Origin of the sequence: Solibacillus sp. FSL K6-1126 (assembly GCF_038003445.1) — a bacterium.
Classification (GTDB): Bacteria; Bacillota; Bacilli; order Bacillales_A; family Planococcaceae; genus Solibacillus; species Solibacillus silvestris.
Genome location: NZ_JBBOPD010000001.1, coordinates 2,996,993 through 3,054,663, shown reverse-complemented (window position 1 = coordinate 3,054,663; position 57,671 = coordinate 2,996,993). Strand labels below are relative to the sequence as shown.

Sequence of the window (57,671 nt, the reverse complement as noted above, 5' to 3'; positions counted from 1 at the left end):
GGCGTACAATTAGGTCCTGACGCATCATCTCGTGCAAACGGTTCTGTAGGTGGCGAAATTACGAAACGCCTAGTACAGATGGCAGAGCAGCAATTACGCGGCAACCAAAACCAATAATCCGTTTTTAAAAAAGGAGCGCTACTTTTAAAGTAGCGTTTCTTTTTATTTTGGTAACAAATATTTTTTGTTATGCAATAAAAAGTGGCGGAATATTTTGATATTAACGAGAAGGATTATTATACTAATAAGGTAAGGCTCATTTTTTTTAAACAAAGGGGAGTATTAAAAATGAATGAAAATCAATTAGTTGCACCGGAAATTTATAATATTGTGAATGAATTTGAAAAACACGATAATAAAGAATCGAAAACAGCGTTAATTTTTCAAGAAGAAAATGGACACCAAGAGCGTTATACATACGAAGAGTTACTACAAAGAGCAAATCAGGCAGCGAATGCCTTTTATGCACAAGGACTAAAAAAAGGTGATGTCATTTTAATTATGCTGCCTCGCTGTTTAGAAGCATATGTTTCTTATATTGGGGCATTAAAAGCAGGATTGGTCATTATTCCAAGTTCGGAGTTGCTGCGAGCTAAAGATATTGATTATCGACTAAATCATTCTGAGGCTAAGGCGATTATCGTGATGGAACAATTCGTAAATGAATTTGAACATGTAGAAAATTTAGCGAATGTAGAATGCTTTATTGTCGGAAAAGAAAAAGCAGGATGGACTTCATTAATGGCGCTTGCAGAGCAACAGTCAAACGAGTTCGATTCTGTTGAGACGACAGCACATGATCTTGCTTTTTTAGCCTATACATCAGGCACAACAGGAAATCCTAAAGCTGTAATGCACTCACATGGCTGGGGATATGCACATTTACGTACAACGGCTGCGGAGTGGCTTGGCGTACGTGATGGTGATACGGTATGGGCAACTGCAGCTCCAGGATGGCAAAAATGGATTTGGAGTCCGTTTCTTGCTGTATTAGGCAGTGGTGCAACAGGATTTGTATATAAAGGGAAGTTTGACCCTAAACAGTTTTTACATTTAATAGAGCAGCAACACATCAATGTGCTTTGCTGTACACCGACAGAATATCGAATGATGGCGAAGTTAGATCAGTTAAATACATTTAATTTAACTTCATTGCGCAGCGCTGTCTCGGCAGGTGAGCCATTAAACCGTGAAGTAATTGAAACGTTCGAACGTGAACATCAGTTAACTGTCCGTGATGGCTATGGCCAAACAGAAAATACATTATTGATCGGAACATTGTTAAACATGGAATTGCGTCCCGGCTCCATGGGGAAACCGACTCCGGGAAATATCATTGATTTAATCAATGAAGATGGTGAGCCTGTCCCGGCAGGTGAAGTTGGTGATATCGCAGTACACAAATCGACACCTGCACTATTTAAAGGGTATTATAAAGATCCTGAACGTACAGCGATTCAATATCGCGGGGATTGGTATGTAACAGGCGACCGAGCGATAAAGGATGAAGACGGCTATTTCTGGTTTGAAGGCCGTAATGATGACATTATTATTTCATCAGGTTATACAATTGGGCCGTTTGAAGTTGAGGATGCTTTAACGAAGCACCCTGCTGTACAGGAATGTGCTGTTGTTGCAAGTCCGGATGAAATTCGAGGTAATGTTGTAAAAGCATTTGTCGTCCTTAAAGATGTTACATTAAAAGAAAGCCCAACAATTGTAGAAGATCTGCAAAATCATGTAAAACAGCTGACAGCACCATATAAATATCCTCGAATTATAGAGTTTTTAGATGAATTACCTAAAACAATTTCAGGGAAAATCCGTCGTGTTGAATTGCGTGTAAAGTAAGGGAAATACCATTGCTCGACAAATATTTCCCGGGTAATGAATAAAAGGTGGCGAAATTTGCCGCCTTTTTTTCTGCCAGTATTCATGTTTAAACCGAGCTTAATTAATAGAAATGAGGCTTCGCCAATTGATAAAACCTAAAGTATGGTTGCTTAATCAAGTGGGATTATGTCAAAATCGCTGTAGGAAATGGTTTTCGATGAAACTTTTTGTAAAATAGTTTCGTACATATATTGAGGAGGCGTGAAAATGAATACAAAACGAGTTGTGGCACTCATTATTGCTGCCGTATTATTATTTTTCTCTATTGGGATCAATACGATTATTTCGATTTTCAAGACCGATTTCTTTACTAGTATCGACAATTTGATGGGTACGGAATCGCTCACATACGAAAGCGTAGTGGAAACGGGAGACTTAACGAATCGAATTGCGCATTTAACGGTAGATGGCGTAATTCAGGATGTAGGAGAACCAAGCATTTGGGAAACTGTTGATTACAACCACCAGCAGTTTATGGAACAATTGGATGCTGTACTTGAAGACGATACAATTAAAGGGGTTGTATTATCTGTAAACACTCCAGGTGGCGGTGTCATTGAATCAGAGGAAATTTACCAAAAACTATTGAAAATAAAAGAGGAAAAACAAATCCCGATTTATGTATCAATGGGATCAATGGCTGCTTCCGGAGGTTATTATATTTCAGCACCAGCAGATAAGATTTTTGCACAACGAGAAACAATTACCGGTTCAATCGGTGTGATTATGCAATCGATTAATTATGGGAAATTAGCCGAAAATTTCGGTGTCGAGTTTGAAACAATCAAATCAGGCGAACATAAAGACATGTTTGGCGGTGTACGACCTTCTACAAAAGAGGAACTTGCGATGCTGCAGGAAATGATTGATGAATCATATGAGCATTTTGTCGATATTATCGAAGCTGGGCGTAATATGTCTGAAGCGCAAGTGAAGAAAGTGGCGGATGGCCGTGTATTAGGCGGTACTCAGGCACTGCGAGCAGGGTTGGTGGATGAAATTGGAAATGAAGAAGCGACAATTAATGCATTACGTAAAGATTTCGGATTGGAAGATGCAGAGCTGTTTGAATATACAATGGATACATCAAGCTGGGGTTCTTTATTAGGTGTAAAACTAGGTTCTATGTTACGACCATCTGCTGAGTCTGAAGTATTGTCCAAAATTATTTCAACGACAAATTCACCTCGTATGATGTATTTATATGGTGACTACTAATAGGAGGGATTACGATGACTGACATAATCGAAGTAGTGGATGAAGCATCTGTCGTAAAGCCGCCTTCTATTAAACAAAAAACAGCCGGCTTCTGGATGCGCTTCTGGGCATTTCTGTTGGATTCAATTGTAATAAGTGCCATTATCGGCGTCTCGATTAGGCCGGTATTTGCATTGATGAATTGGAGTGTTGCCAGCGATGCGTGGTACGCGCCGATGACAATTCTTTCGGGAATTATTTTCTACGCTTATTTTGTGCTCATGACAAAATTTTTCAAGCAAACCATAGGGAAAATGACGTTTGGTATAAAGGTTGAAAAAGATGACGGGGAAGCGCTGGATTGGATGACCGTGCTATTTCGTGAAGGGGTAGGTCGATTTATCAACGGCACATTATTATACTTGCCGTATTTAATCGTAGCCTTTTCACCGAACAATAAAAGTATTGCCGATTATTTTGCGGATACGGTCGTTGTTCATGAAAATATTTATACAAAAGATGTTTGAAAATGAATAGAAGGGGAAATAATTTACTATCGACACCTTCTAAGCAAGAGAAGAGCTGTTTTGTAAGATTCGTCTTATAAAAACAGCTCTTTTCTTTTTCTCTTCTTTATTTAATGAATATAAGCTCAGTTAGTTGCAATTGCTAAATCTTTTTTAGTAATATTAGGGAATATAAAGGAGGCGTTTAATATGGCACAAGTAACATTTAAAAACAGTCCAGTAACACTAATCGGTAATGAGGTAAAAGTTGGTGATCAAGCACCGGACTTTACAGTGGTTGCAAACGATTTATCAGAAGTAACTTTAAAAGATTCTGAAGGTAAAATTCGATTATTCTCAGTTGTTCCTTCATTGGATACAGGTGTTTGTGATAAGCAAACTCGTACATTTAACGAAGCGGCGGCTAACTTAGGTGACAATGTTGTAATTTATACAGTGTCAATGGATTTACCATTTGCTCAAAAACGTTGGTGTGGAGCTGCGGGTATCGATAATGTTGTAACAGTATCAGACCACCGCGATGCATCATTCGGTGAAGCATATGGCGTACATATGAAAGAATTACGCCTTTTAGCACGTTCAATTTTTGTTGTTGATGAAACTGGCAAAGTTGCTTATGTGGAATATGTTCCAGAAGGTACAGACCACCCGAACTATGATGCTGCAATCGAAGCAGTAAAAGCTCTTGCAAAATAATTTCGTTTTGAACGATTTTGTTGTAAAGTAATTACATGTATAATTAACACCCACTCAATGATCATTGAGTGGGTTGTTCATTTAGTGGATATGTCGCAATTCGGCGAGAAATCCAAATGAATGGAATGGGGGAGCTAGTTGAATGGAAAAGTTTGAACAAATTTTCAAATATATTAATGACAATGCAGAAAATCTCGCAGCGCAGCAGGATCACGATTATTTGGAAGCGTTACTGCAAACACTGGAAGATACACTGGACGGGAAATTTGAGTGGCAAGTAGAAGGTGCAACGAAGGAAGATATGCGTAAAGCAATCCAAATTGCGATTTTAAAAGGGATGCGTAAAAGTGCGCAGCCGAACCACCAAATGACCCCGGATACTCTGGGGCTGATTGTAAGCCATTTTGTAGAGCAGTGTTTTGACCAGGAATTATCGGATGGGACGATTTCTATTGTGGACCCGGCACTCGGTACAGGGAATCTACTCTTTACGGTCATGAATGCGCTGGAAGGGAAAGTGGCTGCTTCAGGAGTGGAAGTCGATGATTTATTAATTCGGCTGGCGGCAGCAACAGGCGATCTGATCGAACAACCTGTTACACTATTCCGTCAAGATGCCCTTGAAAAACTGTTAGTGGATCCGGTCGATGCGGTAGTTTGCGACTTGCCTGTAGGATATTATCCGAATGAAGAAGTAGCACTTGACTACGAATTATGCGCGGCAGAGGGAATGAGCTACGCACACCATTTGTTTATCGAGCAATCTTTAAATTATACAAAAGAAGGTGGATTTGGATTTTTCCTCATTCCGGCAAACTTATTCGAATCAGATCAGGCAAAACAGCTTCACCAGTATATTAAAGGACATGCATGGATTCAGGCGGTCATCCAATTGCCGGAAAACCTGTTTTCATCAAAAGCACATGAGAAAAGTATTTTAATCTTACAAAAGCAAAGTGAGCAGTTAAAAGCACCGCGTGAGGTTTTATTGGCAAAAGTACCAAATATGTCAAACCGTGATGCGCTGGCTATGTTCTTTGAAAAAGTCAGCATGTGGAAAGAAAGTAATAATCAGAAACGATAGATGATAAATGATAAATGCCATCGACTCATATTGAGAAGATGGCATTTTGTATTTTGCTAATTTAAATCACTCTGGAGTACGGATAACTAATACGTCACATGTAGCTGAACGTACGATTGCTTCTGACACAGAACCAATCAGAAAACGTTCAACAGCATTTAAACCAGTTGCGCCACAAATAATTAAATCTGCTTCTACAACTTTTGAAAGATCTTTTGTAATAATATTTTTAGGAGAGCCATATTCAATAATCAGGTTAACGTTTTCAACGCCTTCTGCTTCAGCTTGTTTTTTGTAGCCGTTTAACAATTCCTCAGAATGTTGTTGAGCACGCTCAGCAATTGAACGGTCATACGCTTCTATAGCTGCGAAAGAACGTGTATCGATAACATTTACTAGGTTGATTGTTGCACCTTCATTACGTTTTGCCACATCGATTGATTTGCGGAATGCATATTCTGCTTCTTTTGAGCCGTCTACTGCTACTACAATACTTTTATAATGGTTTGCCATTTTCCATACCTCCTAATTATCTATAACTATATTATACCAAATAATTTTCCGAAGAACATACTTCCTACGATGAAATATAAGTGAAATACAATAACTTCCATGAATTAGTCACAATTTTTTTGTTTATGGTTAATAATATACTTTCGCTATCATAAAATATTTTCCACAACTAAATAATATAGGATTCTTTACAGTTGAAAGACATAATTAAAGAGTCTTTTTTCGGAATAGAATTTACATTCAAAATTATCTACTAATTTACTGTTAAAATTGGTAAAATGGATTTGATTTATGTTAAGCATATTTCTAAGTGATAGTTAAAGGGAGGAATTAGATTGAAAATAGGGGTACCGAAAGAGATAAAGAACAACGAAAATCGAGTTGCAATGACTCCTGCAGGGGTATTGTCATTAATCGCAAATGGTCATGAAGTATATATCGAAACAGGTGCAGGATTAGGTTCTGCATTTACGGATCAGGACTATATTGACGCAGGTGCCCATATTGTGCAAACAGCAGCTGAAGCATGGGCAGGAGAAATGGTTCTAAAAGTAAAAGAGCCTGTGCAAAGTGAATACAAGTATTTCCGTGAAGGGTTAATATTATTTACGTACTTACATTTAGCACCTGAGCCTGAGTTGACTAAAGCTTTACTTGAAAATCGCGTAATCGGTATTGCCTATGAAACAGTTCAATTATCAAACGGTTCTTTACCATTATTAACACCGATGAGTGAAGTAGCAGGTAAAATGGCAACACAAATCGGCGCACATTATTTAGAAAAGCTGCCAGGCGGTAAAGGCATCTTGCTTGGTGGTGTATCAGGCGTTCCTCGCAGTAAAGTAACTGTAATTGGCGGTGGTATTGCCGGAACGAATGCAGCTAAAGTAGCAGTCGGGATGGGAGCAGACGTTACGATTATCGATTTGAATCCTGAACGATTACGTCAGCTAGATGATTTGTTCGGGCGTGATGTTCAAACATTAATTTCCAATCCGTATAATATTGCAGATGCTGTTCGTTCTGCTGATTTAGTAATCGGCTCAGTGCTTATTCCAGGAGCGAAGGCACCAAAATTAGTTACTGAGGAAATGATCCAATCGATGTCACCAGGATCTGTTGTTGTTGATATTGCAATAGACCAAGGCGGCTGTTTCGCAACATCAGAAAAAGTAACAACGCATGACAATCCTACATTTGTGAAACATGGTGTCGTGCACTATACAGTGGCAAATATGCCAGGTGCGGTTCCACGTACATCGACAATCGCATTAACAAATAATACGGTACCTTATGCATTACAAATTGCGAATAAAGGCTTTTTACGTGCATGCCTGGACAACTTGGCATTAAAACGCGGTGTCAATACACTAGAGGGTAAAGTTGTATACCGTGCAGTAGCAGACGCACAGGGGCTGCCATATGCAGAAGTGGAAGATGTATTAGGAGCACTGACAGGATTAAATTAATAAATATTTTACAGCAAAAAACCGCTACGGTTGACGAAACCAAGTGTAGCGGTTTTTTTGTAGGGTGATTTTTATTTAACTGAGATTAATTCAGTTGTAATATTACCTTCAAAATCGGTGATGCGGATAATACCGTGATCTTTTGCCAAGTAGATTTTCGAGCCATTTGGATACTTTAAGACGACTACATTATTGAAAGTTCCTGCTTTAGTTTTAACTGTTGCACTTGTGCTTTCAACATAAACCGGAGTTGTCTCAGTATTGCCGTCATATGAATAATCCGTATCGGAAATTGTTGTCTTTTCTTTCATCGGATAGCTTAATGAGAAGAAAAATATATCTGAATAGGCAACACCTAATGAAAGCTGCTTCTGATTTTCAATATACGTATAGCCGATATAATCATCTTCCAATAATTCTACGGAGTTATCAATCGATTCATTTTTAGAAGCAGTATATGTTTTTGGTCCTGCATCTTCAAATGATGGTTTATACGTATAACTACGATTTACTTTTGGCAAAAACCCTGTATTCGATACAGGAGCTTTTTCTTTTACCGCTTTGTTGGGTGCTGCAATATTTGAAATGACTTGATTATTGGCCTTAACCGCTGGACTTGCTTCGGCTTCCGTATTCCATTCAATTTGACTTATCGGCATCAGTGTAAGCACAATTATAAGTAGCGTTGTAAAAGACCATTTTTTCATAATGCACCACTTCCTTTCGGTTATTATTAAATAATTAATATCCTATTCCTCATTTTTGCTTATCGAAAACAAGTTAAAAACTGTAAAGTGGAAAATAAAAAGCGAGCAACCCTATAAAAAGGGCCACTCGCTTAGTATATGCAAATTTAATAGTTTCTATACAATCAAATTAACTAATATATTATAAAATTACAAGTTCTTTAGTGAATGATGTAAGTATTTCTACACCATCTTTTGTTACAACTACATCATCTTCGATACGAACACCTGCAACATCCGTTTTATAAATGCCGGGTTCGATTGTAAATACTGTACCTTCATTTAGAACAAATTCATTGGCACCGTTGATTGACGGGAATTCGTGTACAGAAATACCCAGTCCGTGACCTAAACGGTGTGTGAAGTATTGTCCATACCCTGCATCTGTAATAACATCGCGGGCAATTTTATCCAAGTCCATTGCGCGTACTCCTGGTTTAACAGCGTCAATTGCTGCTTCGTTTGAGCGGCGGACAGCATTGTAAATTTCAATCTGCTCGTCATTTGGCTGGCCGAATGCTACTGTTCGCGTAATATCTGAACAATACCCCTCGTAAATAACACCTAGGTCAAATAAGATCAGGTCACCTTTTTTAACTTTACGATTTCCAGGTGTACCATGAGGGGAAGCTGCTTTTTCTCCTGCCAATACCATTGTATCGAAGCTCATTGCATAGCCTTTTGCCTTAATTGCCGATTCAATTGTATTTAAAATTTCCATTTCTGTTACGCCTTCTGCAATTGCATCACAGCCTACTTGAATGGCATAGTCTGCTAACTGGGCAGCTTTACGTAATTTTTCAAGTTCCGTTTCATCTTTTGAAATTCGAAGCGCGTTAATTTTTTCATCAATGTTTACAAACTTCAGTTGTTCATAACGTTCTTGGATTGCTTCCAAACGCTCAACCGTTAAATGCGATTTCTCGATAGCCAATGTATCAAATGCAACGTTGCGACCCGTGACAGTTTTTGCAACGACATCCCAGGCGTTTTCTGTATCTTCATGTCCGACAACATCGAAAGCCCATCCTGCAGCGACTGCATCCGGTACTTCCATCTTCGGACAAATTAAAAATGGATCTGCATCCTTAAATACCATGACTCCAAGTAACCGTTCATGTGGCTCACTTCTAAAACCGGAAAAGTAAAAGACATTGTCAGGTGTTGTTATAAAAGCAGCATCCCAATCATTTTCAGTTAAATGAATTTGTAATTGTTTCAATTTCGACATTGTATAAACTCCTTTGTTATTCAATAAATGAATTCTCGGTATAAGCATATCAAAAAAAGGAGAATTATGCATAAATATCGAATAATACAAGGAAGGTTATTTTAGGAGGTATGTTAGATGCAGATTTCATTTCACGGACATTCCGTTGTAAAGGTTGTGACAAATGGAACAACGATTTTAATTGATCCTTTCATAAATGGAAATGGACAAACAGATTTAAAGGTTGAAAATGAAAAACCGGATGTCATTTTACTGACGCATGGACATAATGATCATGTTGGGGATACTGTTCAATTGGCAAAAACGCATGATGCACTGGTAGTTGCGCCAAATGAGCTTGCGGACTATTTAGGCTGGCAAGGATGCAGAGTCCACAATATGCATATTGGTGGTTCCCGTCAATTTGATTTCGGAAAAGTGAAATTTACTCAGGCGTTCCATGGCTCTTCATACGTAACGGAAAACAAAGAAATTATCTATATGGGAATGCCTGCCGGAATTTTATTTACGGCAGAAGGGAAAACAATTTACCATGCAGGTGATACTGCATTGTTTGGTGATATGGAGTTAATCGGGAAGCGTCATCCAATTGACATCGCCTTTTTACCGATTGGCGACAATTTTACAATGGGACCTGAAGATGCAGCTTATGCAGTTTCATTATTAAAACCAAAAGTTGTTGTGCCGGTTCATTACAATACATTCCCGCCCATCCAGCAAGACCCTGCCGACTTTGCGAAACTTGTTAAAGGCGCAGAAGTCCAAGTATTGCAGCCAGGGGAATTTGTGAAATTCTAATTTCCGGCTGACCGCATATCAATTGTAAAATGCATACTTAACACTTAAACTGCCCAGCACTCTATTTGTTGGGCAGTTTGTCTTATTTATTCCTTTAGCTTTTTCTTACATTTATAAGCAATTATACGGGTATATGTATTGAAAATAGTATAATTGCGCTGTTTAAATATGGTACACTAAAGACATAAATGAATGATGAGAAATAGGTGATGTAATTGTCAACGAAACACGAGAAGATTTTACAATACATTGAATCACTACCAGTTGGCGATAAAATTTCGGTTCGTCAAATTGCAAAGGAAATGCAAGTGAGTGAAGGGACAGCTTACCGAGCGATTAAAGAAGCTGAAAACCGACGTCTTGTAAGTTCAATCGAACGTGTAGGAACGATTCGTATTGAAAAGAAAAAGAAAGAAAATATTGAACGCTTAACATTTGCTGAAATTGTAAATATTATAGATGGACAAGTTTTAGGTGGAAAGTCAGGTCTCCATAAAACATTGACGAAATTTGTAATTGGTGCGATGAAGCTTGATGATATGATGCGCTATACTGATGCAGGGAGTCTGCTCATTGTCGGTAACCGGACACAGGCACATGAATACGCATTGAAAACAGGGGCTGCTGTATTAATTACAGGCGGATTTGATACTACTGAATCCAATAAAGAGCTGGCCGACGAATTGGACTTGCCGATTATTTCAACATCGTATGATACATTTACAGTTGCAACAATGATCAACCGCGCCATCTATGATCAGCTGATTAAAAAAGACATATTACTGATTGAAGATGTATATGTCCCGATGGAAGATACGGCTGTATTAAAAAATAATGATACAATTGCAGATTTCCATAGACAGAACCGTCGTACGACACATGGTGCTTTCCCTGTAGTAACAGGCCAAAACAGGCTTGTCGGCATGATTACGAGTAAAGACGTAATCGGGAAGGAAGAATCAGAGCCGATTGATAAGGTTATGACGAAGAACCCGATTGCTGCTTCGATGAAAACGAGTGTCGCTTCAGCAGGTCACCGAATGATTTGGGAAGGAATCGACTTGCTCCCTGTCATTGATGAGGAAGGCTTATTAAAAGGGGTTATCAGTCGCCAGGACGTATTAAAGGCGATTCAATTAGCACAGCGACAACCTCAGCATGGCGAAACAATTGATGATTTAGTAAAAAATGAAATGCGCGTCATGGGTGAAGAGGACATTGAAGTGGAATTTACGGTTACACCACAAATGACAAACCAGTTTGGTGCGATTTCATACGGTGCGTTTACAATCCTGTTATCAGAAGTTGGTGCATTTGCATTAAAGCGACGTAAGCGCGGGGAAGCAGTAGTGGAAAATATGAATATTTACTTCATCAAGCCAGTTCAGATGGAAAGCGTTTTAACGGTCCGTCCTAGAATTTTGGACATGTCCCGTAAGTTCGTGAAAATGGATTTTGAAGTATATAGTGCGACAAATCTCGTAGGAAAAGCGATGATGACATTCCAGCTGTTAGAACGATAAAAAAAGGGTCTTGCTGAAAGTGAGGCACTTTCGACAGACCCCGTTCTTTTACCTGTTTAGTTCGTATTCCTCTTTTATGTATCGGCCTTCATGCTGCATGCGTTTATAGTTATTCACACCTAAACCTGCACCAATGATAAGGAAAATAGCTGCAACCGCAAACCCGAGAATATCCGGATACAGAATCGTTGCATTCAGACCAAAGAAGACGAGAAATGCGGCAAGCGCAACCCCGGCTTTCGCAGTATACCATTTACGACGGATTGGTAATGTCGAACGGAACTGCTTTGTTTTGAAATAAAAATAAAATACGAGTGATGCTATAATACAGGCAACAAACAGAAAATTTAAATAGACCATATTGAACCTCCTAATAGCTAAACTACTAAATATTGTAACGATTTTTAGTGGAAAATGATATAGGTATTCAATATGCACGAGGAGGAAATGTATTGAAACATGAAATTATTGACAAAATTAAACAATATGAAACAATTGTACTGCATCGCCATGTACGACCGGATCCGGATGCGTACGGTTCACAAATAGGGTTGGCTGAGTTAATACGGGCAAATTATCCTGAGAAAGCAGTTTACACGGTTGGTGAGCATGATCATTCACTATCATTCATGGCATCTCCGGAGCAAATTGAAGATTCGCAGTTTAAAGATGCACTGATTATTGTGACCGATACTGCGAATACAGAACGTATTGATGATCAGCGCTATATGAATGGCGACTTTCTTATTAAAATCGACCACCATCCGAATGATGATGCTTATGGTGATTTATTATGGGTGGATACGGATGCTAGTTCATGCAGTGAAATGATATATGACCTTTATGAAGAAGGCAAAGTGTATGCAGACTGGAAGATGTCCGATGAAGCGGCACGCCTGTTATTCGCGGGAATTGTCGGTGATACTGGGCGATTCTTATACCCAAGTGCGGGTCCGAAAACATTTGAAACAGCAGGACACCTTGTACAATATAATTTCGACCGTAATGAAGTATTTGATGGTATGTACGAAATGGAACGCAAACTATTAAACCTTCAAGGTTATATATACCAGCATTTTGAAATGGATGAAAACGGTGCGGCATCGATTAAATTGCCTGCAACTATTTTACAGCAATTTGATGCTACTCCTTCTGAAACATCCCTATTAGTCAGTTCATTGGGCAATGTAAAGAATATCCGTGCATGGGTGATGTTCATCGAGGATAATGATACAATCCGCGTTCGTATCCGTTCGAAAGGTCCGGTTATTAACGGCCTGGCGAAAAAATATAATGGCGGCGGGCATCCGCTGGCATCTGGTGCTACAGCATATTCATGGGAAGAGGCAGATCAAGTAATTGAAGATTTAAAGGTCATTTGCAGTGAATATAAATAATATGATGGAGGGATGATGGGTGACTGTATATCCGCAAGTACGGACAAGTGCAGATTTATTGAAAAGTACAATTCGTATCGAAGAGCTCATCCCTTTTTTACATCAGCAAAAGGCAAAAAGCTGTGCAATTGTTAATACGAAATTGTACGGTCTTTTGCCTTTTTGGTTTGAAATGAAAAGGGCCGGTATTCATCCGGTAGCAGGGTTGACGATTCAGCTCGAATTGACGGAAGATCAATCGTTGCCGCTTGTTTTATATGCAAAAACAAACGAAGGTTATCGTAATTTGTTGAAAATCTCCAGCAGCATTTCCATTCGACCGGAGCAGACGATCCCGTTAAGGTGGCTGCTCGCATATGGAAAGGGAATTGCTTTTATGATTCCCGCGCTTGAACAGCAGGCTATATGGCTGCAACAGGAAGCCGAACCACTACTGGCAGAAATTGTTAAGGCCAATCCGCATGAAATATATATCGGGATTTCCCGTTTATCCGAAACAATAAGTTTTGAAAGTACGGCAGTGCAGCTCGCCGAAAAAAATGCTCTGCCGATTGTCGCAACACATGAAAGTCTGTTTTTTAATGAAGAGGACTTTTTTGCCTATGAAGTGGCACAGGCCATCCATACCGGGGTAAAGCTGAATGATGCTGAAGAAAGCAATAAACAGGAAAATCATTTACTGACAGCCGAACAATGGCGGCAAAAATTTCATGATCAGCAACAATGGCTCGTACAAATGGAAAAATTATTACTAAGCTGTCAAATTGAAATCAACACAAATCATGTTTATATGCCGAAGTTTCCTGTCGGAGAAGGTGAAACGGCGGAAAACTTGCTGCAGCAGCAAGTAGCGACTGGTTTACAGCGACGTTTAAATACGCACACATTGCCAAGCCAGTATGTTGAACGGATGAACTATGAGATGCATGTTATTCAGTCGATGGGCTATTCAGATTATTTTCTGATTGTTGCCGACTTTATACAGTTTGCCCGTGAAGCACAAATTTTAACGGGTCCTGGCCGTGGTTCTTCCGCGTCTTCTCTTGTCGCATTTGCACTCGAGATTACACAGGTGGATCCATTGCAATACGATTTACTGTTTGAACGTTTTTTAAATCCTGAGCGTATTACACTGCCGGATATCGATATCGACTTTTTAGATACGAGACGGAATGAAGTAATTCAATATGTTGCAAAAAAATACGGCAAACAATATGTCGCACAAATTATTACGTTCGGTACACTTTCTGCCAAGGCGGTTGCCCGGGATGTTGCCCGTATGTTTAATTTCGAAAGTGAAGCACTGGAAATGATTTCTAAGCTGATACCGAATAAGCCCGGTATTACACTGAAAGAAGCCTATGCAATGTCGGAAAACTTAAGGGCATGGGTTACAGCAGAGCCAATACGCCAAAAATGGTTTCAAACATCCCTTCGATTGGAAGGACTTCCAAGGAATGCGTCGACACACGCAGCAGGGGTTGTTTTAAGTCCTGTTCCATTAGTCGATGTCGTACCAATTGAAGAAGGCCATGACGGGATATTTTTAACACAGTGGCCGATGCAGGAAGTGGAGCAAAACGGACTATTAAAAATTGATTTTTTGGGACTCCGTAATTTGACGATACTAGAACAAATACGGAAGTCGATACAGTTTACCCATAATACTCAAATCAATTTTAATCAAATTCCGCTCAATGATGAGAAGACATTTGAGCTTTTACAAAATGGAGACACGAATGGCATTTTCCAGCTGGAGTCGGATGGCATGAAAAATGCACTCCGTGAAATTAAACCGACCCACTTTTTAGATATTGTTGCAGTCAATGCATTGTATCGACCAGGTCCGATGGAATTTATCCCAATGTATGCAAGAAGAAAGCATAAAAAAGAGCAGGTCATTATGCCACATCCGCATTTAACGTCGATTTTGGAAGAAACATACGGCGTTATTATTTATCAGGAGCAAATTATGCGCATTGCGAATGTGATGGCGGGCTTTTCTTTTGGACAAGCTGATTTGCTCCGTCGTGCTGTGAGTAAAAAGAAGCGGGATGTACTGGAACAGCAGCGGGCATCCTTCGTAAAAGGTGCTATAATAAAGGGCTATACACAGGAGACAGCCGAAGAAGTATATGCATTAATTGTCCGGTTCGCCGATTATGGCTTCCCGAAAAGCCATGCCGTTGCCTATAGTGTTATTTCCTATCACATGGCGTACTTGAAAGCCCATTATCCGGTCAATTTTTACGCTGCCCTCCTGACGAATGCAACGGGGAATCCGGAAAAGCTTTCGCAAATTTTAATGGAGGCAAAAGCAAAGGGCATCGAAATTCTGCCGCCGTCAATTAATCGAAGTATGCGTCACTTTAAAGTGGAAAGCGGGAAAATAAGGTTTAGTTTGTCTGCGATTAAAGGTGTGCCGCAGCCGTTTATGCAAAAACTGTTATGCGCGCGTGAAGAAAGACAAAAGCCGTTTGATTCTATATTTGATTTGGCAGTGACATTGACGACAGCGAATTTCAACAGAAAAACTATCGAACCGCTCATTAAAGCAGGTGCACTTGATGAATTCGGGAAGGATCGTGCAACATTACTCGCAACAATCGAAGGTGCACAAAAACAAGCCGATTTCGTACGACCTGGCGGGGATGACTTGTTTGAAGGGGCATTACTCGCATTTGGCAAACCGAAATATAGTGAAACATCGCCAATACCTGAGAAAGTCAAGCTGCAATACGAAAAGGATGTGCTCGGTTTTTATTTATCAGACCATCCGATTGTAAAATTACGAAGCCATTTTCCTGAAGTAACGGCAACTGTTCAAACATTGGCGCAACATAAAGACAATGCATTTGTAAAAATGATCGGTCAAGTCAGGGAAATGCGCCAGCTCCGCACAAAGCGCGGTGAATTGATGGCATTTGTACAAATGGAAGATGAGTATGGAACAGTATCCTTAACCTTGTTCCCGAAAGAATATGAACAAGTTGTCGGGAAAATCCGAGAAGAAGGATTGCTTTATATAGAGGGCTTTTACGAGCACCGATTTAATAAACAACAAATAAAAGTTAAACAGATTATTATAAAATAAATAGCAATAAAGAGCGCTTTCTAATAGCTTTAGAGGCGCTCTTTTTATATGGGTTCAGCTAAATTTATCGAAAAAACGGAAATCTAGTTATATATTCGCAAATTTTATTATATATAAAATATAAGTTTTACATTTTCTCTTTACAATGAGAAAAACATTTTGTATTCTTACTTTAGTAACTGGTCTGACCACTTTTGTTAATAATAATGGAATGCGTAGGACACGGTGAGGTGAAAAATTTGGAAGATAAGCCCGCAAAAAAGATGTTTATTCAAATTGTTAAGCAATTACACGATTTAATTGAAGAACAAAATATTCAGGAAGGGCAAAAGCTTCCTTCAGAAAGAATGTTAAGCGAGCAGCTACAAGTGGGAAGGTCTTCGGTTCGGGAAGCATTACGCAGTCTGGAGTTACTTGGCTTGATCGAAACAAGGCATGGCGGTGGTACATATTTGTCAAGTATGCAACACCATCAGTTTGTTGAAATTGTCAGCTCTTTTATATTACAGGACGAAAAATCGATCGCGGATGTGCATGCAACAAGACAAATGCTCGAAAAAGAAGCGATTCGAATTATTTGCCAGTCTGACAATTTAAGGGCACTGCCGATTTGGGAGAGCTTTTTTGTAAAGGTAGAACTTGGGCAGGAGTTAAAACGAGAAGACATACTTCGTGAATGTATGATCGTTTCAGGGAACCGCCTCGCATTAAAAATTTGGCTCCAGCTTCTTTCGTTCAGCAATAATCTATCGGCAAATGAAATTACAGAAGAAGAGAAAATGGAATTAAAAATACTGCTTGCTTCATTGCAAATGGGATATATACAAGAAGCAATTGATTCATATGAAAAATGGATGATCATTATTAAAGAATGATTACGTCAATATAAAGGGGGATTACGATGGCAATTCGTGATTTATTTACAATTAGTCGTAAAAAAAATACTGATAATATTACTAGAAAAGAAGATGAAAAATCCTTTCCGGAAGGCATCGTGACAAAATGTCCAAAATGTAAAACGATTCATGTCACAAAAGAACTCGAAAAAAACTTAAAAGTATGCGCGAAATGTCAGCATCATTTTACTTTGACAGCCAATGAAAGAATCGCCTGTTTTTTAGATGAAGGTTCGTTTGTATCAATGGACGATCATCTTCAAACAACAAATCCGTTAAACTTCCCTGCATATGTGGAAAAAGTGGAAGCGGATATTAAGAAAACAGGGTTAAACGAAGCTGTATTAACAGGTGTAGGTGCATTAAAAGGGATGCAGGTTGTTGTAGCGGTAATGGATTCGCATTTCCGTATGGGGTCTATGGGATCAGTTGTTGGTGAAAAAATTACACGCGCTGTAGAAAAGGCGACAGAGCTGAAAGTGCCGTTTATTATCTATACGGCAAGTGGCGGTGCACGTATGCAAGAAGGCGTATTATCATTAATGCAAATGGCAAAAACGAGTGTGGCTCTAAAACGCCATAGCGAGGAAGGCCTACTATATATTTCAATTTTGACGCATCCGACTACAGGTGGTGTATCAGCAAGTTTTGCATCGATCGGTGATTATAATATTGCAGAGCCTCAAAGTCTGATAGGGTTTGCGGGGCGTCGTGTAATAGAACAAACGGTACGTGAAAAGTTACCGGATGATTTCCAGACAGCAGAATTTTTATTAGATCATGGACAGCTTGATGCAATTTTTAACCGAACAGAAATGCGCGACAAAATTGCAACAATTGTTAAATTGCATGTACAAGGAGGCGTATCGCATGTCTAAATTAATGGCATTTGAAGAACCGGTTGTAAAACTTCGTGAAAAAATTGTAGAGTTAAAAACAATTGCCACGGAAGCAGATGTCGATATGACAGGGGAAATTGAAAAGTTGGAAACACGCTTGGAGGAACTTGAAAAAAGCGTATATGCCAATATGGAACCTTGGCACCGTGTGCAAGTAGCCCGTCATGCTGATCGTCCGACGACACTGGAATATATTGAACGAATTTTTGAAGATTTTATCGAAGTGCATGGGGATCGTACATTTAAAGATGATGCAGCAATTGTTGGCGGAATTGCATCGTTTAATGGTCAGCCCATTACGATTATTGGACACCAGCGCGGAAAAACGACAAAGGAAAATATTCGCCGGAATTTTGGTATGCCTCATCCGGAAGGTTACCGCAAGGCGTTACGTTTAATGAAACAGGCAGAAAAATTCAAACGCCCAATTATTTGCTTTATAGATACGAAAGGTGCATATCCGGGCAAAGCAGCCGAGGAACGTGGCCAAAGTGAAGCGATTGCGCGTAATTTGTTTGAAATGGCCGGTATTCGGGTACCGATCATTAGTATTGTAATTGGTGAAGGTGGAAGCGGCGGTGCACTTGCACTTGGAGTGGCAAATAAAATTTTGATGCTTGAGAATTCAACGTATTCCGTAATTTCTCCAGAAGGAGCTGCATCAATTTTATGGAAAGATGCAAGCTATGCGAAAGAGGCTGCTGAAGCGATGAAAATAACAGCACTTGATTTAAAGGAGCTTAAAGTAATTGATGGAATTATTCCGGAAGTTGCCGGCGGTGCCCATAAGGATGTTGAGCAGCAGGCGATCTTTATGAAAGAATATCTTACAAACATTCTTAATGACCTAAATAAAGAGAGTGCAGATCAATTAGTTGAAAATCGTTATATGAAATTTAAAAATATTGGACAATATATAGAACAATAAGGTTGTTTTATAACAGTATTGTACTACGAAGAATGCGTGTGAGCGCATTCTTCATTTTTTTCAAAAGCATTTCAATTTGTTTTCTAGAATAGTTACATATGAGCGTGTTTTCTGTTAATGTGGATAGTAACAGCGTAATAGGAGGAAAAGGTCGTATGAAGAAGATTGCGGTTTTAACGAGTGGTGGAGACGCACCTGGAATGAATGCTGTTATTCGTGCAGTCGTTCGTAAAGCGCGTTTTCATAATGTTGATGTTGTCGGTGTATATCATGGTTATGAAGGACTCTATAATGGGAACTTTGAACTTTTAGATATTGGTTCTGTTGGCGATATTATTCAAAGAGGCGGAACGAAACTGTATTCAGCACGTTTCCCTGAATTTAAGCAGGATGATATACAATATAGAGCAATCGAACGCATGAAAGAAGAGGGAATCGAAGGTTTAGTCGTCATTGGCGGAGATGGTACTTATCGTGGAGCAATGCAATTAACTGATAAAGGATTCCCATGTGTGGGTATTCCGGGTACAATCGACAATGATGTACCCGGTACAGAATATACGATTGGCTTTGATACAGCACTGAATACAGTCGTTGAATCGATCGATAAAATCCGAGATACGGCAACAAGTCATGAAAATACGTTTGTTATTGAAGTAATGGGCCGCGACGCAGGAGACATTGCTCTTTGGGCAGGTTTGGCAGCTGGTGCAGAATCGATTTTAATACCGGAAGAGGCGTATGATCTGGATGATATTGTTACACGTCTTGAGCGTGGAGTAGCTCGTGGAAAGCGCCACAGTATTATTATTGTAGCTGAAGGTGTAATGAATGGTCATAAACTGGCGAACCTTTTAGAAGAACGCACAGGGATTAAAATTCGGACATCGGTATTAGGTCATATACAACGAGGAGGGTCTCCATCGGCTCGGGACCGCGTTTTAGCAGGAAGATTTGGTGCAAGAGCGGTAGAGCTATTGTTGGAAAACAAAGGTGGTAGAGCAGTTGGCGTGAAAAATCACGCTATAATCGATTATGATTTAAGAAAAGCATTTGAAACTAAGCACCAGGCAGATTTAAGTTTGTATACATTATCAAAAGAGCTTTCAATTTAAAGTGCATAAAAACGGAGATGACAAAACTATGAGAAAAACTAAAATTGTTTGTACTATTGGACCGGCTAGTGAATCACCAGAAATGTTAGAAAAGTTAATTGAGGCAGGGATGAATGTTGCCCGTTTAAACTTCTCACACGGAAATCATGAGGAACATGCGAATCGTATTGCTGCAATTCGTGATGCAGCAGAACGCATGAAAAAACCGGTTGGAATTTTATTGGACACAAAAGGACCTGAAATCAGAACACACTCAATGGAAAACGGTGAGTTGCATTTAGTAACAGGACAAGTAATCGATATTTCGATGACAGAAGTTTTAGGAAATGAATCACGTTTCTCCATCACATACGATCAGCTGATTGAAGACGTAGATCAAAACGATATAATTTTATTGGATGACGGCTTAATCGAATTGCGTGTACTTGCGAAAGATAGCGAGCAAGGTTTAATTCATACAATCGTTGAAAACGCCGGTATTTTAAAAAATAAAAAAGGTGTGAATGTACCGGGTGTTTCTGTGAAATTACCGGGTATTACTGACAAAGATGCAGCGGATATTTTATTCGGTATTGAGCAAGGGATCGATTTCATCGCGGCTTCATTTGTTCGTACTGCAAAGGATGTACTCGAAATTCGAGAGCTGCTGGAACAAAATAACGGCAGCCACATTCAAATTATCCCTAAAATCGAAAACCAAGAAGGCGTTGACAACATTGATGAAATCATTGAAGTTTCAGACGGTTTAATGGTGGCACGTGGTGACTTAGGTGTAGAGATTCCTGCAGAAGAAGTACCATTAGTACAAAAATCATTAATCCGAAAATGTAACCAAGTCGGCAAGCCTGTTATTACAGCTACACAAATGCTTGACTCCATGCAGCGCAATCCACGTCCAACTCGTGCAGAAGCATCAGACGTTGCAAACGCGATTATGGATGGCACAGATGCAATCATGCTTTCAGGAGAAACAGCAGCTGGTCTTTATCCGGTAGAGTCTGTAGCTACAATGAACAAAATTGCGATTCGTACGGAAAACGCATTGGATTACCGAGCAATTGTATCAAAACGAAGCCGTGAAAAAGAAGCAAATATGACAGAAGCTATTTCACAGGCGGTTGCCTATACTTCAATTAACCTTGGTGTTAAAGCAGTATTAGCTCCAACCGAAAGCGGAAATACTGCAAGAATGATTGCAAAATATCGACCAGGTGTATCAATTATCGCAGTTACAAGTCAGCCTAATGTTGCACAGAAATTGACATTAGTATGGGGCGTTAAACCAATTTTAACGCAGCGTGTTACTACAACGGATGAGATTTTAGAGTTATCAGTTGATGAAGCGCTAAAACATGAATTTGTCAGCCATGGTGATGTAGTTGTTATTACTGCAGGTCTTCCAGTTGGCGAAGCAGGTACAACGAACTTAATGAAAGTACATGTCATCGGTGACTTATTGGCACGTGGACAAGGTATTGGTAAACTGTCAGTTGTTGGTAATGCAATCATCGCCAACAATGCAGCCGAAGCATTGGCTTACGACACAGAAGGAGCAATTATTGTAACAGTAGGCTCTGACCGTGAAATGATGCCGGCAATTGAAAAATGCGCAGGTATTATTACGGAAGAAGGTGGGCTAACATCCCACGCGGCTGTAGTCGGCTTAAGCTTAGGAATTCCTGTTATTGTCGGTGTAAAAGAAGCAACTACTTTAATTCAGCACGGACAGGAAATTACAATGGATGCTGAAACTGGTGTTATTTATAAAGGACATGCCAGCGTTCTTTAAGATTAATAAATGGTGCTGGAACATAAATAGAGGTGCCATGGGATAAGAGAAAAATCTTATTAAGTAACGGATATTTTATAAAATTGATTGGAATGGAGGGGAGGCGACTCCAGCGGGAACAGCGTGACGCCTGAGACTAGGAACAAAAGCTAAGAACGCCACGTCCTGTGGCAATGCTTTTGTGACCAACATCCTGTTGGCCTCACGCCCGCGGAAAGCGTCCGACCCGGAATGGAAATCAATTTTTAACGCCCAGCAAAAAAATGCTATTTTTCTCTCAGAGAGAAAAATAGCATTTTTGGGTTATGTCTCAGCCTCTTGTTTTTTTGTCATACCCTCTTTTTGAAACTTTTTACTAGCTGTTTCGTATAAAATAGAAGAAGAGGAGGTTCATAAATGAAAAAGATATTATTTGGATTACTGGCACTATTATTTGCTGAAATTGCGGTATTTATCGTAATTGGAAATGCAATCGGTGTTTTCTATACATTGTTATTAATTATTTTCACATCCATAGCAGGACTGCTAATTGCCAAAAAACGTGGGACAAAATCTATACAGGATATTCAAAAGAGTATGCAGCAAGGTCAGCCTCCTGCAGTACCGGTCATTGAGACATTTATGATTTTTGTTGGCGGTGTACTTTTGGCGGTACCTGGCTTTATTACGGATATTCTCGGAATATTATTTGTTTCAGGAATTACGCGAAATCTGTTTAAACCGGTCATCTTCTACTATTTACGTAAAAAGATGAAAAGAGGCCAAGTCGTTATTTTGCAAAAATAGCATGTTGTTTTACCTTAATGGCAATCATCAGTAAGATTGGACTAAGGATGATTCCGTAAAAACCAAATAGTAAAACTGAGGCAGCGCTGATTAGAAATGTGTGGATCATACGTAAATGCAACGTATGTGACCAGAGCATGGATTCAGTTAGCTGCCTTATCATTTGTACCATAAAGTACAGAACTAATATGGCAATGCCTATCATCGGTTCGTCTACAATAAAATAGTAAATAGAAACTGGAATAAGGAAAATGCCGATTCCTAAAAAAGGCAGGCAATCTGCAAAGGCAATTAAAAAAGCTTTAATTACAAATGCTTCAAACTTTAAAAAATAAAATCCAATACATAGCAGGATAAACGTCAGTGTAAACAATTGCATTTCCACAACGATAAAGCGGCCGATAAGCTCCATACCTTTTTGGAAGTAGCGTGCCCATGTAGTGCGATAAGCTTTCGGTATGTAAGCAAAAAACCATAATCGGTTTTTATAGCTCTCCATCAATGCGAAGTAGAATGTGACAATGAAAATAAAAAACTCAAATATAGATTGAAAACTATTTTTTATAAAATTGATTGTGTAAAACAGCAAGTCCCTTATAAAACTTTGGAGCTTCTCAACAATAAACGGAAGAAGCGGATGTTTCATATAGGTGCTATCCAAAGATAAGAGTGTTGACTGCAGCTGAGGGAGAATGGTGATAAAGCTATGAATAATCAGCATGATCACAGAGACGACAACCGAGAATAAAAATACCGAAAGTATAATGACAACGAGAAAGAATGGTAGTTTAAATTGCTGTTTGAAAAAGAGGAAGACGGGAAACAGTAAATAAGCGAAAAATAGACCGAAAATAATAGGAGGAATGAAATAAAAAAGGACAAAATAAAGTAGAAGAACGATAATGTTCCTACTTTTTACTAGCCATTGGTTTGTTTTATTTGTATAATCCATTTATCTCACTCCTAATTAATACCTTTATTAACTCATTACAAATTATAAATTCTCTTTTTTGCGTGAATTCTATCACATATGTGATTTTTTCCTAAAATCCTACTAATTCATTCACAAAGCCGTCAAAATTGATTATAATGAAATTTGTAAGCGATTTACTTATAGGTTCAATTGAGCAGAACGATATGAGTGTGCGACTTTTTAATAGAGTAAAAAGAAAGCACTTACAAAATTAATTTACTAAGTGAAGGAGCGATTTTTTATGTCAGCAACAAAAGGTTTAGAAGGTATCGTAGCAGCAGAATCGAAAATTTCTTCAATTATCGATGATACACTTACATATGTAGGGTATGGCATCGACGACCTAACTAACAATGCGACTTTTGAAGAAGTAGTATTCTTGTTATGGAACACGCGTTTACCAAACGCTGAAGAATTAGCTAACTTAAAAGAAGAATTAGCTAAAAATATGGAAATTCCAGCGGCAATCACAGATTTATTCAAATCTATGCCTTTAAACACAGTGCACCCAATGGCAGCACTACGTACAGCGGTATCAATGTTAGGTGCATTTGACGAAGAAGCAGATGTTATGGAAGCTGAAGCAAACTACCGTAAAGCGATCCGTTTACAAGCAAAAATTGGTACAGTAGTAACTACTTTTGCACGTGTACGTCAAGGTAAAGAACCAGTTGCTCCAAAACCAGAATTAGGTTATGCAGCAAACTTCTTATATATGCTGAAAGGTGAAGAACCAGCAGCAATCGAAATTGAAGCATTCGATAAAGCGTTAATCTTACACGCTGACCATGAATTAAACGCTTCTACATTTACTGCACGTGTATGTGTTGCGACATTATCAGATGTATACTCTGGTGTAACTTCTGCAATCGGCGCATTAAAAGGCCCATTACACGGTGGTGCTAACGAGCAAGTTATGAAAATGTTAACTGAAATCGGATCAATTGATAAAGTTGAATCTTGGGTTCAGAACAAATTAGATAACAAAGAAAAAATCATGGGCTTCGGTCACCGCGTATACCGCAAAGGCGACCCACGTGCACCTCACTTACGTGTAATGTCTGAAAAGCTTACTAAATTAACAGGCAAACCAGAATTATACGATATGTCAGTGAAAATCCATGACATGATTGTTGAGCAAAAGAAATTACCTGCAAACGTAGACTTCTTCTCAGCATCAGTATATGATTCTTTAGGTATCGAGCATGACTTATTCACACCAATCTTCGCAGTATCTCGTACTTCAGGTTGGGTAGCGCACATTTTAGAACAGTATGCAAACAACCGTCTAATCCGTCCACGTGCGGAGTATGTTGGTCCAGATATGCAAAAATACGTTCCAATTAACGAGCGCTAATTAAAAAAGTATGTTAAAATATCTGGGACTGTGATTTGACACAGTCCTAGATTTATGATTATTAGGAGGCAAATTTCCAATGACTAACAAAATCGTAGTAGAGAATGGTAAATTAAACGTTCCAAACAATCCTGTTATTCCTTTCATCGAGGGTGACGGTATCGGTCCAGATATCTGGGCTGCAGCATCTCGCGTAATTGACGCAGCTGTAGAAAAAGCTTATAACGGTGAAAAGAAAATCGAATGGTTAGAAGTATTAGCAGGTGAAAAAGCATTCAACAAAACGGGTGAATGGTTACCAGCTGAAACTTTAGAAAAAATCAACGAATACTTAATCGCTATTAAAGGTCCTTTAACAACTCCAATCGGCGGCGGTATCCGCTCTCTAAACGTAGCATTACGTCAAGAGTTGGATTTATATGTTTGCTTACGTCCAGTACGTCACTTTGACGGTGTTCCTTCACCAGTTAAACGTCCAGAAGATGTTGACATGGTAATCTTCCGTGAAAACACTGAAGATATCTATGCTGGTATTGAGTACAAAGCTGGTTCTGACGAGCAAAAGAAATTATTAAACTTCTTACAAAACGAATTAGGCGTTAACAAAATTCGCTTCCCAGAAACTTCTGGCTTAGGTATTAAACCAGTATCTAAAGAAGGTACTGAACGTTTAGTACGTTCTGCAATCGAGTACGCTATTTCACACAACCGTCCATCAGTAACTTTAGTACACAAAGGTAACATCATGAAATTCACTGAAGGTGGATTCAAACAATGGGGTTACGATGTGGCTGAAGCTGAATTCGGCGACAAAGTATTCACTTGGAACCAATACGATGCAATCAAAGCTGAGCAAGGCGAAGCTGCTGCAAACGAAGCACAATCTAAAGCTGTTGCAGAAGGCAAAATCATCGTAAAAGATTCTATTGCTGATATCTTCTTACAACAAATCTTAACTCGTCCTAACGAGTTCGACGTAGTAGCAACTATGAACTTAAACGGTGACTACATCTCTGACGCATTAGCTGCTCAAGTTGGTGGTATCGGTATCGCTCCAGGTGCTAACATTAACTACTTAACTGGTCACGCTATTTTCGAAGCTACTCACGGTACTGCACCTAAGTATGCTGGTCAAGATAAAGTAAACCCATCTTCAGTATTATTATCAGGCGTATTAATGCTTGAGCACTTAGGATGGCAAGAAGCTGCGGACTTAATTACAAATTCAGTAGAGAAAACAATCTCTTCTAAATATGTAACTTATGACTTCGCACGTTTAATGGACGGCGCTACAGAAGTTAAATGTTCTGAATTCGCTACAAAATTAATCGAAAACTTCTAATTAAAAGTTTAAACATTTGCCTATATATGTGAAATTATGAACAAATTGTTTAGTAATGAATAATATAGTTATATAATTTTACATAATTGGAAATAGTTTGCTTTGAGGTTTGAAATAAATAATAGTAAAAAAGGGAGAAAGCATTATGTTTTCTCTCTTTTTTTTATATAATTTTCATGACACAAATTTATTTACGATGAAGGAGTGGTTCTTGGTGACATTAAAACGTAAAAAAATCTCAGTTATTGGTAGTGGTTTTACAGGGGCAACCGCAGCATTTTTGGCAGCGCAAAAAGAACTAGGTGATGTTGTAATTATTGATCTTCCATCAGCAGAAAATCCTACGAAGGGAAAAGCATTGGATATGTGGGAAGCATCGCCTGTACAAGGCTTTGATTCTTATGTAAAAGGCTCTTCCGATTATGAGGATACCGCAAACTCAGATGTCGTTTTAATAACTGCGGGTGTTGCCCGGAAGCCAGGAATGAGTCGAGATGATTTAGTACAGATTAATCAAGGTGTAATGAAAGCCGTTGCATCAGAAATTGCCCGTACTTCACCCGATGCAACGATTATTGTTCTTACAAATCCAGTTGATGCGATGACTTATACAGTATTTAAAGAATCTGGTTTCCCGAAACATCGGGTAATTGGACAATCAGGTGTGTTGGATACTGCCCGTTTCCGTGCATTTATTGCCGAGGAACTGAATGTATCAGTAAAAGATATATCTGCACTTGTATTAGGAGGTCACGGTGATACAATGGTGCCTTTAATACGGTATGCTTCGGTAGGAGGCGTTCCTTTACAAAGCTTAATACCTGCACAACGTCTAGAGGAAATTGTACAGCGTACACGTGTAGGTGGTGGTGAAATCGTGAATTTATTAGGGAATGGCTCGGCTTATTATGCACCGGCTGCGGCAATGGTGGAAATGGCAGAGGCAATTATAAAGGATCAAAAACGAGTCTTACCGGCAATTGCCTATTTAGAAGGTGAATACGGTTATGAGGGGATTTATTTAGGTGTTCCGACATTATTAGGTGCTGGCGGTATCGAGAGAATATTCGAACTTGAGCTTACAGCAGATGAAAAAGCAGCGTTAGATCAATCCGCAGATGCCGTAAAAGATGTAATGAAAGCACTGAAATAAATAAAAAAGGGTTTCGGTTATTACCGAGGCCCTTTTTGGTTTTTCATTTATTGATACACGGGATTCCATTTTAATAATTTCTTCTCTAATAGTTTTGCAATGGAATCTGCAATTTTTCCTAAAATCGCATATAAAATAATCGCCAACACAACAATATCAAGTTGCATATACTCACGGGCATTCATCGACATATAACCGATTCCCGAACTTGCTGCTACTGTTTCTGCAACAATTAAAGTAAGCCACATAATTCCTAATGAGTAGCGAATACCGACCAAAATCGATGGCATTGCACCTAAAATAATTACTTTAAAAAACAGCTTGTATTTCGAAAGATTATAAATTTTACCCATTTCGATTAACCGTGGATCAACATTGCGGATACCATGGTATGTATTGACATAAATCGGGAAAAATACGCTGATTGCAACTAAGAAAATCTTTCCTTCTTCACCCACACCAAACCAAATAATAACTAAAGGGATGAGCGCCAAATTCGGGATGTTTCGCAGCATTTGAATAGTTGTATCTAAATAACGCTGTGCAAAAGGAACAATTCCATTTAAAATACCGATGACAAAAGCGATACTGCCGCCAATTAGGAACCCAATTAAAGCACGCGTCGTACTAATTTGAAGATGATCAAACAGAACACCGGAAACAGCTTGTTCATAGCCTGCTTTTACTACATCGGAAGGGGCAGGCAAAACTGTGTTAGCCAGAATACCTGTTTTATTCGATACTTCCCATATGATAATAATTAAAATAGGGATGATCCATGGCTCAATCAAATGAATCCATTTTTTCTTCTTCATTTTTCTCACCTCTTATGGTTTCCAAATATGGTTTTCGAGATTTTCTACAAGATTACTTGTTAAGCCAATGTCATATAAATCTTCATTTAGTCTTTGTAAGTCTGCTTGAGCGCCTTCATCCAAATAACTAGCAACAGATGAACGGCGGGCTAAGCTTGTTACCCATATATCTGCGGCAATACCTGTATTCTCTTCAAGAATTTCTGCTGCCTCGCTTGAATCAGTATCAATGGCTTCACCAACTTTAGATAGTTCTTCCACATAGGCAACGACCGCATCCTTATTGGATTCGATGAATTTATCAGATGAATAGTAGAAGCTGCGGTGTTCAACAATACCTTCTGCTGTAGTTAAGATTTGATTGCCTTTACTTTCGGAAACCGTCATATACGGATCCCAAATTACCCATGCATCCACATCGCCGTTCTCAAAAGCAATATTTGCATCTGCCGGGCTTAAAATAACCGATTCTACATCGTCCAGAGTCAAGTTAACTGTTGCTAGAGCAGTAACTAATAAATACTCTGAAATTGAAGCTTTATTGTACGCAATTTTTTTTCCTTTCAATTGTTCGATAGATTGGATAGATCCATCATTTTTCACTAAAATACCTTCCATTTGTGGAGACGATTCTTCACCTGCAATGTATTTGAAATTCATTCCTTTTGATAGTGCCATCATTGATGGTGCATCACTTGCATTGGCAAAATCGATGGCCCCGGAGTTTAATGCTTCAAGAATCGAACTTCCTGTATTGAATTCAGACCATTCCACTGAATAACCTAATTCCTTTAATCGTGATTCCAATTCGCCATTCGATTTTAATAGCAATGTTGTCCCGTTTTTCTGATAGCCAATGCGTACTTTTTTATTTTCTGCATTCGATGATGCGCACCCGACTAAAATAACCGATAAAGTTAAGAGAAAAAAGATGGATAATAGTTTTTTCATTTGTAATACCTCCTTAAATAATTGCCTGTAATTCTTTTTGTTTATTCGATGTTTCCGTTTTTGTTTGTTGTCCTAATAAATACTGAAGCAGAATTTCCTCGAGCTCCGCAAATTGTGGATTTGACCGCGTTCTTGGTCGAGGGAGTTTTACCGGCAAATCTAAAGCAACGATTCCGTCTTCGATTAAAATAATCCGATCTGCCAATGTAATGGCTTCTGCCACATCATGTGTCACGAGCAACGATGTATATTTCTGGTTTAACCACAGCTGTTCAATTAGATTTTGCATTTCAAGTCGAGTCAGCGCATCTAATGCACCAAGCGGTTCATCCAACAATAAAAGTCTTGGCTGTGCACTAAGCGCACGAGCTAATGCAACCCGTTGTTTTTGGCCACCTGACAGTACATGTGGCCACTCTTTTGCACGGTCTTTTAATCCCACATGTTCAAGTGATTTTAATGCAAGTGGTTGCCAATCCTTTTTCAATTCTGTGCCTACCCCTACATTTTCTAATACAGACAGCCATGGGAGTAAACGATCTTCCTGAAACATGACGCGAACGCCTGAAAAGTCTTCCTGTTGAATACCGTCTTTTAAAGATTCTCCTGCCGTTTTTTGTTCTAAATTTGCAATGATACGGAGAAGCGTACTTTTCCCGCATCCGCTTTTCCCGACGATGGCAACAAATTGTCCAGCGGGGATTGTTAAATTAATATCCTTTAATACTTGTTTTTCACCGAAACTTTTTGTTAAATTTACTAACTCAATATTGATTCCATTTGTCATGGAAGCACCTACTTTCCGTTAAAATACTTAACATATTGAATTACTAGGAATTATTAATAAAAAAATTTACACAGGCTCTTTAAATAGTGCGCTAAACAATTTTTCTAAATGTTACCATAATAATAAATATTCAGTCAATAGTAAAAATTATTTTACCTATCGAAATAATATGGATTAGATTTCTTCGAATAACAATGAGCATATAGATAGCTGAACAGAGGAATAATTGTACTTTTCAAAAAAAGTTGTTACTATGAAGGTAGTGCTTTATTCAGTACATATTTAAAGAAATAGTTGATAGCCAACCACTGGAAGATTGATTTTGAGATGGGGGTTTCAAATCGATTTTGGAGGAACTTATAATGGTTAAAACGGTTTTAGTAGTAGAAGATGAAATGCCAATTGCAACACTATTAAAATATAACTTGGAACAAGCAGGTTTTGACGTTCTATTGGCGCATGATGGTCAGGCAGGTCTTGATACAGCAGTAGAACAATCACCGGATCTGATTTTATTGGATTTAATGCTGCCAAAACTTGATGGGGTCGAAGTTTGTAAAGAATTACGACGATTGCGTATCAATATACCGATAATTATGTTGACTGCGAGAGACGATGAATTTGATAAAGTATTAGGTCTAGAGCTTGGGGCTGATGATTACATGACAAAGCCGTTCAGCCCGCGTGAAGTAATTGCACGAGTGAAGGCTGTGTTGCGACGTTTCTCGGGACCAGTTGTGGAAGAAACAGTCGAATCGAGTGAAGTAGTCTACACATTCGGTAATTTAAAAGTTTTCCCGGAGCGATTTGAAGCATTTATCGATGATGAGTCTTTGGAATTCACGCCAAAAGAATTTGAATTGCTTGTTTACTTGCTTGAAAATAAAAACCGTGTTTTAACACGCGATCAGCTGCTTAGTGCCGTATGGAACTACGATTTTGCCGGGGATACTCGAATTGTAGACGTACATATTAGTCATCTGCGGGATAAAATTGAAGAAAATAGTCGTAAACCACTGTATATTAAAACAATCCGTGGTTTAGGTTATAAATTTGAGGAGCCAAAAAAATAATGAACGCAATGAAAAATCGTTTATTTTATTCGTTTATTTTAGTAATTGGATCAAGTTTAGCTGTTCTAGGACTGTTCATAGGGCAGCTTTTTCCATTTTTCGCAGATGAGTTTGTTCATGAAGTGACAAAGGATTCTGAGCTGCAATTGGAGCAAGTGATCGAGCAGGAGCAAATAGAACTTACTGAGACACAGAAAGAAGCCATATTAGGCACTTATGCAATAGATAGACAGGCTGAAGGACTACAAAGTACAAAACAAAAAATATATTTAATCATTGCCGCATTATTATTTGGCGGTCTCATTGTAATGAGTTTTATGGCATATCGGGTTGTGAGCAATTTTATAACACCGATTATTAATATTACAAAAACCGCGAGAGAGCTATCAAAAGGAAATTACCGTGCGCGCGCTTTTGCGAATGGTCCGACTACGATTGTTGAGTTGAGAAATTCCATTAATATTCTGGCGCGCAATTTGCAGGATATTACGAAAACAAGAGCTATTGAGGAAGAGCGATTAAAAACATTAATTGAAAATATGGGCAGTGCCTTAATGATGATTGACCGGGAAGGGAATATTTCGATTGTTAATAAGAAATTCCAAACATTATTTGAGCTGCCTAAAGAGAAGCTCATTGGCAATAATTTTATGATGCTCGGGCTGCCAAAAGAGCTTGAAAAGTTTATTGATCATGTATTTTTAACGGAATTACCATATCGTCAGCAGCTTGAAATGGAAATCGCAAATGAAGTGTATTATGAGCAAGTTTACGGGGCTCCGGTTGTTGGAGAACATGGACGCTGGCTCGGTGTCGTAATTGTAATGCATGATGTGAGTGAACTTGTACGATTGGAGCAGATTCGTAAAGATTTCGTCGCAAACGTATCGCACGAGCTACGTACACCGATTACATCGATCAAAGGATTTTCTGAGACGCTTCTTGACGGAGCGTTTAATGATGAGCAGATGCTGCTTTCCTTTTTAACGATTATTCATGATGAAAGCAATCGCATTCAAGTGCTCGTCAATGATTTGCTCGAGCTTTCCAAAATTGAGAGACATGGTTTTACACTCGATGTAGTGCCGACAAAGCTGCAGGATATTTTAGTTCGGGTTGTTGATTTGACAAGCGCGCAATTAGAAAATAAAAATATGCAGTTTGATGTTGAAATAGAGCAGGATGCTGTTATTTTAGGTGATGTAAATCGGCTAATGCAAATATTTACGAATTTGATTAACAATGCGATCGCCTATTCTAAAGAAGAAACAACGGTTACACTGCGTATTAGTGCCAATGACCAATACGGGATATTTGAAGTGAAAGACGAAGGTATCGGTATTGAAAAAGCAGAGATTTCACGTATTTTCGAGCGCTTTTACAGGGTAGATCGGGCACGAAGCCGAAATTCTGGAGGGACAGGCCTTGGTTTGTCCATTGTAAAGCATTTGATTGAAGCACATAACGGGAAAATTATAGTACAAAGTGAAGTTGGTAAAGGTACGAGTATTAAAGTGTACCTGCCATTGAAAGATTGAAGCTTAACAGTATATTTACAAAACATTTAAATAACCTTTATATTGCGGTGTTATAGTTCTTTATAGAAACCCCCGTTTCTAAAAGAAGGTAACGCAAAACATGGAATTGAATATAATAATGAAGAAACTGCGCAGAAAATTGGAAGCTTTCTGTGTAGTTTTTTTATGTCTAAATTTCTGACCCCTCAATTTGAAAAAATATGAAACTTTTACAAATGGTTACCCGTAGAATAAGAGGAAATTGAAAAGTAAGGAGGCTTTATATGATGAGTGTAAAAAGAACATTAATGTGGGTAGCGCTTATTCTCATGGCTGTCGTAGGTATTATTGTTGTGACGACATCCTGGTATACAGTAGATGAATCGGAACAGGCAGTAGTGATTACATTTGGTCAAGCGGATGAAACAATACAAGATTCAGGACTTCATTTTAAATTACCGTGGCCAATACAGTCTGTAGAAATTTTATCAAAAGAAACGTACAGTTTACAATTCGGCTATAAGCAAAACCCGGACGGTACGGTTGAAGCATTCGATAAAGAAACAAAAATGATTACAGGTGATGAAAATATTGTTTTAACAGATCTTGTTGTTCAATGGCGTATTGTTGAGCCAAAAAAATATTTATTTAGTTCACAGGAGCCGCGAGCGATTTTACATAATGCGACATCCAGTGCGATTCGTTCCATCATTGGCAGCTCAACAATCGATGAGGCATTAACGGATGGTAAAGCGGATATTGAAGCAGAGACACGCGAATTGCTTGTATCGTTAATCGAAAAATACGATATCGGTATTGGGGTTTTAGGAGTAAAGCTGCAAGATGTAGAGGTGCCGAATGCAGAAGTGCGTGCAGCTTTCACAGATGTTACCGATGCACGAGAGACAAAAAATACAAAGATTAACGAAGCGGAAAAATACGAAAACCAGCGTGTAAGTGAAGCGGTTGGTGAAGCAGCTGCAATTCTTTCAAAGGCAGAAGGGGAAAAGGCTTCACGTATCGAGCAAGCTACAGGTGAAGTAGCTTTATTTAACCAGCTTTATGATGAATACCGTCTGAATAAAGATATTACACGTGAACGATTAGTGCTCGAAACATTGGAGGCAGTTTTACCAAATGCCCAAATTTATATTATGAATGATGACGGCAGCGGTACGATGAAGTACTTGCCGATCCAGCCAATGCAAACGACACCTCCTTCTACAGAAGAGAAAAAAGAAGGGAGCAAAAGTGAATGAGTAACAACAAAAATAACTTTGACGGCGATTTAGATGAGTTTGTGAAAAAACTGTTCGGCAACAAAAAAGGGTCGAAAGAAGTGAAGGAAGTACCGAAAGCAAACGACGCTGAACAACAAGTAAATAGCAGTAATACAAATGGAAAAAAAGCACCAACACCATTAAAGAAAGATAAGAAGCCGATAAATGTAAAACAATGGGTTTCTTCTGCTATTGTATTAACGGTTGTGTTTGCAGCATTAATTGTCGTATTTGCGAATCTGTATATTGTTAAAGAAAATGAATATAAAGTAGTTCGTCAGTTCGGGGAAGTAGTCAAGTATGAAAGTGAACCGGGACTTCATATGAAAATCCCGTTCATTCAAAGTGTGACAACTTTACCAAGCAATTTAATGACACATGATATGACAGAAGAAGAGATCAGTACAAAGGATAAAAAGCGAATTATTATTGATAACTATACTGTTTGGCGTGTAACGGATCCAAAAGCGTTAATTTCAAATGCAGGACAGTTGCTCAATGCGGAAAATCGTATGGAGGAGTTCATTTATTCGGCACTTCGTACAGAATTCGGTCAAACGGAATACGGCGATATTATTAATGAAAAGGATTCGAAACGCGGGAACATTAATGACCGTGTTACTCAACGCGTCAATGAATTAATCGATTCAGCCAACTTTGGTATTGAAGTAATTGATGTACGTATTCGCCGTACAGATTTACCTGAGGAAAACGAACAGTCTGTTTATACAAGAATGGTTTCTGAACGTCAATCGATTGCGCAAAAGTATCTGTCAGAAGGGGATGCGGAAAAGCGCAGTAAAGAGGCGAAAACAGACCAGGAAGTTCAAGTGACTCTTGCGAAAGCGAACAAAGAAGCATCTGTCATCCGTGCAGAAGGAGAAGCACAGGCCGCACAAATTTATAATGCTGCCTACTCGAAAGACCCGGAATTCTACAGTTTATTCAGAACGTTAGAATCATATAAGAAAACAATCGGCAATGAGACGATGATTATCATACCGTCAGACTCGCCATATGCAAAACTGTTATCCGGTCAAATAGATTAAATAATGTAAAAGCCAATTAGAATCAGCCATTCTAATTGGCTTTTCTTTGCATGGGAAAAAACTTCATTAAATTTTCAAATTATATTATTGGAAACTATTATTTTGCTGTTATACTATAGTATAGTTAGTTCATATAGGGGGAGTGGCGAAGTTTGAGTAAAGTAATACAGAATAGTTTAATTGCTTTTATTATGGCAACATCTGTAACGGCGCTTTTTTATCAGTCTAATATTAATTTCGTGAAGGTGGAAATTTTCCATATACCAATTTTATTTATTGTTATTTTACTATTAAGTTTATTTATTGCAGAAGATGTGCGGGATTCATTCAAGAAAGTACTATGGTTTGAGAAACGTGAAGATAAGCGTCCGATTTGGCAAGTTGGTATTGGTATGATTTTTTATTTCACACAAATTGGATTTGTAGAAGTATTTGCGCGCGGGTTAATGCCATATGATTTAGGCGGCATGCCGATGTATGTCATCATACCATTTTTAAATGCCTTTTTATTAACGGTAATTTTTGAAGAAGTATTTTATGAAGAAAAACGCGAAGTAGTGAAGAACTTTAAATTTAAAAAGTTAAAATAAAGATAACAGGCTCCTAGCAATAGGGGCCTTTTTGTTTCCTTAAAAAATCTGACGAACACCACATTAAATATTGGCAATTCATGTGAACAATCGCTAAAGTAGAAAGAGAACATATAATCGTACCGAATGTCATTTGCGATGTTAAAACATCTGCTAAATGAAGTTGGTGCCTCCGGCGGATGTCAAAGAATCGGTTTATGGTTCCTGAAGAGTATTGCATGTCCCTTAATGGCTGACTGACCCACATCCTTTGTGCCTAACCCGAATCTGGACGCAATTACGCCAAGGCAAAATTGATATATTATTGGAGGAACTTGCATGACAAAACAAAAATTGCTTTTACTAGATGGAAACTCATTGGCTTATCGTGCCTTTTTTGCATTGCCGCTGCTGACAAATGACAGCGGGATTCATACAAATGCGACTTACGGATTTACAACGATGCTTCAAAAAATTATCGGTGAGGAAAATCCGACACAAATGCTTGTTGCGTTTGATGCCGGCAAAACGACTTTTCGTCATGAATCATTCGGTGAATATAAAGGGGGCCGTCAAAAAACTCCGCCAGAGCTTTCCGAACAATTCCCTTATATTCGAAAACTGATTGATGCATACAACATTAAACGCTATGAACTGGAAATGTACGAAGCAGATGACATTATCGGAACGTTAGCAAAACAGGCTGCTGGACAAGGGATCGAAGTTATCGTTGTTTCAGGAGATAAAGATTTAACGCAGCTCGCAACAGAGGATGTCACAGTATATATTACCCGTAAAGGGATTACCGATATCGAAAAATATACACCTACACATATTGAAGAAAAGTATGGACTGACACCGGAGCAAATTATCGATATGAAAGGGCTTATGGGAGATCAATCCGATAATATTCCGGGAGTTCCAGGCGTTGGTGAAAAAACAGCGATTAAATTATTGAAAGAACACGGGACGATTGAAAAATTATATGAAGCGATGGATTCATTGAAAGCTTCGAAAATGAAAGAAAAGCTGGTAGACAATGAAGAAATGGCTCACTTATCAAAAAAGCTTGCGACAATTCATACAGATGCACCACTAACAATTTCACTTGATGATTTAGCATATGCAGGTCCGGATGAGGAAGCACTTCTTAATGTATGGCAAGAGCTTGGCTTTAAATCTTTAATTGAAAAAAGTGATTTTGAAGCAGTAGAAACGGAACAAGCTGAATTAGTATTTGAAAATGTACAGGCTATTACAGGCGACATGTTAAAAGAAACGATGGCAATCCACCTCGAGTTGGAAAACGAACATTACCATAGCTGTAATGCACTCGGTTTAGCCTTGTCAGACGGAGAACGTACGGTTTATACAGCGATTGATAATGTAGTTGATAATGCGGACTTAAAAGCATGGCTGCAAGATGAGACTAAGAAAAAGTATATTGTGGACAGTAAAGCAACACAAGCAATGCTTCATCGTTTAGGGATTGAGCTTAAAGGCGTGGAGTTCGATTTATTATTAGCTTCGTACATTTTAAAGCCGTCGATATCAGGTGATGATGTGGCAACGCTTGCAAAGGAATTCGGTTATCAGGATGTCCAATCCAATGAAGCAATCTACGGAAAAGGGGCGAAGTGGGTTGTTCCAGGTGCGGATCATGTAGCTGAACATGTGAGCCGAAAAGCGGTAGCAGTTTGGAAGCTGCAGCCTTTATTAGAGCAAAAGCTGAAGGAAAATGAACAGTTTGAATTATACAAGGAGCTGGAGCTGCCGCTTGCACATATTTTAGGGAAAATGGAGAGCGAAGGGATAACTGTCAATATTGATACATTACGTCAAATGGGTGATGATTTGAAAGCAAAGCTTGAAGTAATGGAAGCGACAATTTATGAGCTGGCAGGCGAGAAATTCAATATTAATTCACCGAAACAGCTTGGTGTTATCTTATTTGATAAATTAGGCTTACCTGTCATTAAAAAGACAAAGACAGGATATTCAACAGCAGCCGATGTACTGGAGAAGTTACAGTCCGAGCATGACATTGTGAAGCATATTCTTGAGTACCGAACGCTTGCGAAACTGCAGTCAACATATATTGAAGGTTTAATAAAAGAAGTGCATAAAGAAGATTCAAAAGTGCATACCCGATTCCAGCAGGCATTAACTTCAACTGGGCGTTTAAGCTCAACGAACCCGAATTTACAAAATATCCCTATTCGTTTAGAAGAAGGACGCAAAATTCGAAAAGCATTTGTTCCGTCGAAAAAGGATTGGATTTTGTTTGCTGCGGACTATTCACAGATTGAGCTGCGCGTATTGGCTCATATGTGCGGAGATGATGCGCTTATAGAGGCATTCCAGCAAGGGATGGACATCCATACGCGTACGGCGATGGATGTGTTTAATCTTGAGAATCCGGACGAAGTGACAAGTTTAATGCGTCGCACTGCAAAAGCTGTTAACTTTGGTATTGTATACGGGATTAGTGATTACGGCTTATCGCAAAGCCTTGATATTACCCGTAAAGAAGCGGCAATTTTTATCGAAAACTACTTGCAAAGCTTCCCGGGTGTAAAAAACTATATGGATACAAGTATTGAAGAGGCAAAGAAAGCAGGGTTCGTTACAACGATTTTAAATCGCCGCCGCTACTTGCCGGACATTACAAGCTCGAACTTCAATTTAAGAAGTTTTGCAGAGCGTACTGCGATGAATACACCAATTCAAGGAAGTGCAGCGGATATTATTAAAAAAGCAATGATTGATATGAACGCACGCCTTGAACAAGAAGGATTACAGACGAAGTTATTATTACAAGTTCACGATGAGCTTATTTTTGAAGCACCAAAAGAAGAAATTGAAATTTTAGAACGTATCGTACCTGAAGTTATGGAAAATGCAATTAAGTTAAGTGTGCCTTTAAAGGTTGAGTTTTCATATGGTGCTACATGGTACGATGCGAAATAAGGAGTACCATTTATGCCGGAATTACCAGAAGTAGAAGGGGTCGTACGTGATTTACGGCCAATTGTAGAAGGAAAGACGATTGAATCTGTCTCTTTGTCGGATGTTGTTTATACATCACATGAAGCTGGAAAACAGGCGATTGTAAAAAACGCAAAGCCTTCTCAGTTTGAACTATTAGTACGCGATATGAAAATCGATAAATTGGAGCGCAGATCAAAATATATATTCTTTCATCTCAAGAAAGATGATGAACGTTTTATTTTAGTGAATCATTTAGGGATGAGTGGCGCATGGTTTGTTGTTACTGATGTGCTGGAGATAACGGAAGAAAAATTCCGCAAGCATATTCATGCAATATTCACATTGGCAAGCGGAGAATTGCTTGTCTATGCAGATATCCGCCGTTTTGGTGAATTACGGTTTATTAAAGAAATTGCCGATCATCCACCATTGTTAAAAATGGCACCGGAGCCTTTTGATGAAATCGCCTGTGATTTTTTCATCATGCAAAGTGAAAAACCGAAATTCGCGAAAAAACCGATTAAAGAAGTCATCATGGACGGTCAGGTGATTTCTGGTTGCGGGAATATTTATGCAACCGAAGCATTGTTCAAAATGCTTATTCATCCTGGAAAAGCAACGAATGAGTTAAGCCGCGAGCAGAAGACGACGCTCTTTCGTGTGATTTGTGATGTGTTGCAGGAAAGCATAGATTCGGGTGGATCGACAATTTCAGACTATCGCAGTATTAATGGTGGTGCTGGAACAATGCAGCATCGACTGAAAATGTATGGGAAAAAGCAATGTGTTGTATGTGAAACAAATACAGAGTCGCTCGTAATTGCGGGCAGAACATCAACATATTGTCCGCAATGTCAAAAATAAAGGGGAATTGCTGTGATTATTGGTTTAACAGGTAGTATTGCCAGTGGAAAGAGTACAGTTGCTAAAATGATTGAGTCATACGGATTACCAATCGTTGATGCCGATTTAGTGGCGCGGCAAGTAGTCGAGCCTGGTACACCGACATTAAAAAAAATTGCGGAAGCATTTGGACCGGAAGTCGTTGCACACGATGGTTCAATGGACCGTGCAAAAGTGGGAAGTATTATTTTTCATGATGAAGAAATGCGAAAAACTTTAAATAGCATTATACATCCGGCTATTCGTGAAGAAATGCTGCGTCAGCGTGATGAATTAATGTCTTATGGAGAAAAAAACATTTTCATGGATATTCCGCTGTTATTTGAAAGCAAGCTGGAACATTTCGTTGAAAAAATCATTGTTGTTTCTGTAAATAAAGAAGTTCAGCTGCAGCGCTTAATGGAACGAAACGGCTTTACGGAAGATGAAGCAAATGCCCGTATTGCCTCACAAATTCCGGTAAAAGAAAAAGAACAGCTAGCTGATGCTGTCATTCATAATAACGGTACGCTGGAAGATACGGCAATTCAGCTTCAAAATATTTTGTATGAATGGAATGTACTGAAGTAAAATATAACCTCAACTAATTTTATTAAAAATTGGGTTGAGGTTTTTATTTTGAGGGTATGTATTATCTGAAAATAACAAATTTAATTTAGTGGATTAAATATGTTCAACTTTTTATAATATGTGTTATACTAATCAACGAATAAACAAAACGAATGAATCGTACTTTTAGGAGGATTTAAATAATATGACAGTTTCTATTGCAATTAATGGTTTTGGCCGCATTGGTCGTATGGTGTTCCGACAAGCAATGATGCGCGGTGACGTGAATATCGTAGCGGTGAATGCAAGCTATCCATCTGAAACGTTAGCACATTTAATTAAGTATGACACAAATCATGGTATGTTCCCGGGGACTGTAGAAGCAGTCGAAGGTGCCTTAATTGTAAACGGCAAACGTGTTGAATTAGTTAGTGAACGCGATCCATTAAAATTACCATGGGCTCAAATGGGTGTAGATATCGTAATCGAAGCTACTGGCAAATTTAATGAACGTGAAAAAGCAGCAAAACATATTGAAGCTGGCGCGAAAAAAGTTATTTTAACTGCTCCTGGTAAAAATGAAGATATTACCGTTGTTTTAGGTGTAAATGATGATAAATTGGATTTATCAAAGCATGATGTTATTTCAAATGCATCTTGTACGACAAACTGTTTAGCTCCTGTAGCAAAAGTATTAAACGATGAGTTCGGCATTGTAAACGGCTTAATGACAACAGTTCACGCTTATACAAACGATCAAAACAACATCGATAACCCTCATAAAGATTTACGTCGTGCGCGTAACTGCGGATCATCAATTATCCCAACTTCAACTGGTGCAGCAAAAGCATTGCGCCTTGTATTACCGGAATTGGATGGGAAAATTCATGGTATGGCATTACGTGTACCAACACCAAACGTTTCTTTAGTTGATTTAGTTGTAGATGTAGAAAAAGACGTTACAGTAGAAGAAGTAAATGCGGCATTTAAGGCGGCAGCTGACGGCAAAATGAACGGTATTTTAAACTTCTCTATGGAGCCATTAGTATCTTCTGACTACAATACAACAACGTACTCATCTACTGTAGACGGCTTAACTACGATTGTATTGGGAGACCGTAAAGTAAAGGTTATCGCATGGTATGATAATGAGTGGGGTTACTCTGCACGCGTAGTAGACTTAACAAAGAAAATTGCAAACGAATTAGCAACAGTAAATGCATAATTTTAATGCTTGTTAAAATGTGATAGATCACTTCAAAAAGGCGTAAATACGTCTGATGTAACAGAAAAACCTTTTGCGGAAAATCAAACCATTTTTGCAAAAGGCTTTTTCTATTGTGTGAAGCACCAATGCACTATATAATTGAATGACTTTCCATTGGAAAATTTCAACGCGCGTGAAGCACTATTTCAAGCGCGTTGTTTTTGTTATAATAGAATAAACTAACTTTTAGGAGAAATTATTATATGAGATGTCCAGCTTGTCAATACAACGGTACACGCGTTGTAGACTCAAGACCTGTTGATGATAATAAAGAAATTCGCAGACGTCGTGAATGTGAATCTTGTGCTTTTCGCTTTACGACATTTGAAAAAATTGAAGAAACCCCTTTAATCGTAGTGAAAAAGGATAGCTCACGCGAGGAGTTTAGTCGTGAAAAAGTGTTGCGTGGTCTGATCCGCGCATGTGAAAAGCGACCAGTTGCATTAGATCAATTAGAAGAGATTGTCCTATCAATTGAAAAGGAATTACGCCGATTAGGCAATGCGGAAGTACGCTCGGAAAATGTCGGGGAGATGGTGATGGACCGACTTGCAAAAATTGATGAGGTGGCCTATGTGCGCTTCGCCTCTGTTTACCGTCAATTTAAAGATATTACAGTCTTTATCGAGGAACTGAAAGAAATTATGACCCGTCAGTCAAATGACAAATAAGTGTTAGGAGGGATAAATGGTAATGATGAATCAGCTAAATCCATATGACCATTGTGAAATTCATTGCCCTCAAAATATCACTAGTGAGCATCAGCTTGCATTGCAATTATGCTATCAGCCGATTATCGGTGTTGAAGCTACCGCATTATATTTAAAGTTATGGGTTGAAACACAACAACAGGAAAAAGCAACTTGTTTTCATAGCAACCTGCTAGATTCATTAAGTTTTAAACCGAAGCAATTACTACAAGCAAGAATTGTATTAGAGGCAATTGGTTTAGTGAAGTCATTTGAAAAAATGATGGATTCATATAAATCAATGAAGTATATTTTATATCCGCCTTTGACTGGCCGCGATTTTTTTGACGATTCGATTCTTTCGGTAGCACTTTTACGAAAAATCGGTCGTGAACAGTATGAAGCATTGCGAAATAAATTAACGAAACATGATATTTCCTTACATGGATACAAAGATGTGACATGCAGCTTTAACGATGCATTTGTAGCAATAACAGAAACTGAGCTAAAGCAAGTCATGCAGGAAAATACAGGTTCGGTAAATGAACGTTCAAAAATGTCGTACCCGTTTGAGTATGACTTATTTGATTTCAAAAGCTTCATGATGGGCATGAGCCAAAACTTGATTCCGAGTAAATTATTTACACTTGATATTAAAATTGCTATTGCCAAATTAGCTTTCATGTACAATTTCTCTGTAACGGACATGCAAAGAATTGTGTTATTGGCATGGGATACAGATGATGGACTTACAAAAAAAGAGCTGGAAAAACGCTGTGAAGAATATTACCAGTTGAACGTCGGTGTCTCGAAACCGAAACTGATCAAAAAACAGGACATTTTCCGTTCGGTAGAAGTAATGAACACTGCACCTGCAAAAACACAGCGAAATATTAATGATAAAGAAGGTTTAATCGAGTATTTAGAAAAAACCTCACCGATAGAAGTTTTTCAAAAATTTAATGGTTATTTGCCACCGGAATCCGTTGTAATGGAATTTAACAATTTCATTAGAAAAGGGGTATCTTACGGCACATTGAATGTTTTGATTCATTATATTTCAATGAATGATGAACTGAATTACAATAAAAACTTTATGAAGGTTGTCATGAATAACTGGCTGAAAAAAGGTGCAAAAACAGCTGAAAATACAATGGAAATTGCAAAAGTTGAACATAGCTACCGTGATCGTAAATCGAAAAATTTATCGCAAATTACGGTTACGAATAACGATTTGAATAAAGTTGAAGAAAATAATAACTCGAAAAATGATTCTCCTGATTCAGCGTTAGTTGATTTTAAAAATTCTACGCCTTATCAGTATTTACTTATATTGACTCATGGTGAAGAACCGTTTTCAGGGCATGTGAAAATAGCAGAATCGCTTTACAGTTCTTATGATATACCGATCGAAGTGGCGAACGTCATTATTCGCCATGTTTGGGATTCAACAAAAGGAAACCTACCAGAATCGTTTGTAGAAGCGTTGGCATCTGAAATCCGATACAATCAAATTAAAACAGCAGAGCAAGCATTGGACTATATTGAAAAGCGAAATGAACGCAATCTTATTAAAGTGACAGAAGATTATTTAACGGTAGATGACCAATCAATTCACTATGATAAAACGGTTCCTTATTATTTCTTGAAATCGCTGTATAAAGGGAAAAAGCCGGTAAAATTTATTGTCGATTTAGCGGAGGAACTCGTATTGCAGCAAGGGCTTTCGGTCGGCGCTGTCAACGTGCTGATGGAATATGCCTACAACGAGAGTAACGGGAAACTGACAAAAAACTTTGTGCAGTCAATCGCAGGTAACTGGATGTTAAATCCGCCTGCAAATGCTTTGGAAGCCCTTGGTATTGTTGAAGAAAGCGATGGATCTCAATTGAAGGCTTCTAAAATTACGATGGATACACCGCTTGCATTTAAAGTTACGGTTAAGGATATGTCAAAATGGATTCCGGCTTTCGATGAAACATTGCCATATGATTTCATGAAAAACTTACTTAACGGTAAAGAACCGGTTGAAATGTTAGTGAAGCAAGTGGATGACCTTGTATTAAAACATGGCATTAAAGTTGGTGTTGTCAACGCAATTCTTGAATTTATATTAACGAATAAAACGAGCCGTTTTGGACGTAATCAAATTCAGACGCTGGCACTAAATATGCAGCTGAAAGATATCCTGTTGGCTAAAGATGCACTTGCTTACATTGAAACAAATTATAAAGAAAACAAAGTAGACGTGAAAATTACCGAGCAGGATTTACCGAAATATTATCCGGGGGATTATGTGTTTACGCCTGAATTGGCCCGCTATGAAAAAGCGACGCCTTATCTTTTTACAAAAGAATTAAACGATGGTCATGAACCATTTGCGTATGTTGTCGCAACAGCAGAAAAGTTGATCCTGCATTACAAGATGATCCCGGCTGTCGTCAATTACATGCTAGAGTATGTAATGGAAAAGACAGAAGGTGCATTGCCTGAAAAATATATTAACAGTGTCGCAAATACATGGCGAAACAATAAAATTCAGACGATTACCCAAGCGAAAGTTTATACTGAAATGCAAGACAAGAAGAACAAACAACGCGGTGCAAGGAAAGTTGGCGTAGTGCCGGATTGGTTTAAAGAAAAAGATCAGGTACCTGTACAACAAACTAATTCTAGCAATACTCAAAACCCAATTGATTTTGAAGAGCAACGCAAAAAGTTATTAGAGCAATTAAATAGTGATTAAAAAGCAGGTGAGTACGATCGAACCAATAAAAGATTCGCTCAATAAAATTAATATCCCATCATTTGAGCAAAAATATAATGAATTAAAAAACCGGGTGCTATCACATCCAAGTGTACAACAGTTTATGAATGACCATAATATGACGGAAAACTCGGCTGTTATTCAATATGGAATGACGACACTTTTTGAATTTGTAGAGCAAAAGCACACTTGCTGTGGAGCCGGTTCAACATCGCAGTGTCAAAATTTCTATAAAGGCCATGTTCCGCAATTAATGCTTTCAAATGGTCAGATTAATATTATTTACCGCAAGTGTGAGCAAATGTTAAAAGAAGATGATCAGCGTGAGCTAGCTTCAATGATGAAGACCATGTATATGCCAAAAGATGTCCTGAATGCAGACTTTAATGAAATGGATATGAATGATAACTCCCGTATGGCTGCAACACAGTTTATGGTCGAATTCAGGAAGCAATATCGGGAAACAAAAGAACTTCCTGCAAAAGGGCTGTATTTATACGGAACATTTGGTGTTGGCAAAACCTATATTTTAGGTGCCATCGCAAATGCTTTATCCAAAGAACGGATTCAAACTTTGTTAGTGTATATGCCGGAATTCATCCGAGAATTAAAGTCGTCGGTAACAGAGGGATCGATTGAGCAGAAAATCGATTTTGTAAAAAAAGTGCCGGTACTGATGCTGGATGATGTAGGTTCAGAGCCGATTTCTACATGGACAAGAGATGAAATTATCGGGTCAATCTTGCATTATCGAATGGCGGAAAAATTACCGACGTTTATATCGTCCAACTTCAATTACAAACAATTGGAAGAACAATGGGCGGTAACCGAACATGGGGCAATTGACGAAATGAAATCAGGCCGTATTTTACAACGAGTACAGGCATTAACAACACCGCTTGAAATTACAGGAACAAACCGCAGAAAATAAAATATTGAAAGTTTTATTTTTCAATATTGCATTTCTGCAAAATCGAGCGTATACTTTGTACGTAATTAAACAATAAATGCATTGAAAAGGACAACAAGTTTAACGAACTGGCTTTTAGAGAGGGAAGACACGGCTGCAAGCTTCCTAGCACAAGCGTTTTACTTTACTACCTTCGAGCAGTGACGGGGCCAATCCGTCATCGTTTCTCAGTACGTTAACTGACCGAGAGCTTCTGATTCGTTTTGCGAAGAAGGAAGAAGGGTGGCACCACGAGCATACAGCATCGTCCCTTTGTTGGGACGGTGCTTTTTATTTTGCCTTAATATATTTTGGCTGATAAAAAATTATGGGAGCAAATTAATTTATAGCTATAGATTAGTTGATTGTAGTGTAGGGCGGCGAGTGTAGCTGACGGCTATCGCCTTTCGCTACAAACTGCGTTTCCAGCGGGAATAGCGTGACGCCTGAGACGCTCGTGTAAGGCCACGCCCGCGGAAAGCGTCCGCCCGAAACGGAAATCAACGGATTAGGATGACGACACTTTGCTACTCTCAATGAAATAAAAACCTTAAAAGGAGGACAACAACATGTCAGAAATGATCAAATTAACATTCCCGGATGGCGCAGTAAAGGAATTTGCCAAGGGAACATCTACATTAGACGTTGCAGGCTCAATCAGCCCAGGTCTTAAAAAATCAACTTTAGCCGGGAAAATCAACGGCACATTAATCGATGCCAAAACAGGAATCGAACAAGATGGTGCGATCGAAATCATTACTAACAAATCAGACGAAGCGTTAGAAATTCTTCGCCATTCAACTGCCCACTTAACAGCACAGGCAGTAAAACGTCTTTACCCGGATGCAAAATTAGGTATCGGTCCAGTTATCGATTCAGGCTTCTACTATGACATCGATTCACCAACACCGATTACTGCAGAAGATTTACCAGCAATCGAAAAAGAAATGAAAAAAATCATTGCTGAAAACATTGAAATCGAGCGTAAAAACGTTTCTCGTGATGAAGCACAAAAAATATACGAGGAAGTCGGCGACGAATACAAATTAGAACTACTTGAAGCAATTCCAGCAGATGACCAAGTATCAATCTATTACCAAGGTGATTTCTTTGACCTTTGCCGTGGTGTACACGTACCATCTACAGGCAAATTAAAAGAGTTCAAATTATTATCATTAGCAGGTGCTTACTGGCGCGGTAACTCAGACAACAAAATGCTGCAACGTATTTACGGTACTGCATTCTTCAGTAAAGACGAGTTGAAACACCACCTTCAAATGCTTGAAGAAGCAAAAGAACGTGACCACCGTAAAATCGGTAAAGAATTGGATTTATTCATGACTAGCCAAACAGTTGGTCAAGGTTTACCACTTTGGTTACCAAACGGTGCAACAATCCGCCGTACTATTGAACGTTATATTGTAGATAAAGAATTATCTTTAGGTTACAAACACGTTTACACACCAGTGCTTGGCTCGAAAAAATTATACGAAACATCAGGACACTGGGAGCACTATCAAGATGGCATGTTCCCGCCAATGGAAATGGACAATGAAACACTTGTTTTACGTCCAATGAACTGTCCTCACCATATGATGGTATTCAAAAACGGTCTGCACTCTTACCGTCACTTACCAATCCGTATCGCAGAACTTGGAACAATGCACCGTTATGAAATGAGTGGTGCCGTATCTGGTCTACAACGAGTACGCGGGATGACTTTAAATGATGCGCACATTTTCGTACGTCCGGATCAAATTAAAGCAGAATTCAAAAAAGTAGTGGAACTGATTTTAGAAGTTTATAAAGACTTTGATCTTAAAGATTTCTCATTCCGTCTTTCTTACCGCGATCCGAACAACACTGAGAAATACTTTGATGACGATCAAATGTGGGAAACTGCACAAGCGATGTTAAAAGAAGCAATGGATGAGCTTGGTTATGATTACTTCATCGCAGAAGATGAAGCAGCATTCTATGGTCCGAAGCTAGACGTTCAAGTAAAAACAGCTATTGGTAAAGAGGAAACATTATCGACTGCACAACTTGACTTCTTATTACCACAACGCTTCGACCTTTCTTACATTGGTGAAGACGGTCAGCCTCAACGCCCAGTTGTTATCCACCGTGGTGTTGTATCGACAATGGAACGTTTCGTAGCATTCTTAATTGAAGAATACAAAGGGGCATTCCCGACTTGGTTGGCGCCAGTGCAAGCAACAATTATTCCTGTATCAAACGCAGTGCACTATGATTATGCACGTGAAGTACAAGAAAAATTAGCTGCAGCTGGTATCCGTGTGGAAATGGATGACCGCGAAGAAAAACTAGGTTATAAAATCCGTGAAGCACAAATGCAAAAAATCCCGTACATGCTTGTACTTGGAGATAAAGAAGTAGCAGAAAATGCGGTAAATATCCGCCGTTACGGTTCGAAGGATTCAGAAACAATCAGCTTTGAACAGTTCCTGGCAGACATTACTGCAGAAGTGAAGAAATAAAATGAAAAGGTGTCCCGCATTTTGCGGGACACCTTTTTTGTTGTCAGTAATGGTAAGCTTCGATTTCGATAGTAATAACATTTTTTACATCTCTATAAAATGTTGGTCCCTAATTAGATACCACGAATATTTTGAGTGAAACCCGGAAGTGAAAATTAATTTCATTTATTTTTTAAAGTAAATTAATCATATAAAAATGCTTGACGGTAATTGGATCTCATGTTAAGATTATTTAAGTTATGAATACAAAAGTTTGAAAGTAGAGGCTGCCCGCTTCTCACCTGACAAGTGCTTTTATATAAGTTACGTGCAGGTATTAGAAACGTTGAATTGTTTTACGCATGAATGCGTATGCACATATAGCGGGCGGACATCTCAAATGTCCGTCCTTTTTGTTTGTAAAACAAGAAGAACATATGGACATCACGCAGAGTTGTACCGTTCGACAGGGTTATACTTTACACCAACTCATGTATTCGCGACAAACACTTGGAGGTGGATTAATATTAGCAAAGACATGTATGTAAACGAAGGCATCCGCGCGCGAGAACTTCGTCTAATTGATCACAATGGTGATCAGCTTGGTTTAAAAACGCGTACAGAAGCGTTGGAAATTGCCGCTCGTGCTAACTTGGATCTTGTCCTTGTGGCCCCTCAAGCCAAGCCACCAGTCGCTCGTGTCATGGACTATGGTAAATTTAAGTTCGATCAGCAAAAGAAAGACCGTGAAATTCGTAAAAATTCTAAAGTTATCGTGATGAAAGAGGTTCGCTTGAGCCCGACAATCGATGAACATGATTTTCAAACGAAATTACGTAATGCGATTAAGTTCCTTGAAAAAGGAGATAAAGTTAAAGCTTCAATTCGCTTTAAAGGTCGTGCAATCACACACAAAGAAATTGGTCAGCGTGTGCTAGATCGCTTTGCTGAAGCTTGTGCTGAAGTATCTACGGTTGAACAAAAACCGAAGATGGAAGGCCGAAGCATGTTCTTAGTTCTTCAACCGAAGACAGAGAAATAATACGTATGTAGAAACAAGTTTAGGAGGAAATCGACATGCCAAAAATGAAAACTCACCGTGGAGCTGCGAAACGTTTCAAAAAAACAGGTACTGGTAAATTAAAATTTGACCGTGCTTATGGCTCTCACTTATTCGCTAACAAATCAACTAAAGCAAAACGTCACTTACGTAAAGCAAAAGTTGCAACTTCAGGCGATTTCAAGCGTATCCGTACATTATTAACTTACATGAAATAATCTTGACCGTTTAAAAGATTATTAATAACAAAAATAAAAATTAGCATTCGAAAGAATTAGCAGGAGGTAATTACTATGCCACGCGTAAAAGGCGGAACAGTAACACGCGCTCGTCGCAAAAAAGTTTTAAAATTAGCTAAAGGTTACTATGGTTCAAAACACACGTTATACAAAGTAGCTAACCAAGCAGTAATGAAATCAGGTCAATATGCATACCGTGACCGTCGTCAAAAGAAACGTGATTTCCGTAAATTATGGATCACTCGTATCAATGCAGCTGCTCGCATGAACGGTTTATCTTACTCTCGTTTAATGCACGGCTTAAAAGTAGCAGGTATCGAAGTTAACCGTAAAATGTTAGCTGACTTAGCTGTAACAGATAGCACAGCATTCGCTCAATTAGCTGAAGAAGCTAAAAAAGCAGTAGCTAAATAATTTTAGTATACAATAAAGGCTGATAGGGATTTGCTCCTTATCAGTCTTTTTTTGACTAGGGGGATTCAGATGGGATTAGCAGCAGTTTCATATGTCGCAGTTGTTTCACTCGTACTATGCGTATATATGTACATAGATAAAGAACGCGCTAAAAAGAAGGAATGGCGTATTTCCGAAAGAACACTATTAACATTAGGGGTACTCGGTGGCGCACTTGGCGGTGTTTTAGGGATGTACTTATTTCGTCATAAAACGAAGCATAACCAATTTGCATTTGGCTTTCCTTTACTTGGGGCAATTCATATATTTATACTAGTTCAGCTATTTTAATATGATCTTGGAGCATAGACTAAATTTGTCTGTGCTTTTTTTATGCATTGAAAAAGATTATTCATTTGTTAGATTAGTAGTTGTAATTTATAATAAATTCAGTAAATTCGAAAGCGGGGAGTAATGAAATGAGTAAATACGAAGAGCAATTATCTTATTTACAGAAGCCAAATGAAGAGGAAATACCGGAAGATATACAGCAACTTTTCGATCAACATGTTGAAAAGCAGCAGGAGCAAAATGGGTTTGTAAATAATTTATTTAAAATTCTTCCATTGAATGCGCTGCAGTATAAAGGATTTTTGGAATTTAAATATTCTCTGTTCAATGAAGAAACAACGTATTTATCATTAGCAGACAAGGAAATGATCGGGCTTGTCGTCTCTTCGACAAATAATTGCAGCTATTGCCTTACTTCACATAGTGATGTCCTTCGGGGGCTAACAAAAAATCCGGGATGGGTTGACCAGTTAACATACAATTACCGCTCCGCAAAACTTACGGAAAAGCAGCGTGCGTTATGTGATTATGCCTACCGTGTAACAAGGTATCCAAATGAAATAACGACAAAAGAAGTTGATTTACTACGTGAAGCGGGTTTTAATGACCATGAAATTTTGGAAGCCGCATATGTTGCCGGATTCTTCAATTATACTAACCGCTGGGTAAGTACGATTGGAGCAGTTGCAAATCCCGGGCATTACGGACATAATCGGTAAACCGGATGCTGCAGTAAAATGCAGCATCCGGTTCTGTTTTAACTAATAAATAATAGGAGCATCATGACAATGCCAAGTGGAGGAAATAGTCGATATTTTAAACTTTATTCAAATCCATTTATACGGATGTATATGAAAAAGGTTTCAAACATAAAAGCGAACCGTACAATCATACGGTTCGCTGTCCCCAGTTAGTCTTTCATCAGTTTTTCTATCGGATTTTTCCAATTAATCGAGGCGTTTGGATAATTCATGAGAATCTCGTTTTCCAAATACATAAAATCCTCTTTCGTAAACCCTTGAAGTTTCATCGCATCATGGACAAAGACGAAAATACTTACGACTTCAAATGCATTGTCCGTCGTACCTAAATATTTTTCTCCTTCAAATAATGCCCCCTTATACGATATGAAAAAGTTTTTCCGAATGTTTTTCACATCATCATAAAAATAATATTGTCCATTTTCATAGGCCTCATCCAATTTACGCTTTGGGTCGATTAAGTAGCGTACCCCTCTGTAAAATATGTAAATGATGAGAAGGATGATGGCAATTCGTAACAATAAAGCCATGAAACTTCCTCCTTGCTTACGGTGATTCCCTCCTATACGATTGAGTAGTATAAAAAGTTTCATTTTATTTTGAAAAAGAGGGATGTTTTGATGCAATTTCGTCAATTATTTGAAAAGCAACGGCAGCTAGACCGATTTATTGAAGAAAACCAACAAGTACAAAAAGATGTATTTGCCGAAAAAGGCCTCGCATTATTAGTTGAGCTAAGTGAATTGGCCAATGAAACACGCTGTTTCAAGTTCTGGTCAACGAAGGGGCCATCAAAAAGAGCTGTTCTTTTGGAGGAGTATGTCGACTCGGTCCACTTTATGCTCTCACTAGGAAATATGCGCGGTTTTCTGCTAGAAGAATGGCCCTTTTTAAAGGTTAAGCAAGAGTTAACAGAAACCTTCCTGAATGCGACACAGACTATCCTGACCTTTCTGCAGCACCAAACAAAAGAAAATTACAGGGCGATGTGGGAACAATACAGCTTAATTGCCTACAACCTGGATTTTTCAATTGATGATGTTTTGCATGCTTATGAATTAAAAAATGAAAAAAATTATGAACGACAACGAAATGGCTATTAATTTACATAGTGCCGAGAAACTATTTCACATTTCGAAATATTGTCGCTATAATAAAGATGAGTAATTATTAGGGGGAAAACCGACATGACAAAGCTTGATGCTACATTACAAATGTTCAAATATTTAACAGATGCAAACGGTATACCAGGAAATGAACGTGCACCACGTGAGGTGATGAAAAAGTATATCGCACCTTATGCAGATGAGGTGGAAACAGATAACTTAGGAAGTTTAATCGCAAAAAAAGTAGGCGATGAAAACGGTCCGAAAATTATGGTTGCAGGTCACTTGGATGAAGTTGGTTTCATGGTTACACGCATTGATGATAAAGGGTTTGTCTTCTTCCAGACAGTAGGAGGCTGGTGGAGCCAAGTAATGCTTGCCCAACGTGTGACAATTACAACACGTAAAGGGGAAGAAATTATTGGTGTGATCGGATCAAAGCCACCGCATATTTTACCGGCAGATGTTCGAAACAAAGTAGTAGATATTAAAACTATGTTCGTTGATATCGGTGCCACTTCAAAAGAAGAAGCAATGGAGTGGGGCGTACGTCCAGGCGATATGATTACACCATATTTCGAATTCAATGTAATGAAAAATGAAAAGCATTTATTAGCGAAAGCATGGGATAACCGCATTGGCTGTGCGATTGCGATTGATGTACTGAAAGCATTAAAAGATGAAAAGCATCCGAACATCGTGTATGGTGTCGGGAATGTACAGGAAGAAATCGGCCTTCGCGGCGCGAAAACTTCTACATTTAAAGTACAGCCGGATATCGGATTTTCTGTAGATGTTGGTGTTGCTGGCGATACGCCGGGCGTGACACCGAAGGAATCGACTTCAAAAATGGGCGCAGGTCCACAAATCGTCGTATATGATGCATCAATGGTATCTCATACAGGTTTACGTGAATTTGTCCTTGATGTAGCTGAAGAAGCGGGCATTCCATACCAGTTCGAAGCAATGGCTGGCGGCGGTACGGATGCAGGTAGTATTCACATTACAGCAAATGGTGTACCATCATTGGCAATCGGTGTTGCAACACGCTATATTCACTCACATGCAGGAATCTTACATCGTGATGATTATGATAATGCGGTTAAATTAATTGTAGAAGTAATTAAACGATTAGACCGTGACACAGTAAATAAAATTACATTTGAATAATATAAAAACTGCAGATAGAACAATTATTAGCAGCTTAATATTATAATATGAAAAAATATCCATTTCCTTATAAGGAAATGGATATTTTATTTTAACATACCTCCTTTAACTACCAACCTCTTATGTCTCTGTAAATTCCGCAACCCGACCTATTTTCTTAATAAAAATAAGTACTTTTTGAATATTTGACTATAATTTGGAAATAATGAATTCATTAATCAGCAAAACATAGAAATGGGGGAAGCTTATGTTTTTTGAAAAAAAGAATAAAAAGGCAACGTTCAAAAAACAAACAGGAGATTTAACAGGGCCTTTAAAAGATAAGGGTGAAAAACAATCTACTTTATCAACTTCCGAAGTAACTACCAAAACGGATGATTGGCAACCCATTTCCGATTCAACTGATGTTTTTATAAAAAAAGTAAAAGAGCAAATTCATTCACCGGCTGATTTAGTAATTCGATATGTAACAGATTCAATTACTATTTTGTATATCGATAACTTAATAAAAGAAGATATATTGAACGGTAAAATATTACCTGTTCTGCAGAATATACAAGAAGGAACACCGAGTAGTATCCAGAGTCAGTTACCTCTGCCACAAGTAAACGTGGAAAATAAATTAAATCAAAGTATCGATACTATGTTAACGGGCGCTGTTATGATTCATGTGGCGGGACATGCACTGGTCACTATGGTCATTATTCCAGCAAGAGAATCACGGAGTTTGTCTGCACCTGAAAATGAATCGCAAGTAATCGGGTCGCAAGTGGGGTTTAATGAAAGTCTCTCAACAAATATCTCGCTTGTTAGACGGTTTATTTTAAGTAAAAATCTTAGTAATGAAAAATTAAAGGTAGGAAACCAGACCAATACATCGCTCTCTATACTTTATCTAGATGGTGTTGCATCAGAACAAAATATAAATACTGTCCGACAAAGAATACAAGCTCTCGATATTGAAGATTTAATTGATAGTGCGGAACTGGCAGAGTTAATCGATGACAGTTCCCTGTCTATTTTTCCGCAGATGTTATTAACGGAGCGCCCCGATCGATTTTGCGATGGTTTATTGGGTGGGAAAATAGGCATTCTTGTTGATGGCAGTTCGATGGGGATACTTTGCCCTTGCTCATTTATTGAGTTTTTTCAAAGTAGAGAAGATAAAAACTTGAGGTGGCCAATTGCAACATTTGTAAGATGGCTAAGATTTGCAGCCATTTTTATCTCTATTTTTTTTACACCACTGTATGTTGCATCATTAACTTTTCATTATGAAGTGATCCCACAGCCGCTTTTAGTTCCGCTTAGTGAATCGAGGGCTAAAGTACCGTTTCCTCCTATATTAGAGGCGCTATTTCTGGAGCTGATTATGGAATTGCTTCGTGAGGCTGGGGCAAGATTACCGACAAAAATAGGACAAACAATTGGGATTGTTGGGGGGATCGTACTTGGTACAGCGGCAGTGGAGGCAGGGATTACGAGTAATATTCTAATAATTATTGTCGCTCTATGTGCGCTGTCTTCCTTTATAACACCGAGTTATATGATGGGAAATGTTATTAGGCTGCTACGTTTTCCAATCATCATTTTAGCTGGATTTTGGGGTTACTATGGTATAATGCTTGCCCTTTGTATTCTTGTGATTCATCTATTACGACAAACAAGTTTAGGCGCTCCTTATATGGCGCCATTATACCCACCTAGACTTAAAGATTTGGGCGATAGCCTTGTTCGTCTACCATATCCGTTCATCGCTCGGAAATCATTAAATGCGAGAGTGGAGAATCCTGATTATTCAAAAATGCGTGTAAATCTTAAGGGAGACAAGGAGAAGGTGAAAGAGTGAAGAATATGCTGCAAATTAATCCCACTCAAACATTCAATGCCCCTCTTCTCTTTTTCATCATTTCTTCTGCTCAAATAGGTGTAGGAGTTCATGGATTTCAAAGCATTATCTATAAAGATGCGAAACAAGATGCCTGGATTTCCATCATTATTAGTTTTATTGCAGCACATTTTATTGTCTTTATAATTATTAAAACGCTGGAATTGTACGAAGCAAATGATATTTATGGAGTGAATTTGGATTTATTCGGTAAATACTTAGGGAATTTTATTAATGTGACCTATATTGTTTATTGCGGTTTGGCGTATTTTGCCATTATTAAAAATTATACAGATGTTATTAATACATGGGTATTTCCAGGCTTAAGTTCTTCGTTTATTACCATTACACTGCTTATAACTGTAAGTTATGCATTCACGGGCGGCCTACGAGTAATAATTGGAGTCTGTTTTTTTAGCTTTTTTTTAAGTCTCTGGATTTTAATTGTACTGTTATTTCCTATTGAATATTCGAATGTTAATTACCTGTTGCCTGTACTAGATAATGATTTAATAAGTCTACTCAAAGGAGCGTATTCGATGACGCTTACGATTGTAGGTTTTGAAATAATTAATACGGTTTATCCATATGTCAAAGAAAAGAATAAGGCGCAAAAATTTGTACATTTTGGATTGCTGTTTACATTGGCTATTTATTTGTTTGTTATGCTGGTTACATTAACATTTTTTAGCGGGGAACAGCTTGAGAAAACGATTTGGGCAACATTATCATTATTCAGCATTGTCCGTTTGCCATTTCTTGAACGGATTGAACTGATAACGGTCTGTTACTGGATGATGATAATCTTGCCGAACCTTTGTTTATTTGCATGGTCTGCTTATAGGGGGATTAGCCGAATAATTAATATAACCGATAAGAAATTTATTATTATTTTCTCCCTTTTTATATTTATAGGATCGTTGATTGTGGAGACACGGTTTGAGATTAATACATTCAACAACTATTTTGGGTACTACGCATTTTATATCGTATTTGCTTACCCTGTCTTATTATATTTCATTGCTCTCCTAAAGAAAAAAGTCTTTAAACGACAAGCGAGAAGGGAATGAAGGAGCTGACTACGTTTAAAAAACTGATTTTGCTGTTTGCCTGTATTATCGTTTTGGTAGGTTGTGCAGAACAGAAAATTCTTGAAAGAATCAGTTTAACAACATTGGTAGGCTTTGATTTAGCTGATGAGGATAAGTTGGCCGCCACTGCTGTTATCCGACAAATTAATCCGGATTTAGAAAGTAAAATTGAATTGCAATCTGCAACTGCATTAACAAGTAGGGGGGCACATTCAAAAATTGATTTAAAAACATCGAAGACTATTGGCTCAGGGCAATTACGGGTTGTGTTGTACGGTGAAGAGCTGGCGAAAGTAGGGTTAAATGAGAACATTCATATCTTAAAAATGAATTCCGAAATCAGCAATGCAACATATATAGCTTCTGTTGAAGGGGATTTGAACGAACTATTAGAGTATAAGTATGAAAATATATCTGATCTTGGACAACATATTTATCAATTAATTAAATATAATGTAGACAAGCAGTATATTATTTCATCGACTCTCCATGAAATCAATAGAGATAAACTATCATTTATAGATAGTTATTCCATGCCGATATTAGAAAGAGAAGAAAATAATATCAAAATATCTGGTATAGCTTTTTTTAACGAAGGGAAAATAGTCGGCAAACTCCCGGCAGAGGAAGCAATTTATATATTGATGGTTAAAGGGAAGACTCATAATGGAACGCTTGAAATGGAAATACCTATAACAACATTGGAAAAATCCCCCCCTGATTCCTCGGAAGGACTACCAATAGCCATTGACTCTATAAATTCAAAGCGGAAGATTAAACTAGTAGATTCGGCAGTGCCTGAATTCAATTTAACGATTAAAATTGAATGTCGGTTATTGGAAGTTGATTCAGATGTGAGCATGGATAATCCGAGCATCATTCATAAACTTGAGAAAGAAATCAACAAGAAAATTGAAAGTGAAATTAATCAAATTATAGACTATAGCCATGAAATCAATACCGATATATTCCAGTTTGGCGAATATTATAAAGCACAGAATCGAAAAGCGGATATTGATAAAAAAAAATGGGATGAAATGTTTTCCGAAATGAAAGTGAACGTTACAGTAAATACTACAATTATACGCAATGGTGTGTTTCAATAGTTCTCTATAAATGAATCAAATTTGAGAAATCTTTTTAGGGGAAGCCGAAAACCATTAATTTTCCGATTGTCAGGAAAGTTAATGGTTTTTTGTTTATTTTACATCATGTAGGGCAGTAAGCTTTGTTTCAATTGAGTTCGTTAAATCAGACGTCGCTTTAGGTACGAAACTTTCCAAAACAGGGTTGATCATCATCCCCATAAAACCGCCAGCAGATAAATCCAGGCTGCCTGTTACTTGAGTGGACTCATTATTGCCGGTTGCAATGTTAAAGTAGCCGTTCCCGTCAAAGTTGTCGGACAAACCTTTTATGTTAAATTTTACATCAGTCGGTTCAACAGAATCAGTTATATCTACTTGAAGAATAATCTTCTTTTTCGTGAACCCTAAATCTGCAAGTAAAGTCCAAGTGAACTGCGTATCATGTATTGCTTCGTGCTCAATATAACCTGGAATTAATGGTG

Annotated in this window: 53 protein-coding genes (2 of these 53 running past the window's edge); 43 read left to right on the top strand and 10 right to left on the bottom strand. The window is 38.4% G+C overall.

Annotated features, from left to right (window positions below; genetic code table 11):
* The 6 genes from MHH44_RS15135 to MHH44_RS15110 all read left to right on the top strand — a co-directional run.
* Window positions 1-117 carry the 3' portion of an alpha/beta-type small acid-soluble spore protein gene (locus MHH44_RS15135; RefSeq protein ID WP_008407794.1) on the top strand. The gene continues 90 nt to the left of window position 1, outside the view, so 117 of the gene's 207 nt are visible here — the last part of the coding sequence; its start codon lies off the left edge, out of view; its stop codon occupies window positions 115-117.
* 171 nt (window positions 118-288) lie between these two features.
* Window positions 289-1,851, top strand: coding sequence for an acyl-CoA synthetase MbcS (gene mbcS, locus MHH44_RS15130; protein ID WP_340798966.1), 1,563 nt, complete (start codon window positions 289-291; stop codon window positions 1,849-1,851).
* 249 nt (window positions 1,852-2,100) lie between these two features.
* Window positions 2,101-3,111 carry a signal peptide peptidase SppA gene (gene sppA, locus MHH44_RS15125; protein WP_008407790.1) on the top strand — a complete coding sequence of 337 codons (1,011 nt, stop codon included), beginning with the start codon at window positions 2,101-2,103 and terminating at the stop codon, window positions 3,109-3,111.
* A gap of 14 nt (window positions 3,112-3,125) precedes the next feature.
* A complete protein-coding gene (locus tag MHH44_RS15120) occupies window positions 3,126-3,617 on the top strand; it encodes an RDD family protein (protein WP_340798965.1) in 492 nt (163 codons plus the stop codon).
* Between the two features lie 189 nt (window positions 3,618-3,806).
* Window positions 3,807-4,313: a thiol peroxidase gene (tpx, locus tag MHH44_RS15115; RefSeq protein WP_008407787.1), complete on the top strand. Its 507-nt coding sequence runs from the start codon at window positions 3,807-3,809 to the stop codon at window positions 4,311-4,313.
* Between the two features lie 142 nt (window positions 4,314-4,455).
* Complete coding sequence (locus MHH44_RS15110; protein ID WP_340798964.1) at window positions 4,456-5,397, top strand: class I SAM-dependent methyltransferase; 942 nt, start codon at window positions 4,456-4,458, stop codon at window positions 5,395-5,397.
* Between the two features lie 66 nt (window positions 5,398-5,463).
* On the opposite strand, the gene MHH44_RS15105 is transcribed toward MHH44_RS15110, so the two are convergent.
* Window positions 5,464-5,910, bottom strand: a complete 447-nt coding sequence (locus MHH44_RS15105; protein ID WP_340798963.1) for a universal stress protein — start codon at window positions 5,908-5,910, stop codon at window positions 5,464-5,466.
* A gap of 335 nt (window positions 5,911-6,245) precedes the next feature.
* On the opposite strand from MHH44_RS15105, the gene ald reads away from it, so the two are divergent.
* Window positions 6,246-7,379: an alanine dehydrogenase gene (gene ald, locus MHH44_RS15100; RefSeq protein ID WP_340798962.1), complete on the top strand. Its 1,134-nt coding sequence runs from the start codon at window positions 6,246-6,248 to the stop codon at window positions 7,377-7,379.
* 71 nt (window positions 7,380-7,450) lie between these two features.
* Here ald and MHH44_RS15095 read toward each other — a convergent pair whose 3' ends face one another.
* Together MHH44_RS15095 and MHH44_RS15090 are read right to left on the bottom strand one after the other, a co-directional pair.
* Window positions 7,451-8,086, bottom strand: a complete 636-nt coding sequence (locus MHH44_RS15095) for a 5,10-methylene tetrahydromethanopterin reductase (protein ID WP_340798961.1) — start codon at window positions 8,084-8,086, stop codon at window positions 7,451-7,453.
* Between the two features lie 181 nt (window positions 8,087-8,267).
* On the bottom strand, window positions 8,268-9,356 hold the full coding sequence (locus MHH44_RS15090; protein ID WP_340798960.1) for a M24 family metallopeptidase: 1,089 nt from the start codon (window positions 9,354-9,356) through the stop codon (window positions 8,268-8,270).
* 117 nt (window positions 9,357-9,473) lie between these two features.
* Between MHH44_RS15090 and MHH44_RS15085 the strand changes: the two genes are divergently transcribed.
* Window positions 9,474-10,154, top strand: coding sequence for a metal-dependent hydrolase (locus tag MHH44_RS15085; RefSeq protein ID WP_340798959.1), 681 nt, complete (start codon window positions 9,474-9,476; stop codon window positions 10,152-10,154).
* Between the two features lie 215 nt (window positions 10,155-10,369).
* Complete coding sequence (locus MHH44_RS15080) at window positions 10,370-11,677, top strand: DRTGG domain-containing protein (protein ID WP_340798958.1); 1,308 nt, start codon at window positions 10,370-10,372, stop codon at window positions 11,675-11,677.
* Window positions 11,678-11,725: 48 nt separating this feature from the next.
* Here MHH44_RS15080 and MHH44_RS15075 read toward each other — a convergent pair whose 3' ends face one another.
* Window positions 11,726-12,037: a YtpI family protein gene (locus tag MHH44_RS15075; RefSeq protein WP_340798957.1), complete on the bottom strand. Its 312-nt coding sequence runs from the start codon at window positions 12,035-12,037 to the stop codon at window positions 11,726-11,728.
* Between the two features lie 92 nt (window positions 12,038-12,129).
* Between MHH44_RS15075 and MHH44_RS15070 the strand changes: the two genes are divergently transcribed.
* The 8 genes from MHH44_RS15070 to MHH44_RS15035 all read left to right on the top strand — a co-directional run bounded on the left by MHH44_RS15070 (window position 12,130) and on the right by MHH44_RS15035 (window position 22,581).
* Complete coding sequence (locus MHH44_RS15070; RefSeq protein WP_340798956.1) at window positions 12,130-13,074, top strand: DHH family phosphoesterase; 945 nt, start codon at window positions 12,130-12,132, stop codon at window positions 13,072-13,074.
* 19 nt (window positions 13,075-13,093) lie between these two features.
* Window positions 13,094-16,168, top strand: a complete 3,075-nt coding sequence (gene dnaE / locus MHH44_RS15065; protein ID WP_340798955.1) for a DNA polymerase III subunit alpha — start codon at window positions 13,094-13,096, stop codon at window positions 16,166-16,168.
* Window positions 16,169-16,407: 239 nt separating this feature from the next.
* Window positions 16,408-17,043 carry a FadR/GntR family transcriptional regulator gene (locus MHH44_RS15060; protein ID WP_008407768.1) on the top strand — a complete coding sequence of 212 codons (636 nt, stop codon included), beginning with the start codon at window positions 16,408-16,410 and terminating at the stop codon, window positions 17,041-17,043.
* 26 nt (window positions 17,044-17,069) lie between these two features.
* Window positions 17,070-17,942 (top strand): acetyl-CoA carboxylase, carboxyltransferase subunit beta, encoded by an 873-nt coding sequence (gene accD / locus MHH44_RS15055; protein ID WP_014823117.1) that lies wholly within the window; start codon window positions 17,070-17,072, stop codon window positions 17,940-17,942.
* Window positions 17,935-18,891: an acetyl-CoA carboxylase carboxyl transferase subunit alpha gene (gene accA, locus MHH44_RS15050; protein ID WP_008407766.1), complete on the top strand. Its 957-nt coding sequence runs from the start codon at window positions 17,935-17,937 to the stop codon at window positions 18,889-18,891. Before accD ends, accA begins: the two co-directional genes overlap by 8 nt.
* A gap of 155 nt (window positions 18,892-19,046) precedes the next feature.
* Complete coding sequence (pfkA, locus tag MHH44_RS15045; protein ID WP_014823118.1) at window positions 19,047-20,006, top strand: 6-phosphofructokinase; 960 nt, start codon at window positions 19,047-19,049, stop codon at window positions 20,004-20,006.
* A 28-nt stretch (window positions 20,007-20,034) separates the two neighbouring features.
* Window positions 20,035-21,795, top strand: a complete 1,761-nt coding sequence (gene pyk / locus MHH44_RS15040; RefSeq protein WP_008407762.1) for a pyruvate kinase — start codon at window positions 20,035-20,037, stop codon at window positions 21,793-21,795.
* Window positions 21,796-22,191: 396 nt separating this feature from the next.
* Window positions 22,192-22,581 (top strand): FxsA family protein, encoded by a 390-nt coding sequence (locus MHH44_RS15035; protein WP_340798954.1) that lies wholly within the window; start codon window positions 22,192-22,194, stop codon window positions 22,579-22,581.
* Here MHH44_RS15035 and MHH44_RS15030 read toward each other — a convergent pair.
* Window positions 22,565-23,533 carry an AI-2E family transporter gene (locus MHH44_RS15030; RefSeq protein WP_065215512.1) on the bottom strand — a complete coding sequence of 323 codons (969 nt, stop codon included), beginning with the start codon at window positions 23,531-23,533 and terminating at the stop codon, window positions 22,565-22,567. The two genes, MHH44_RS15035 and MHH44_RS15030, sit on opposite strands and share 17 nt — an antisense overlap.
* Before the next feature lie 262 nt (window positions 23,534-23,795).
* Here MHH44_RS15030 and citZ point away from each other — a divergent pair, with 262 nt between their 5' ends.
* The 3 genes from citZ (at window position 23,796) to mdh (ending at window position 27,406) form a co-directional block, all read left to right on the top strand.
* On the top strand, window positions 23,796-24,911 hold the full coding sequence (citZ, locus tag MHH44_RS15025) for a citrate synthase (protein WP_008407756.1): 1,116 nt from the start codon (window positions 23,796-23,798) through the stop codon (window positions 24,909-24,911).
* Between the two features lie 79 nt (window positions 24,912-24,990).
* Window positions 24,991-26,253, top strand: coding sequence for an NADP-dependent isocitrate dehydrogenase (gene icd, locus MHH44_RS15020; protein ID WP_008407755.1), 1,263 nt, complete (start codon window positions 24,991-24,993; stop codon window positions 26,251-26,253).
* Window positions 26,254-26,467: 214 nt separating this feature from the next.
* The gene (mdh, locus tag MHH44_RS15015) at window positions 26,468-27,406 is read left to right on the top strand and encodes a malate dehydrogenase (protein ID WP_339262718.1); all 939 of its coding nucleotides are present in this window, start codon (window positions 26,468-26,470) and stop codon (window positions 27,404-27,406) included.
* A 47-nt stretch (window positions 27,407-27,453) separates the two neighbouring features.
* Here mdh and MHH44_RS15010 read toward each other — a convergent pair whose 3' ends face one another.
* Genes MHH44_RS15010 through MHH44_RS15000 form a run of 3 tightly spaced genes read right to left on the bottom strand, consistent with a single transcriptional unit; the run spans window position 27,454 to window position 29,959 of the window.
* Entirely contained in the window at window positions 27,454-28,221 is a 768-nt protein-coding gene (locus MHH44_RS15010) for an ABC transporter permease subunit (protein WP_008407752.1), read from the bottom strand.
* 12 nt (window positions 28,222-28,233) lie between these two features.
* Window positions 28,234-29,172 carry a sulfonate ABC transporter substrate-binding protein gene (locus MHH44_RS15005; protein WP_065215514.1) on the bottom strand — a complete coding sequence of 313 codons (939 nt, stop codon included), beginning with the start codon at window positions 29,170-29,172 and terminating at the stop codon, window positions 28,234-28,236.
* Window positions 29,173-29,185: 13 nt separating this feature from the next.
* The gene (locus MHH44_RS15000) at window positions 29,186-29,959 is read right to left on the bottom strand and encodes an ATP-binding cassette domain-containing protein (RefSeq protein ID WP_340798953.1); all 774 of its coding nucleotides are present in this window, start codon (window positions 29,957-29,959) and stop codon (window positions 29,186-29,188) included.
* A 362-nt stretch (window positions 29,960-30,321) separates the two neighbouring features.
* On the opposite strand from MHH44_RS15000, the gene MHH44_RS14995 reads away from it, so the two are divergent.
* The 18 genes from MHH44_RS14995 (at window position 30,322) to MHH44_RS14910 (ending at window position 50,804) form a co-directional block, all read left to right on the top strand.
* Window positions 30,322-31,032 carry a response regulator transcription factor gene (locus MHH44_RS14995; protein WP_008407749.1) on the top strand — a complete coding sequence of 237 codons (711 nt, stop codon included), beginning with the start codon at window positions 30,322-30,324 and terminating at the stop codon, window positions 31,030-31,032.
* Window positions 31,032-32,570 (top strand): two-component system histidine kinase PnpS, encoded by a 1,539-nt coding sequence (pnpS, locus tag MHH44_RS14990; RefSeq protein WP_340798952.1) that lies wholly within the window; start codon window positions 31,032-31,034, stop codon window positions 32,568-32,570. The genes MHH44_RS14995 and pnpS overlap by 1 nt, the downstream gene beginning before the upstream one ends.
* A gap of 266 nt (window positions 32,571-32,836) precedes the next feature.
* The gene (gene hflK, locus MHH44_RS14985) at window positions 32,837-33,808 is read left to right on the top strand and encodes an FtsH protease activity modulator HflK (protein WP_173364536.1); all 972 of its coding nucleotides are present in this window, start codon (window positions 32,837-32,839) and stop codon (window positions 33,806-33,808) included.
* A complete protein-coding gene (gene hflC / locus MHH44_RS14980) occupies window positions 33,805-34,878 on the top strand; it encodes a protease modulator HflC (RefSeq protein WP_065215516.1) in 1,074 nt (357 codons plus the stop codon). The genes hflK and hflC overlap by 4 nt, the downstream gene beginning before the upstream one ends.
* A gap of 152 nt (window positions 34,879-35,030) precedes the next feature.
* Complete coding sequence (locus MHH44_RS14975) at window positions 35,031-35,468, top strand: DNA polymerase I (protein WP_082990807.1); 438 nt, start codon at window positions 35,031-35,033, stop codon at window positions 35,466-35,468.
* Between the two features lie 318 nt (window positions 35,469-35,786).
* Window positions 35,787-38,417 carry a DNA polymerase I gene (gene polA / locus MHH44_RS14970; RefSeq protein WP_340798951.1) on the top strand — a complete coding sequence of 877 codons (2,631 nt, stop codon included), beginning with the start codon at window positions 35,787-35,789 and terminating at the stop codon, window positions 38,415-38,417.
* Window positions 38,418-38,429: 12 nt separating this feature from the next.
* Window positions 38,430-39,302, top strand: coding sequence for a bifunctional DNA-formamidopyrimidine glycosylase/DNA-(apurinic or apyrimidinic site) lyase (gene mutM, locus MHH44_RS14965; RefSeq protein WP_008407741.1), 873 nt, complete (start codon window positions 38,430-38,432; stop codon window positions 39,300-39,302).
* A gap of 12 nt (window positions 39,303-39,314) precedes the next feature.
* A complete protein-coding gene (gene coaE / locus MHH44_RS14960; protein WP_008407739.1) occupies window positions 39,315-39,911 on the top strand; it encodes a dephospho-CoA kinase in 597 nt (198 codons plus the stop codon).
* A gap of 184 nt (window positions 39,912-40,095) precedes the next feature.
* Window positions 40,096-41,115 (top strand): glyceraldehyde-3-phosphate dehydrogenase, encoded by a 1,020-nt coding sequence (locus MHH44_RS14955; RefSeq protein WP_008407737.1) that lies wholly within the window; start codon window positions 40,096-40,098, stop codon window positions 41,113-41,115.
* Window positions 41,116-41,360: 245 nt separating this feature from the next.
* Window positions 41,361-41,828 (top strand): transcriptional regulator NrdR, encoded by a 468-nt coding sequence (gene nrdR, locus MHH44_RS14950; RefSeq protein ID WP_008407735.1) that lies wholly within the window; start codon window positions 41,361-41,363, stop codon window positions 41,826-41,828.
* Between the two features lie 22 nt (window positions 41,829-41,850).
* Window positions 41,851-44,592 (top strand): DnaD domain protein, encoded by a 2,742-nt coding sequence (locus tag MHH44_RS14945; RefSeq protein ID WP_340798950.1) that lies wholly within the window; start codon window positions 41,851-41,853, stop codon window positions 44,590-44,592.
* The gene (dnaI, locus tag MHH44_RS14940) at window positions 44,585-45,544 is read left to right on the top strand and encodes a primosomal protein DnaI (protein ID WP_008407732.1); all 960 of its coding nucleotides are present in this window, start codon (window positions 44,585-44,587) and stop codon (window positions 45,542-45,544) included. The genes MHH44_RS14945 and dnaI overlap by 8 nt, the downstream gene beginning before the upstream one ends.
* Window positions 45,545-46,131: 587 nt before the next feature.
* A complete protein-coding gene (gene thrS, locus MHH44_RS14935) occupies window positions 46,132-48,063 on the top strand; it encodes a threonine--tRNA ligase (RefSeq protein WP_340798949.1) in 1,932 nt (643 codons plus the stop codon).
* Window positions 48,064-48,580: 517 nt separating this feature from the next.
* Window positions 48,581-49,084, top strand: a complete 504-nt coding sequence (gene infC / locus MHH44_RS14930) for a translation initiation factor IF-3 (protein WP_039967350.1) — start codon at window positions 48,581-48,583, stop codon at window positions 49,082-49,084.
* Window positions 49,085-49,119: 35 nt separating this feature from the next.
* Window positions 49,120-49,320 (top strand): 50S ribosomal protein L35, encoded by a 201-nt coding sequence (gene rpmI / locus MHH44_RS14925; RefSeq protein WP_008407727.1) that lies wholly within the window; start codon window positions 49,120-49,122, stop codon window positions 49,318-49,320.
* Between the two features lie 75 nt (window positions 49,321-49,395).
* Window positions 49,396-49,755 carry a 50S ribosomal protein L20 gene (rplT, locus tag MHH44_RS14920; protein ID WP_008407725.1) on the top strand — a complete coding sequence of 120 codons (360 nt, stop codon included), beginning with the start codon at window positions 49,396-49,398 and terminating at the stop codon, window positions 49,753-49,755.
* 69 nt (window positions 49,756-49,824) lie between these two features.
* Complete coding sequence (locus MHH44_RS14915; RefSeq protein ID WP_008407723.1) at window positions 49,825-50,085, top strand: DUF1294 domain-containing protein; 261 nt, start codon at window positions 49,825-49,827, stop codon at window positions 50,083-50,085.
* Window positions 50,086-50,213: 128 nt separating this feature from the next.
* On the top strand, window positions 50,214-50,804 hold the full coding sequence (locus tag MHH44_RS14910; protein ID WP_008407721.1) for a peroxidase-related enzyme: 591 nt from the start codon (window positions 50,214-50,216) through the stop codon (window positions 50,802-50,804).
* Between the two features lie 191 nt (window positions 50,805-50,995).
* Here the strand turns inward: MHH44_RS14910 and MHH44_RS14905 are convergent, their stop codons facing one another.
* On the bottom strand, window positions 50,996-51,376 hold the full coding sequence (locus MHH44_RS14905; RefSeq protein WP_008407719.1) for a hypothetical protein: 381 nt from the start codon (window positions 51,374-51,376) through the stop codon (window positions 50,996-50,998).
* Between the two features lie 90 nt (window positions 51,377-51,466).
* On the opposite strand from MHH44_RS14905, the gene MHH44_RS14900 reads away from it, so the two are divergent.
* The 5 genes from MHH44_RS14900 (at window position 51,467) to MHH44_RS14880 (ending at window position 57,207) form a co-directional block, all read left to right on the top strand.
* Window positions 51,467-51,949 (top strand): dUTP diphosphatase, encoded by a 483-nt coding sequence (locus MHH44_RS14900; RefSeq protein WP_340798948.1) that lies wholly within the window; start codon window positions 51,467-51,469, stop codon window positions 51,947-51,949.
* Between the two features lie 84 nt (window positions 51,950-52,033).
* Window positions 52,034-53,122: a M42 family metallopeptidase gene (locus MHH44_RS14895; RefSeq protein WP_340798947.1), complete on the top strand. Its 1,089-nt coding sequence runs from the start codon at window positions 52,034-52,036 to the stop codon at window positions 53,120-53,122.
* A gap of 247 nt (window positions 53,123-53,369) precedes the next feature.
* Window positions 53,370-54,971 (top strand): spore germination protein, encoded by a 1,602-nt coding sequence (locus tag MHH44_RS14890; RefSeq protein ID WP_340798946.1) that lies wholly within the window; start codon window positions 53,370-53,372, stop codon window positions 54,969-54,971.
* A gap of 5 nt (window positions 54,972-54,976) precedes the next feature.
* Window positions 54,977-56,080 carry a GerAB/ArcD/ProY family transporter gene (locus tag MHH44_RS14885; protein WP_340799521.1) on the top strand — a complete coding sequence of 368 codons (1,104 nt, stop codon included), beginning with the start codon at window positions 54,977-54,979 and terminating at the stop codon, window positions 56,078-56,080.
* The gene (locus tag MHH44_RS14880) at window positions 56,077-57,207 is read left to right on the top strand and encodes a Ger(x)C family spore germination protein (RefSeq protein WP_340798945.1); all 1,131 of its coding nucleotides are present in this window, start codon (window positions 56,077-56,079) and stop codon (window positions 57,205-57,207) included. Before MHH44_RS14885 ends, MHH44_RS14880 begins: the two co-directional genes overlap by 4 nt.
* A 93-nt stretch (window positions 57,208-57,300) precedes the next feature.
* On the opposite strand, the gene MHH44_RS14875 is transcribed toward MHH44_RS14880, so the two are convergent.
* Window positions 57,301-57,671, bottom strand: the 3' portion of a protein-coding gene (locus MHH44_RS14875; protein WP_340798944.1) for a CoxG family protein. It continues 82 nt past the right edge of the window; the window shows 371 of its 453 coding nt (coding positions 83-453); its start codon lies off the right edge, out of view; it ends in the stop codon at window positions 57,301-57,303.

Bases quoted from the DNA above. Each gene is read 5' to 3' on its own strand.
- mbcS (WP_340798966.1), top strand. From the start codon at position 289: ATGAATGAAAATCAATTAGTTGCACCGGAAATTTATAATATTGTGAAT.
- sppA (WP_008407790.1), top strand. From the start codon at position 2,101: ATGAATACAAAACGAGTTGTGGCACTCATTATTGCTGCCGTATTATTA.
- MHH44_RS15120 (WP_340798965.1), top strand. From the start codon at position 3,126: ATGACTGACATAATCGAAGTAGTGGATGAAGCATCTGTCGTAAAGCCG.
- tpx (WP_008407787.1), top strand. From the start codon at position 3,807: ATGGCACAAGTAACATTTAAAAACAGTCCAGTAACACTAATCGGTAAT.
- MHH44_RS15110 (WP_340798964.1), top strand. From the start codon at position 4,456: ATGGAAAAGTTTGAACAAATTTTCAAATATATTAATGACAATGCAGAA.
- MHH44_RS15105 (WP_340798963.1), bottom strand. From the start codon at position 5,910: ATGGCAAACCATTATAAAAGTATTGTAGTAGCAGTAGACGGCTCAAAA.
- MHH44_RS15095 (WP_340798961.1), bottom strand. From the start codon at position 8,086: ATGAAAAAATGGTCTTTTACAACGCTACTTATAATTGTGCTTACACTG.
- MHH44_RS15090 (WP_340798960.1), bottom strand. From the start codon at position 9,356: ATGTCGAAATTGAAACAATTACAAATTCATTTAACTGAAAATGATTGG.
- MHH44_RS15085 (WP_340798959.1), top strand. From the start codon at position 9,474: ATGCAGATTTCATTTCACGGACATTCCGTTGTAAAGGTTGTGACAAAT.
- MHH44_RS15075 (WP_340798957.1), bottom strand. From the start codon at position 12,037: ATGGTCTATTTAAATTTTCTGTTTGTTGCCTGTATTATAGCATCACTC.
- accD (WP_014823117.1), top strand. From the start codon at position 17,070: ATGGCAATTCGTGATTTATTTACAATTAGTCGTAAAAAAAATACTGAT.
- accA (WP_008407766.1), top strand. From the start codon at position 17,935: ATGTCTAAATTAATGGCATTTGAAGAACCGGTTGTAAAACTTCGTGAA.
- pfkA (WP_014823118.1), top strand. From the start codon at position 19,047: ATGAAGAAGATTGCGGTTTTAACGAGTGGTGGAGACGCACCTGGAATG.
- pyk (WP_008407762.1), top strand. From the start codon at position 20,035: ATGAGAAAAACTAAAATTGTTTGTACTATTGGACCGGCTAGTGAATCA.
- MHH44_RS15035 (WP_340798954.1), top strand. From the start codon at position 22,192: ATGAAAAAGATATTATTTGGATTACTGGCACTATTATTTGCTGAAATT.
- MHH44_RS15030 (WP_065215512.1), bottom strand. From the start codon at position 23,533: ATGGATTATACAAATAAAACAAACCAATGGCTAGTAAAAAGTAGGAAC.
- citZ (WP_008407756.1), top strand. From the start codon at position 23,796: ATGTCAGCAACAAAAGGTTTAGAAGGTATCGTAGCAGCAGAATCGAAA.
- icd (WP_008407755.1), top strand. From the start codon at position 24,991: ATGACTAACAAAATCGTAGTAGAGAATGGTAAATTAAACGTTCCAAAC.
- MHH44_RS15010 (WP_008407752.1), bottom strand. From the start codon at position 28,221: ATGAAGAAGAAAAAATGGATTCATTTGATTGAGCCATGGATCATCCCT.
- MHH44_RS15005 (WP_065215514.1), bottom strand. From the start codon at position 29,172: ATGAAAAAACTATTATCCATCTTTTTTCTCTTAACTTTATCGGTTATT.
- MHH44_RS15000 (WP_340798953.1), bottom strand. From the start codon at position 29,959: ATGACAAATGGAATCAATATTGAGTTAGTAAATTTAACAAAAAGTTTC.
- MHH44_RS14995 (WP_008407749.1), top strand. From the start codon at position 30,322: ATGGTTAAAACGGTTTTAGTAGTAGAAGATGAAATGCCAATTGCAACA.
- pnpS (WP_340798952.1), top strand. From the start codon at position 31,032: ATGAACGCAATGAAAAATCGTTTATTTTATTCGTTTATTTTAGTAATT.
- hflK (WP_173364536.1), top strand. From the start codon at position 32,837: ATGAGTGTAAAAAGAACATTAATGTGGGTAGCGCTTATTCTCATGGCT.
- hflC (WP_065215516.1), top strand. From the start codon at position 33,805: ATGAGTAACAACAAAAATAACTTTGACGGCGATTTAGATGAGTTTGTG.
- polA (WP_340798951.1), top strand. From the start codon at position 35,787: ATGACAAAACAAAAATTGCTTTTACTAGATGGAAACTCATTGGCTTAT.
- mutM (WP_008407741.1), top strand. From the start codon at position 38,430: ATGCCGGAATTACCAGAAGTAGAAGGGGTCGTACGTGATTTACGGCCA.
- MHH44_RS14955 (WP_008407737.1), top strand. From the start codon at position 40,096: ATGACAGTTTCTATTGCAATTAATGGTTTTGGCCGCATTGGTCGTATG.
- nrdR (WP_008407735.1), top strand. From the start codon at position 41,361: ATGAGATGTCCAGCTTGTCAATACAACGGTACACGCGTTGTAGACTCA.
- MHH44_RS14945 (WP_340798950.1), top strand. From the start codon at position 41,851: ATGATGAATCAGCTAAATCCATATGACCATTGTGAAATTCATTGCCCT.
- thrS (WP_340798949.1), top strand. From the start codon at position 46,132: ATGTCAGAAATGATCAAATTAACATTCCCGGATGGCGCAGTAAAGGAA.
- infC (WP_039967350.1), top strand. From the start codon at position 48,581: ATGTATGTAAACGAAGGCATCCGCGCGCGAGAACTTCGTCTAATTGAT.
- rpmI (WP_008407727.1), top strand. From the start codon at position 49,120: ATGCCAAAAATGAAAACTCACCGTGGAGCTGCGAAACGTTTCAAAAAA.
- rplT (WP_008407725.1), top strand. From the start codon at position 49,396: ATGCCACGCGTAAAAGGCGGAACAGTAACACGCGCTCGTCGCAAAAAA.
- MHH44_RS14915 (WP_008407723.1), top strand. From the start codon at position 49,825: ATGGGATTAGCAGCAGTTTCATATGTCGCAGTTGTTTCACTCGTACTA.
- MHH44_RS14910 (WP_008407721.1), top strand. From the start codon at position 50,214: ATGAGTAAATACGAAGAGCAATTATCTTATTTACAGAAGCCAAATGAA.
- MHH44_RS14905 (WP_008407719.1), bottom strand. From the start codon at position 51,376: ATGGCTTTATTGTTACGAATTGCCATCATCCTTCTCATCATTTACATA.
- MHH44_RS14900 (WP_340798948.1), top strand. From the start codon at position 51,467: ATGCAATTTCGTCAATTATTTGAAAAGCAACGGCAGCTAGACCGATTT.
- MHH44_RS14895 (WP_340798947.1), top strand. From the start codon at position 52,034: ATGACAAAGCTTGATGCTACATTACAAATGTTCAAATATTTAACAGAT.
- MHH44_RS14890 (WP_340798946.1), top strand. From the start codon at position 53,370: ATGTTTTTTGAAAAAAAGAATAAAAAGGCAACGTTCAAAAAACAAACA.
- MHH44_RS14885 (WP_340799521.1), top strand. From the start codon at position 54,977: ATGCTGCAAATTAATCCCACTCAAACATTCAATGCCCCTCTTCTCTTT.
- MHH44_RS14880 (WP_340798945.1), top strand. From the start codon at position 56,077: ATGAAGGAGCTGACTACGTTTAAAAAACTGATTTTGCTGTTTGCCTGT.